At 35.6% G+C, this 47,297-nt stretch carries 40 protein-coding genes; 38 read left to right on the top strand and 2 right to left on the bottom strand.

All coding sequences use genetic code 11. The features are described from left to right. Positions 1 to 230 precede the first annotated feature (230 nt). Positions 231 to 1,634 (bottom strand): hypothetical protein, encoded by a 1,404-nt coding sequence (locus DNG35_RS02720; RefSeq protein WP_111126205.1) that lies wholly within the window; start codon positions 1,632 to 1,634, stop codon positions 231 to 233. Beyond that, positions 1,624 to 3,015, bottom strand: a complete 1,392-nt coding sequence (locus tag DNG35_RS02715; RefSeq protein ID WP_111126204.1) for an SMEK domain-containing protein — start codon at positions 3,013 to 3,015, stop codon at positions 1,624 to 1,626. The genes DNG35_RS02720 and DNG35_RS02715 overlap by 11 nt, the downstream gene beginning before the upstream one ends. 291 nt (positions 3,016 to 3,306) lie before the next feature. Here DNG35_RS02715 and DNG35_RS02710 point away from each other — a divergent pair, with 291 nt between their 5' ends. From DNG35_RS02710 to DNG35_RS02525, 38 genes are all read left to right on the top strand, one after another. Further along, entirely contained in the window at positions 3,307 to 4,419 is a 1,113-nt protein-coding gene (locus DNG35_RS02710; protein ID WP_111126203.1) for a site-specific integrase, read from the top strand. Further along, on the top strand, positions 4,412 to 5,416 hold the full coding sequence (locus tag DNG35_RS02705; RefSeq protein WP_111126202.1) for a DUF6617 family protein: 1,005 nt from the start codon (positions 4,412 to 4,414) through the stop codon (positions 5,414 to 5,416). The genes DNG35_RS02710 and DNG35_RS02705 overlap by 8 nt, the downstream gene beginning before the upstream one ends. Positions 5,417 to 5,627: 211 nt before the next feature. Next, positions 5,628 to 5,924, top strand: a complete 297-nt coding sequence (locus tag DNG35_RS02700) for a helix-turn-helix domain-containing protein (protein WP_093026613.1) — start codon at positions 5,628 to 5,630, stop codon at positions 5,922 to 5,924. A gap of 2 nt (positions 5,925 to 5,926) precedes the next feature. Continuing rightward, positions 5,927 to 6,223 (top strand): helix-turn-helix domain-containing protein, encoded by a 297-nt coding sequence (locus DNG35_RS02695; protein WP_072349425.1) that lies wholly within the window; start codon positions 5,927 to 5,929, stop codon positions 6,221 to 6,223. After that, the gene (locus DNG35_RS02690) at positions 6,210 to 7,118 is read left to right on the top strand and encodes a BT4734/BF3469 family protein (protein WP_111126201.1); all 909 of its coding nucleotides are present in this window, start codon (positions 6,210 to 6,212) and stop codon (positions 7,116 to 7,118) included. Before DNG35_RS02695 ends, DNG35_RS02690 begins: the two co-directional genes overlap by 14 nt. After that, on the top strand, positions 7,115 to 8,854 hold the full coding sequence (locus DNG35_RS02685; RefSeq protein WP_111126200.1) for a DUF3987 domain-containing protein: 1,740 nt from the start codon (positions 7,115 to 7,117) through the stop codon (positions 8,852 to 8,854). Before DNG35_RS02690 ends, DNG35_RS02685 begins: the two co-directional genes overlap by 4 nt. Before the next feature lie 163 nt (positions 8,855 to 9,017). Further along, positions 9,018 to 9,311: a helix-turn-helix domain-containing protein gene (locus DNG35_RS02680; RefSeq protein WP_111126222.1), complete on the top strand. Its 294-nt coding sequence runs from the start codon at positions 9,018 to 9,020 to the stop codon at positions 9,309 to 9,311. A 20-nt stretch (positions 9,312 to 9,331) separates the two neighbouring features. After that, positions 9,332 to 11,395, top strand: coding sequence for a Piwi domain-containing protein (locus DNG35_RS02675; RefSeq protein ID WP_111126199.1), 2,064 nt, complete (start codon positions 9,332 to 9,334; stop codon positions 11,393 to 11,395). Positions 11,396 to 11,453: 58 nt separating this feature from the next. After that, positions 11,454 to 11,765, top strand: coding sequence for a DUF6660 family protein (locus DNG35_RS02670; protein ID WP_027885454.1), 312 nt, complete (start codon positions 11,454 to 11,456; stop codon positions 11,763 to 11,765). Positions 11,766 to 11,903: 138 nt separating this feature from the next. Beyond that, the gene (locus tag DNG35_RS02665; protein ID WP_111126198.1) at positions 11,904 to 16,337 is read left to right on the top strand and encodes a CusA/CzcA family heavy metal efflux RND transporter; all 4,434 of its coding nucleotides are present in this window, start codon (positions 11,904 to 11,906) and stop codon (positions 16,335 to 16,337) included. Positions 16,338 to 16,357: 20 nt separating this feature from the next. Continuing rightward, the gene (locus tag DNG35_RS02660) at positions 16,358 to 17,581 is read left to right on the top strand and encodes an efflux RND transporter periplasmic adaptor subunit (RefSeq protein WP_233494438.1); all 1,224 of its coding nucleotides are present in this window, start codon (positions 16,358 to 16,360) and stop codon (positions 17,579 to 17,581) included. A 96-nt stretch (positions 17,582 to 17,677) separates the two neighbouring features. Beyond that, a complete protein-coding gene (locus DNG35_RS02655; RefSeq protein WP_008613762.1) occupies positions 17,678 to 18,016 on the top strand; it encodes a P-II family nitrogen regulator in 339 nt (112 codons plus the stop codon). 15 nt (positions 18,017 to 18,031) lie between these two features. After that, complete coding sequence (locus tag DNG35_RS02650; protein ID WP_027885450.1) at positions 18,032 to 18,448, top strand: Fur family transcriptional regulator; 417 nt, start codon at positions 18,032 to 18,034, stop codon at positions 18,446 to 18,448. Between the two features lie 9 nt (positions 18,449 to 18,457). After that, on the top strand, positions 18,458 to 18,922 hold the full coding sequence (locus tag DNG35_RS02645; protein WP_051191359.1) for a Fur family transcriptional regulator: 465 nt from the start codon (positions 18,458 to 18,460) through the stop codon (positions 18,920 to 18,922). After that, positions 18,919 to 19,278 carry an STAS/SEC14 domain-containing protein gene (locus DNG35_RS02640; protein ID WP_027885449.1) on the top strand — a complete coding sequence of 120 codons (360 nt, stop codon included), beginning with the start codon at positions 18,919 to 18,921 and terminating at the stop codon, positions 19,276 to 19,278. Before DNG35_RS02645 ends, DNG35_RS02640 begins: the two co-directional genes overlap by 4 nt. A 4-nt stretch (positions 19,279 to 19,282) precedes the next feature. Continuing rightward, entirely contained in the window at positions 19,283 to 21,811 is a 2,529-nt protein-coding gene (locus DNG35_RS02635) for a heavy metal translocating P-type ATPase (protein ID WP_093026604.1), read from the top strand. A 35-nt stretch (positions 21,812 to 21,846) separates the two neighbouring features. Continuing rightward, on the top strand, positions 21,847 to 22,281 hold the full coding sequence (locus DNG35_RS02630; protein WP_008613740.1) for a Fur family transcriptional regulator: 435 nt from the start codon (positions 21,847 to 21,849) through the stop codon (positions 22,279 to 22,281). A gap of 87 nt (positions 22,282 to 22,368) precedes the next feature. Next, complete coding sequence (gene lpdA, locus DNG35_RS02625) at positions 22,369 to 23,772, top strand: dihydrolipoyl dehydrogenase (protein ID WP_111126196.1); 1,404 nt, start codon at positions 22,369 to 22,371, stop codon at positions 23,770 to 23,772. A 128-nt stretch (positions 23,773 to 23,900) separates the two neighbouring features. Beyond that, the gene (locus tag DNG35_RS02620; RefSeq protein ID WP_027885443.1) at positions 23,901 to 24,332 is read left to right on the top strand and encodes a hypothetical protein; all 432 of its coding nucleotides are present in this window, start codon (positions 23,901 to 23,903) and stop codon (positions 24,330 to 24,332) included. An 85-nt stretch (positions 24,333 to 24,417) separates the two neighbouring features. Further along, positions 24,418 to 25,209: a cation diffusion facilitator family transporter gene (locus tag DNG35_RS02615; RefSeq protein ID WP_027885442.1), complete on the top strand. Its 792-nt coding sequence runs from the start codon at positions 24,418 to 24,420 to the stop codon at positions 25,207 to 25,209. Between the two features lie 44 nt (positions 25,210 to 25,253). Continuing rightward, positions 25,254 to 25,934, top strand: coding sequence for a lipoprotein signal peptidase (locus tag DNG35_RS02610; protein WP_009778866.1), 681 nt, complete (start codon positions 25,254 to 25,256; stop codon positions 25,932 to 25,934). A 2-nt stretch (positions 25,935 to 25,936) separates the two neighbouring features. Further along, entirely contained in the window at positions 25,937 to 26,935 is a 999-nt protein-coding gene (locus DNG35_RS02605; RefSeq protein ID WP_009778867.1) for a sodium:calcium antiporter, read from the top strand. 12 nt (positions 26,936 to 26,947) lie between these two features. Continuing rightward, positions 26,948 to 28,879 carry a heavy metal translocating P-type ATPase gene (locus DNG35_RS02600; RefSeq protein WP_111126195.1) on the top strand — a complete coding sequence of 644 codons (1,932 nt, stop codon included), beginning with the start codon at positions 26,948 to 26,950 and terminating at the stop codon, positions 28,877 to 28,879. A 71-nt stretch (positions 28,880 to 28,950) separates the two neighbouring features. Further along, positions 28,951 to 29,364, top strand: coding sequence for a hypothetical protein (locus DNG35_RS02595; RefSeq protein WP_233494437.1), 414 nt, complete (start codon positions 28,951 to 28,953; stop codon positions 29,362 to 29,364). 272 nt (positions 29,365 to 29,636) lie between these two features. Continuing rightward, positions 29,637 to 33,338 (top strand): efflux RND transporter permease subunit, encoded by a 3,702-nt coding sequence (locus DNG35_RS02590; protein ID WP_111126194.1) that lies wholly within the window; start codon positions 29,637 to 29,639, stop codon positions 33,336 to 33,338. Next, positions 33,335 to 34,570 carry a TolC family protein gene (locus DNG35_RS02585; RefSeq protein WP_111126193.1) on the top strand — a complete coding sequence of 412 codons (1,236 nt, stop codon included), beginning with the start codon at positions 33,335 to 33,337 and terminating at the stop codon, positions 34,568 to 34,570. Before DNG35_RS02590 ends, DNG35_RS02585 begins: the two co-directional genes overlap by 4 nt. Positions 34,571 to 34,573: 3 nt before the next feature. After that, complete coding sequence (locus DNG35_RS02580) at positions 34,574 to 36,910, top strand: multicopper oxidase domain-containing protein (protein ID WP_111126192.1); 2,337 nt, start codon at positions 34,574 to 34,576, stop codon at positions 36,908 to 36,910. A 52-nt stretch (positions 36,911 to 36,962) separates the two neighbouring features. Then, the gene (locus tag DNG35_RS02575; RefSeq protein ID WP_111126191.1) at positions 36,963 to 37,598 is read left to right on the top strand and encodes a DUF3347 domain-containing protein; all 636 of its coding nucleotides are present in this window, start codon (positions 36,963 to 36,965) and stop codon (positions 37,596 to 37,598) included. Continuing rightward, on the top strand, positions 37,599 to 38,057 hold the full coding sequence (locus tag DNG35_RS02570) for a heme-binding domain-containing protein (protein ID WP_111126190.1): 459 nt from the start codon (positions 37,599 to 37,601) through the stop codon (positions 38,055 to 38,057). It abuts the gene before it with no gap. A 166-nt stretch (positions 38,058 to 38,223) separates the two neighbouring features. Further along, complete coding sequence (locus tag DNG35_RS02565; RefSeq protein ID WP_111126189.1) at positions 38,224 to 38,604, top strand: nuclear transport factor 2 family protein; 381 nt, start codon at positions 38,224 to 38,226, stop codon at positions 38,602 to 38,604. Positions 38,605 to 38,607: 3 nt separating this feature from the next. Further along, on the top strand, positions 38,608 to 39,165 hold the full coding sequence (locus DNG35_RS02560; protein WP_111126188.1) for an AraC family transcriptional regulator: 558 nt from the start codon (positions 38,608 to 38,610) through the stop codon (positions 39,163 to 39,165). A 75-nt stretch (positions 39,166 to 39,240) separates the two neighbouring features. Next, positions 39,241 to 41,745, top strand: coding sequence for a heavy metal translocating P-type ATPase (locus DNG35_RS02555; RefSeq protein WP_111126187.1), 2,505 nt, complete (start codon positions 39,241 to 39,243; stop codon positions 41,743 to 41,745). Positions 41,746 to 41,749: 4 nt separating this feature from the next. Next, positions 41,750 to 42,541 (top strand): cation transporter, encoded by a 792-nt coding sequence (locus DNG35_RS02550; protein ID WP_027879802.1) that lies wholly within the window; start codon positions 41,750 to 41,752, stop codon positions 42,539 to 42,541. Between the two features lie 26 nt (positions 42,542 to 42,567). Beyond that, positions 42,568 to 43,053 carry a DUF305 domain-containing protein gene (locus DNG35_RS02545; RefSeq protein WP_106678902.1) on the top strand — a complete coding sequence of 162 codons (486 nt, stop codon included), beginning with the start codon at positions 42,568 to 42,570 and terminating at the stop codon, positions 43,051 to 43,053. Further along, entirely contained in the window at positions 43,040 to 44,818 is a 1,779-nt protein-coding gene (locus DNG35_RS02540; RefSeq protein WP_111126186.1) for an efflux RND transporter periplasmic adaptor subunit, read from the top strand. Before DNG35_RS02545 ends, DNG35_RS02540 begins: the two co-directional genes overlap by 14 nt. A gap of 32 nt (positions 44,819 to 44,850) precedes the next feature. Continuing rightward, positions 44,851 to 45,345 carry a heavy-metal-associated domain-containing protein gene (locus tag DNG35_RS02535; protein WP_051881039.1) on the top strand — a complete coding sequence of 165 codons (495 nt, stop codon included), beginning with the start codon at positions 44,851 to 44,853 and terminating at the stop codon, positions 45,343 to 45,345. A gap of 850 nt (positions 45,346 to 46,195) precedes the next feature. Beyond that, positions 46,196 to 46,492 carry a helix-turn-helix domain-containing protein gene (locus DNG35_RS02530; RefSeq protein WP_111126185.1) on the top strand — a complete coding sequence of 99 codons (297 nt, stop codon included), beginning with the start codon at positions 46,196 to 46,198 and terminating at the stop codon, positions 46,490 to 46,492. Positions 46,493 to 46,738: 246 nt separating this feature from the next. Then, a complete protein-coding gene (locus tag DNG35_RS02525; protein WP_111126184.1) occupies positions 46,739 to 47,212 on the top strand; it encodes a hypothetical protein in 474 nt (157 codons plus the stop codon). Positions 47,213 to 47,297 lie beyond the last annotated feature (85 nt).

Raw genomic sequence — 47,297 nt, 5'->3', positions numbered from 1 at the left:
GTGTTCATTTTTTGTTTTCATAAGTGACTATAATTAATGGTCTAATTTTTAGTCAACCTATTTCAGGAAAGTTCATTTCTCAAATGTGCTACAACGGTCTCGTATAACCGTCAGTTACGGGTTAATATGCGTTAATTTTCGGTTTGGCACGGACGTTAACAATTCCGCGTGGATTCGGACGTAGTCGAATCCGCCGTAATTGCGGTTATACATTGTTGGCGGTAGTTTTTTTACATATAAAAACTAAATTTTATTTGCGGTTTTTGGTCTTCTCCTAGATATTTTAGAATTTCTCCTACGTTTCTACTGCAATCGATTGTTATCGGAAACTTTCTGTCAAATTGTGTATTGTTCCAGTTCATTTTTGTCAAAGCTAAGATTTCATTGCAAATTTGTTCAGGTGATTCATCATATGAAAAAAGTCTAATTTCAATTGGACTTGGAATATATCTTCCTGGATAAGTTCCATAAAAATCCACAAAACCTCTTGTATATAAAAAGTGTCTTTGTTTATCAAGACTTAGCATAGTTCCTCTCAGAGGTGGATAGTTGCCTTCTCTGTATAATCTAAAATTTGTAGGCATAATCGTTACTAAATCCAACGAGTTAATGTTCATTTCTTCGGCAACTTTTTCAAAACCTTCAATTTCCTCTTCTGAATAATTAGAGCTTTTATGTATTACTAATCTTTGAGGGTATATTTTGACTGCTTCGTAGTATTCTTTTAGTGAATTATAAAGTAAATCGAAAGCTTGCTGTTCGGATAGATGTGGCTGTTTATCTTTTTTACTTTCTTTTACTGGTGTACCTCTTAAAATTACACCATTTCCTTGTTCATTAAATATCTGAGTTACGCTAGTTTGTGTTGTTGACTTGTCTCTGCTTTTATAAAAACTTATACCTGCAAAACAAGTGTTATTAGTTGCATCCTTTTTTAATGCCCAAGGTGTTCCAGATGCCTTATAATATAATGCAGTAAAAAAATTCCAAGCTATGGTAGCTTCATCTTGCATTTCTTTCGATGGTTTTACTATCCTATCTCTAACAATTTGAATTGGAATATTATATTCCATTGCTTTTGCTTTTAAGAGACGTCTAAAATTTATTTCTATTGAGAGATTATCTTCATCATCTTCGTCAACCTTAACAGTTTTAGTTCCATAAATCATATTAGTAAATTTCTCGTCTAAAACACAAAGGATAACGTCAGGATTTTTGTTTTTTGAGAGGAATTTAATTTCAGTTAGAAATAAGTTGACAGCTTTAATAATTAAATCGTCAATATCTTCAGATGATTTTTTTGCCTTTTCGAATATTGAATTATTTATTTTTCGAACATATGTTTCGTCATAAGATATTTCACTTTTAAAGGCAACTTTATCATTAAAACCGGGAAAATTCATAAACAAGTTCGGCTGTTTGCTTTTTTTTGGTTCGATATGACTTTTGCAAGTTTTTATCCAGCTAATTAAACTGCCGATACTGTCACTATTACCAACAAATCCTAAAACAATTTTATCAGGACGAACATTTTCAAAATCCGCAACTCCATATTTATATATCCCAGTTCTTGGGCAAATATGCTCGCCATTTTGAAATTGTAATATAGGTTCTTCTAGTAAACTAATTTCCATAATCACTTTTATAGGTTAAAGGAAGTCTAAAAGGCTCTTTAAAACTTATAAGGTCATAGTTTTCCTCTTCTTCACTTATTTTATTACTTAAACAATATGAAATAAACATAAAATGCTGATAAACTGCATTGTTGGATTCAAGTTTCTTTTTATTAGTAATTAAATCACTTTCAAACTTGTGTGTTCGATAACCGTCATAAGTGTAACTCCAAGTTGGTGTTACCGCTAAAAACCAAGTAGATTCAGATAAAAATGACTGAACTTTAAATGATAACTGTTGAAAGTGTGTGATTTGAGTTCTATCTTTATTCCAAACTTCTGCTACGACCGTTCTAGTGGCTTTCTTTTTATTTTTCCAACTAACTTTTCTGGACCTAATCAATTTTGGCGGACGAAATCTAAACATTCTCTCTTTTCTTAACCACTGAATATCTTTTTTATATGTCAATTCTTGGATTGTATTATCTATCAACCTTGATAAAGCTAGTTCGTATTTATAGCCACTTGAAGCAAATTCGTCTAAGGCAAACTCTTCGACAGTACCTATTTCAACTAAATTACTTAGTGGTTCTGAATTATTATCTAACGGCTTGAATGATATAATTTTCTTTTCAAAAACGTGCCAATCTCTTGAGTATGGAATGCCGTAGTGCTCAAAAGCTCTATTTAAGACGCTTCTCTCAGGTGCACTTTTTTTTAGTTTGTATTTTGTTTCCCAAGACTTCGTAATTATCTCATCTCTATTTACTCCAATTGTACCGACAAAAACTTTTTCAGGTAGTTCTATTTCTAATAAGTTTGGATAAAGAGTCTCTGTTATTAACTTATCTTTATTTTCTAAGACATTCTGTCTATACTCGATTTTTTGTTCGGTAAATTCTTGTTCGAATAAGTCTAAGACTTCTTGGATTTTTGGTAATGAAATCCAAGAGTTCACTTCAGTAAGTAGATTTTCAAAATCCAATATATTTTCTGATGAATCAAATTCAAATTCGTCATTTATAATTTCATCGAACTTTTTATCGCTGTAAGTTTTTTGCTTTTTTGTTATGATGTAAATAAGTAAAGAGTCGAATTCGTCTCTTTGCTTATGTTTTTTATATTGTTCAAGTGTATGCTTTACTTTTTCAGAATTTGCTGTTGAAGTTACTTGAATAGCAACTCTATTTTCATAGTCAATTAAGTCAATTGCAGAGTAATTTTTTTCTTCGAGATTGGCATTTTTTAAGCTTAGACCGTAGACGTAATTTAATATAGGAATAATTACATTTTCAGCGTGAATGTTAATGTCATAAAGGTTTTGGCTATTTAAAGTTTCTACTTCGGCTCTAAATCTTGCGATTAGTTCAGCAATTCTATCTATTGTCTTTTTTTTATTCACTGAGTTTATTTTGTTCAAATTACCGCCAACGGTTTGGGCTATGGTTTCGTTGCGTGAAAATCCGCGAGGATTTTCCGCCGTAAACCGAAGATAGCAAATTTGCGAGGACTTTCCGAGAGGAAATTCATTATATTTCTTTTGTTTGTTATCTACCTATTAATCATTGGTTTATATAATATTTCACGTTCTTTTTTGTTGCCAAACTACCCTTTTTTGCTTATATTTGTTGCCGTATTGTTGCCCATATAACACTCTTAAAACGCATAGTATAACACAGTAAATATAAGGAAAATGAAAGTTACTTTACGCCAACGTAGAAAAGGGAAACGAATTAGTTTATATCTTGATTATTACGAAAACGGAAATCGTAAGTACGAGTACTTGAAATTATATTTAACGCCAGAACCCGACAAAGGGTCCTTAACTAAAGCGCAGAAATTAGAAAACAAGAAAATCTTACAACTTGCTGAAAGCATCAGAGCCAAAAGACATTTAGAGGTACAGAATAATATTTATGGTTTTGAAAATAAAGAAAAGAAACAAGGCAATTTTTTCGTGTATTTAGAACAATGGATTGAAAGACGTTCAGAAAGTAAAGGTAATTTAGGTGTATGGAATAGTACTCTAAAACATTTAAAAGATTATCATCCTACGGGAATTTCTTTTGAAAGAATAGATGAAGAGTGGGTAGAAGGTTTTAAAGAGTATTTAGACAAAAAAGCACTTTCCAGAAGTAAAAGACCATTAAGCCAAAACACAAAATCAGCATATTTTAAAAAGCTTTTAGCTGTATTACGACAAGCTGTTAAAGAAAAAGTAATTCAATACAATCCTGCTATTTCAGTTGAAAATTTTAAAGAAGAAGATACACATATGGAATTTTTAACTTTAGAAGAAGTTAGAAAGCTTTTTAATACAGATAGCAGACATCCACAATTAAAAAATGCTTTTCTATTTTCCTGCCTTACAGGTTTACGTTGGTCAGATATTACAAAACTTCAATGGTCTGAAATCCAATATTCAGAAACCTATGGAAATTTTATTAGATTTAAGCAAAAGAAAACTAAAGGAGCTGAAACCTTACCAATTTCCGAACAAGCATTTGAATTGTTAGGAGAAAAAGGCGAATCGACTAAAAAAGTTTTCGAGAATATTAATAACGTTCAGAGAAATTATGACCTACTAAAAGAATGGGTTGGTGATGCAGAAATTAAGAAGAATATCACGTTCCATTGTGCGCGACATTCATTTGCAACATTACAACTGACTTTGGGTACTGATATATATACAGTATCAAAAATGTTAGGTCATAAGAATTTGAAAACAACTCAAATTTACGCTAAAGTAATTGATGACAAAAAGAAACAAGCAGCTTACAGAATAAACCTTAACCCAAATGGCTAAAGACTTATTTATCGACTTACTGTATGTGGAAAAGGTTACTGATGATAAAAGAACCGAAAACCAATTTAAAGAGCTTTTAAAAGGCTTTAAAAAGCAATACCTCAATACAACGCCTAAATATGAAATCGACTTCAAAAAGGCGTATTCTAACAAGCGTAAATACTATTTAAAATTAATAGAAAACGAGTACATCAAAAATTTTAATCAAATTAATGATGCACTTGATGCAAACTCAACAGCTGATCACTTGTCTTTTCTATATGATAATGCTCACCGTAAATTTTTAAATTATTTAACCCAGATTAAAAATTACATTTCAGATAATGTTATTGTTGAAAGTTTGTCTTTAAAGCCAATTCAAAATGATAAATCTGATGAAGCCTATATCATTTCATTTTTAAAAGCAAATGCGATGATGCTTTTTATGGAACTTCAAGAACGATTTTCAGAATTAAGTGATGCTGAAATTTATACAATAGAAGAACTGCACGAAGTATTTTTTAATGAAGAACCACCTCAAGAGTTAATTGTAAAATCCTATTCCGGTGCAGAAATAAAAACGGTCAGGAAACAAGTAAAACAAAGTTCAATTTTCAACGCTATACAAGGTGATTTTAGAAAGGAAAACAATGATGTCTTATCCTATAACGCACTTATTAATAAGATTAAACAAAGAGAATTTGCAAAATTAGAGGAGCTATTAAATGAAAAAGGCATTATAGATGATGAATATAACTTCATAAAGGATAGAGGTAATAAAATATTACTTGCAGCTTTTATGGTTAAGTTAACAGAAACTAAATATTTTAATGAAAGAATATTTTTTGACAGTAAACCATCTAAAAAAATAGAGCCTAAACACATTTATAAATTCTTTGCTTATAGGTATGGACCAAGTAGTAATGCAGGTAAAGAATACCGTAGATTTTTAGGTACTGAAAAAAGAGCCTATCAAAAATTAGTTGAAGCCAATTTTTGGCTTGACCAAATCAAATAAAACTTCACCTTTTAAAAGTGGTATTTTCTCTACTTAATACCAAATAGATAATACCAAAAACGGTGTAAAACATTGTTTTGCAATGGTTTAATAATACCATTTTTTCTCTTTTCTGTTATACCAAACACCTTTTTCAATATTTGTTATGTCCTTGACAATCAAGGATGACTTTTGCGCAGAAGTCCATTTTTAAATTAAAATTTATAATAAGATGGACGTTAAAATAATTGAACGTTTAGAACGCATCGAAAAGTTGTTAGTAGAACAACAAACGTTGCAAAAGCAAGTATTGAATTTCAATGAAACTTGCCAGTATTTAGAACTATCACAATCGCACTTGTATAAACTTACAAGTACGGGAGCCATTCCACACTATAAACCGAATGGTAAAAAAATCTATTTCCAACGTCAGGAGTTAGACCAATGGTTACTGCGTAACCGTATGGATTCCCAAGATGAAATCGAGCAACAGGCAGCTAATTATTTAATCAAAAAAGGAAGGATTTAGTTATGACTGAAATTATCGATTTACTCTTGGCACTCTCACAAGAGATTAAGGATTTAAAAGCACGTATCGAATTAATAAGAGCTACGAGAGCAGAACGCTTAAAAGATACGTGGATTGACAATCAGGACGTAATGCAAACGCTACATATTAGCCAACGGACATTGCAAACATTCCGTTCAAATGGTACAATTCCATATAGCAAGATACAAGGCAAGTTTTATTACAAAGTATCTGATATAGAGGAACTATTACAGAGCAATTATTATAACCCAAATTTTAAATGCGATGGAAATAAGTAAAGAAAGCATCTTAAAGAAAACGCATTATGGGTTAAATATTTACGCTTATGTATTAAGGCTGTATTATCCTAAATCAACAGTCCTTTCCTTAAAAGGAAGGGACTGCGGGATAACCCGTAACCCTTTTAACGGTGGTAAATCAACATTACAAATTAATGTTGTAGACAATAAAGCAATGCATTATGATACAGAATTAACCGATTTTAAAGGCGATGTATTCGATTTTGCATCCTATCATTTTAAACTTATCGAAGAAGAAGAATTGCTATTTAAAATTAATGAGGTAATGAATCTAAATTTTGAAGTTAAAAAGGAAGATGAATTATCCTGGATAGATGCACCTGATGATACTTGGTATGCTTACAGCAGTTTTTACAAAGCACCTATTAGAAATGTGTTTCCAACTGAAAAAGTAAGATTGCATCAAGTATTTGAGCGTATTACAAGCGATAAGTATAAAAGTATCACAGAGCAATTTAGAGCGATTAAAGACCCTAAAGAAGCACGAAAATTTAAAGCAAATCATTTTGATTATGTAACATTTTCAGGTGTGTTTTCTAAACGAAACGATGATAGCTTAATTGAGCATTCATCATTATTAACAATCGATTTTGACCATTTAGAGAGTCTTGAAGAACTAAAACAACAATTATTGAACGATGAATATTTTGAAACCGAATTGTTGTTTACATCACCTTCTGGAGAAGGTTTAAAATGGATAATTAGAATCGATGTATCTAAAGTGTCACACAACGAATATTTTATTGCGGTGGCCAATTACATAAAACAAACATATAACATTGAGGTTGACCAATCGGGTAAAGACATTTCCAGAGCGTGTTTTTTATCCCACGATCCATTGGCATACCTACATAAAAGACATCAAAAGATATGACAAAGATATTCAACCCGAAAGATTGGTTAGCTGTTCCAGAGCAAAAAGAAGTACCTAAAAAACCAATCAACAACAACCCAACAAGAGTTGTTGCAAATGATATTGAAACATATATCAACGCTTTAGAACAATCAGGTATCGATATTACAGATACTTATGAAAAGTGGCGTGATATTGGTTTTGCTATTTCAGAAGAATACGGAGAAGCTGGACGTGATTACTATCATAGAATTAGCAGAAATTATTCAGGTTACGACCATAAAGAATGTGACGAACAATATAACAAGTGTTTACAAGCAAAAGGACACGGTATAAGCATAGCAACCTTATACCACCATTTGCATCAAGTAGGTATTAAACCAAAACAGCAACAACAAGTTGTTGAAGTGTTGCAACAGCCAGAGGAAGTAAAACAACCATTGCCAACAATACCTACAACAGTTTACAACAACATACCAACATTTTTGCAACAAGTGGTACAACCATCAAGCAGTAATGAAGAACGTGATATTTTGTTGTTGGGTGCATTAACAGCATTTAGTGCTTGTTTCCCAAAATTGTTTGGTGTGTACGACCAACGTAAAGTGTTTAGCAACTTGTATTTATTTGTTACAGCACCAGCTTCAGCAGGTAAAGGAAGATTAAACCAAATTAAAAATTTGGTAAATCCTGTTCACAAACAAAAACGCGAACAATCCAAAACCCTAAAGCAACAGCATCAGGCTGAAATGGCTACTTATAATATGAATAAGGGCAAAAGTGAAACTATGGAAAAACCGAGTAAACCACCTGAAAGAATGTTGTTTATTCCGGCTAACAATAGTGTAACAGGTGTATATCAATTAATATCTGATAATGAAGGCAGAGGGTTAATTTTTGAAACAGAAGGAGATACATTAGCACAAGCCTTTAAAAGTGATTACGGTAATTATTCCGATGGTTTTCGTAAAGCATTTCATCACGAAACCATTAGTTACTATCGTAGAACGGACAGAGAGTATGTAGATATTGAAAGACCTTGTTTGTCAACGGTGTTATCTGGCACACCAAAACAAATTCAAGCATTGGTTCCAAGTGCTGAAAATGGCTTATTTAGTCGATTTATGTTTTATTATATGAATATCAAACCTACTTGGAAAAACGTTTTTCAAACCGATACAACCAACGGTTTAGATGAATATTACGACCAATTAGGAAAAGAATTTTTTGGGTTGTACAAAACCCTAAAAAACAATCCTGATATTGAAGTTAGGCTAACAATAGAGCAACAACAAAAGTTTAATGTGTTTTTTGAGAAGCTTCAAACCAAATACCTCAATCTTCAACCCGATGACTATATAGCAACCGTTAGGCGTTTGGGGTTAATAGCATTCAGAATTATAATGTTGTTTTCTGTTTTTCGCATTATGGAAGATGGCGATGTAAACCAAGTAAGATATTGTGAGAATATTGATTTTGATAATACGTTAGAAATGATAAGCGTATTAGTAAAGCACAGTAGTAAGGTGTTTAATGATTTACCTATTGAACAAAAAGAAGTAAAAAGAGCTAATCGAAAAGAACGTTTTTTAGAAGCACTACCTTATCAATTTACAAGACAAGACTACCTAAATATAGCCGACAAAAACAAGATTCCTCATAAAACAGCAGAAGGCTATATTACTAAATTTGTTGATGCTGGTCTAATACATAGGGAAGCTCATAACAATTATACAAATCCCACAAAAGCACAATAAGGATTTTGAGGATTTTAAGGAAACGAGGATTTATAAAAATACTTTATATCCTTAAATCCTTAACTTCCTCATTTCCTGTTTATAATTGTTAATATCTTTTTATTAGTTCTTATTTTCTTTTTCTTACATTAGACAAATATTGACAAGTCAAAATATCCCCAAAATGACGTTTGGAGAATACATCAGAGAAATACGAGAAGAAAAGCAATTATTATTAAGAGAAGTTGCTTCTCAAATGAATATTGATACTGCACTTTTAAGTAAAATTGAACGTGGTACTCGTATAGCTCGTAAAGAACAAGTTGAAGCATTAGCTAAAGCATTAAAGCAAAACAAAAGCGAATTACTTCAATATTGGTTAGCAGATAAAATTGTCTTTATGATAAAAGAAGAAAAAAACATTACGGAAATCCTCAAAATTGTAGAACAAAAAATTAATAGATTGAGCAAGAAGTAGAATTAATAAACCCAAGTCTTATGAGTCAGGAACTTTATTTTAATATCATAACATTTGATTTACCAGATAAACCAATAACTTTTTATTTAAGTAAAGAGAAAATTGGTAATGCTCAAAAGTTGTATAAAACAAAGTTTCCAACCAATATAGAAGATTTGTTTCCTGGTATAAAAGAAGAAAATCCTGATTTTATCTACACATCATTTATTTATGAAAAGGAAGGATATTTGCCTTTAAAACTCAATCTAAAAGAACAACCAACCGACTTAATAAAGCATTACTATAATTGGCGAATCAAAAAATTCTTTAAAAGCATAAAAAAACTTGTTGGTCAAAACTTTGTGAATGATAATCAAATTTGGATAGGTAATAGATCATATCAAAATAAAAGTTTTGCACAGTATTATAAGTTTACTGTCAAAGTACAAATTAAAGAAGTTAGTGAATATGGTGAGTTAGTTATTTCTTATGATGGTATGGCTAAAGTGTTTAAAAAACCTATTTCTGAAATTATAAAACATACCTCAACAACAAATCTTAATAAAGTTGTATATAAAATGAGGTTATTAAAATATCATAAGGAAAAGGAATTTATTGATGATAACACAAAGGCTTTTGCCATTTTGAATAACGATTTACGAACAGCTTTTAATATTCAACCAGAACCAAAAGATGATTCCAATAAATATATAAGTTATAAACACAAAATCGATAAGTTTATTCAGCATTTCATTTTAAGTGAGGAATTTAAGAAAGTTATCCCTGTTAATAATGACGATTACTTACCTGTAGAAATAAATCGAATTGGTGAAGTTGCTGATGAAAGCAATGATTTAGTGTTTCAAAATGGTGTTGGTAGAAATCCCAAAATTGATTTTAAGAATTTAAAGCCTTTAAATCCTTGTCAGTTAGATAATGTGCATTTCTTCTTTATATATCATACAAGTTATGCTAAAGAAGTAGAAGCATTGCAAAAATTATTGGAAGATGGTACAAGTTGGTATAAAGGTTTAAACATTTATGCAGGTGTTTTAGCACATTTCGATAATGATGTCAATATAGTATTTGATGATTTAGAAAATCCATTACCTCAAATTGCAAAGGGTATAAAAGATTTTAAATCTGACCCTAATATTAATTATGTTGCTATTTATTTAAGTCCTTTTAACAAGCACGAACCCAATCTTGAAAAAAAGTTAGTGTATTACAAGGTTAAAGAGCAGCTTTTATATAAAAGAATTATATCTCAAGTAATAGAGTTTGATAGATTTAGAAGAAATCAACATAAGTTTATATACGATTTAACCAATATATCATTAGCCTTATTAGCAAAATTAGATGGTACACCTTGGCAACTAAATGTCAAACCAAAAAATGAATTAGTTATAGGTGTGGGTGCATTTAAAAATACCGAAGAAAACATTCGATATGTAGCGAGTGCATTTAGTTTTAAAAATAATGGAAGATTTAATGAATTTCATTATTTCAGTAAATCTGATGTTAAACAGTTAGGGGGTGCATTAAGTGATGCTATCTATCAATACGTACCAACAAACCAAATACCTGAAAAAATAGTGATTCACTTTTATAAGGATATGAAGGATGAAGAAATACAACCTGTTTTAGAAATGATGGATAAACTTCAATTGCCTTGTCCTCTTTTTGTTCTTAATATTAATAAAACAAAATCACAAGATATTATTGCTTTTGACCAAAATTGGAATGGTGAGTTAATTCCAATGAGTGGCACATATATAAATATTGGCCCTAAAGGAGAATATAAATATTTACTCTTTAATAATTTGAGGTATAACAATACTGTAAAATACCCAAGTCATTCAAGTTATTCATTTCCAATAAAACTTAAAATATCAAGTCCTACACCAGAGGCTTTAAATGATAGTAAAATGATTAGAAAGCTAATAGAGCAAGTGTATCAATTTAGTAGGCTATATTGGAAATCCTTACGTCAACAAAACGTACCAATAACAATTAAATATCCTGAAATGGTTGCAGAAATAGCACCTCGTTTTGAAAGCAAGGAAATACCACCTTTTGGTCAAGAAACCTTATGGTTTTTATAATCCGAAGCCTTTTTTCTTTGCACAACCATTGCATTAAAAAATTCTTATATTTGCCTTAATGAAATTTTTAGCATTCATATTGTCAATCTATATCTTCACACTAAATTTAGTGCCTTGTGAAGATACAGGTACTTTTGACAATGAAGTTAAAACAGAAATTTCTCAAGATTTAGGTGATAACCACCAACATCAAGATGCAGATTTATGTTCCCCATTTTGTATTTGCCAATGTTGCCATATAAACGCAACTTATTTCAAATTCGCAGAAATAAAATTTGAGTTTAAATACAATTCTTCTCAAGATTTTCTCTACTTAAACGGTATAAAAAAAGATTTTACCACTTCCATTTTACAGCCACCACAGGCATAATTCAGTTTTTTTAAAGGATAATTATATCCTTTTTTGACCAAATCCTGGTTCTCATACTAGATCCTTGGTCCTATTGATAGATTTTGTTAGGCACAAAATTATTATCAAGAATTTTAACTGAATTAAATTTTTATTTATATGATTAATAAGATAATCGCATTTTCCATTAATAATAAATTTATTATTGGACTACTTACCTTAGCGCTGATAGGGACGGGTATTTGGTCCATGATGACCGTCAACCTGGGATCGGTGCCAGATATTACTAACAATCAGGTTCAGGTGATCACCCAGTCGCCAAATCTTGCCACAGAAGATATTGAACAATTTGTAACCTATCCCGTAGAACTATCTATGGGTAATTTACCAGGCGTTACAGAAATAAGATCTATCTCACGCTTTGGCCTTTCCGTAGTTACTATCGTTTTTGAAGACGATATGGGAACCTATCTTCCTCGACAGCTGGTACAGGAAAAACTAAACGAACTGGGCGAATCTATCCCTGAAAAATTTGGAAGTCCATCTATGGGTCCCATCTCTACTGGTTTAGGTCAAATCTATGAATACACTATAAAGCCAGAGGAGGGTTTTGAAAACAAGTATTCGCCTATGGAACTGCGCACCGTGCAAGATTGGGTTATCAAACGACAACTCACATTACTGGAAGGCGTGGTAGAGGTCAACTCTTATGGAGGCAGTATTAAACAGTACGAGGTCACTGTCAACCCAGATAAGTTGAATAGTTTGGGTATTAGTATTTCACAAGTGTATGAGGCTCTCGCTCGGAACAATGTGAATACAGGCGGTGCTTACATAGAAAAAAATAAAATGTCAAATTTCATAAGAGGTGAAGGTCTTATTCGCTCTTTGGAAGACATTAAAGATATTTCGATTATTAACGAGGGCAACATTCCCGTAACTATTGGAGATGTTGCAACACGCGTCCATTTTGGGAATCAGGTACGTTATGGTGCTTTTACGCAAGACGGTAAGGAAGCCGTGGGAGGAATAATAATGATGCTAAAAGGTTCAAACCCTAATGCGGTTATTCAAAATGTTAAGAATCGTATGGCAGAAATTGAAAAATCCCTGCCAGAAGGTCTCACTATCGCCCCTATCATTGATCGTAGTGAGCTAATTGCCAGAACGACCGATACCGTTAAAACCAATTTACTGGAAGGCGCCCTAATCGTGATATTTGCCCTTGTTTTATTGTTGGGTAGTTTAAGAGGTGGCATCATAACGGCCACGACCATACCGTTGTCCTTGCTTTTTGCCTTTATATTAATGAAGCAATTTAATGTATGGGCAAACTTAATGAGCTTGGGAGCTATAGACTTTGGGATTATTATAGATGGTGCCGTGATTATCATCGAGGGAACCGTGTATGAAATACAAAAACGGATAAGATCTGGCAAGGTGAAATTCAATCAAGGCGTAATGGATAAAGTAGCCTATGATGCCGGAACCACGATGATGGGTTCCGCATTTTTTGGACAGATTATAATTCTTATTGTATTCACGCCTATACTTTTTCTTACGGGGGTAGAAGGTAAAATGTTTAAGCCGATGGCGTACACTTTCGGTTTTGCCATGATAGGTGCTATTTTCTTATGCCTTACCTATGTCCCTATGATGTCTGCCCTATTTATGAAACCCATTCAGAATAAAAAGAACTGGTTTGGAAGGTTTGAACGCTGGCTGGAAAGGATAAGTGATAAGATAATTGGTGGAATACAAAGGGTATATATGCCTTTACTGAAAGGGGCATTAAAACTGAAGCTCATTGTTGTAGGTGCTGCTGCTGTTCTACTTGTATTAGCCGGTTTCCTTTTTTCCAGAATGGGAGGAGAATTTGTGCCTCAACTGGATGAAGGGGATATTGCAATGCAGGCTTTAATCAGACCAGGAAGTTCATTAACAGAGTCTATTGAAGTTTCCAAAAAAATAGAAAATATCCTTCTAGAAAATTTTCCTGAAATTAAAACAGCAACAGCAAGAATTGGAGTAGCGGACATCCCAACAGATCCAATGCCGATGGATATAGCAGATATGTACCTGATTCTTGAAAAAGATAAGGATAATTGGACAACCGCTGAAACTAAAGAAGGACTTATAGCGCAAATCAAGGAAAAACTCAATAAAGAACTTACTGGGGTAAACCTTGTGTTTACGCAACCTGTAGAATTAAGGTTCAACGAATTATTAGAGGGGGTTAGAGAAGATATTGCGGTTAAACTATATGGAGAGGACCTGGGGGTGTTGTCGGAAAAGGTACAGGAAATGGCCAGTATTATCCAAACCGTGCCTGGTGCAGGAGACGTAAACGCGGAGCGAACATCAGGCCTCCCACAAATGACCGTTAAATTTAACCGTGATAAAATTGCGCAATATGGTCTGGATATCCAAAAAGCCAATGATTACATAAGTACAGCTTTTGCAGGAGGAACAGCCGGAGTCATTTTTGAAGGAGAAAAACGATTTGATCTGGTAGTAAGATTTGATGAAGATCATAGAAAGAATATTGATGATTTGCGTGGTATGTATATCGATCTTCCAGACGGAACTCAGGTGCCTATAAAAGAAATAGCAGATATTGAGTATGTTCCGGGGCCTATGCAAATTTCAAGAGATGATACCTACAGAAGAACCTATGTGGGTGTAAACGCCCGGGGAAGGGATGTAGAGTCTGTGGTGAACGACATTCAGCAAAAATTAGATGAGGAATTAGAATTGCCACCAGGTTATTATATTACTTATGGAGGGGAGTTCGAAAACCTTCAGAGTGCCAAAGACCGATTAGTGATTGTGGTACCGATAGCCTTATTCCTGATTTTCGTGCTTCTATATTTTGCCTTAAAATCTTTTTCCCAATCTATCATGATCTATATGGCGATACCATTGGCTGCTATCGGAGGTGTTTTTGCCCTTTGGTTAAGAGGTATGCCATTTAGCATTTCCGCAGGTGTAGGCTTCATTGTTCTGTTTGGTGTTGCAGTTTTAAACGGACTGGTACTAATAAATAGATTCAATTCTTTAAAAGAAGAAGGAGTAACCAGTATAAGAGATAGAATTTTTACAGGAACCAAAGAACGAATACGACCTATTATGTTAACAGCAACAACAGATATTTTCGGTTTTTTACCAATGGCATTTTCCACATCTGCCGGTGCAGAAGTTCAACAACCACTTGCTACAGTTGTTATAGGTGGTATGCTTACGGCTACCTTGCTTACGCTGGTGGTTCTTCCTGTCCTTTATACATTTGTAGAGAAGAGACGGGAGAAAAAGGAACAGAACAAGCTTGGTTCTTCCAATTCACGATCTTTAGCTACGATTTTGATAATTGGCTTTGTTTTAGGCGGAACCTTTTCTGTAAATGCACAATCTGATGCAATGTCATCTGAATATTCACAACAGGATTCTTTACAAACTATTAGTTTGCAAGAGGCTAAAGAAATGGCAATCCAAAACTTTCCGCAATTAAAAGCTGCTCAACTTGAAATTGAAAGTGAGGAAGTATTGCGTAAAACCGCCTATGATTTTGGAAATACCCAAATCTTTACAGGAAAAGAAGAAGTAGGAAATGGCTCTGATGGGGTCTATACTCAAATTGGCGTCCAACAGCAAGGCATTGATATTTTTGGAATTGCCCCCCGGTTAAAATTGCAGAAAGAAAGGGTTGCCCTTGCTGAAAGTGCCTTAGAGTTATCTACTATTGAAATTGAACGTGAAGTAAGCAGGGCCTGGGCCTCGGTTTATACAACTAAAAGGACATTCCAGGTTTATAGAAAAATGGATTCAATTTTTGAAGATATTGAAAGGGCTGCAAGAATCAGGTATGAAACAGAGGCCACCTCCAAATTGGAATATCTTGCTACCTCCAACCAGGCGAACGAGGTTAAAATACAGCTGGAACAATCGTACCGAGATTACCTGAAATCAATACAGCGTTTAAACCTATGGTTCGTTAGTGACACAATCTATGATGTACCAGATTTGCCTGTTGAAACTTTAGACGAACCTTTAAACTTTCTGGTAGAGTCGCTTGAAAATCATCCGTTGCTACAGGTTTCGGAACAAAGGATAGATGTTGCCAAAGCGGTTACCAGAGAACGAAAATCTGAATTTTTGCCCAAATTTCAGGGTCAGTACGGTAGGCAGGAAATAGCCGGGCAATCGGGTTTCTTCCAATATCAAATAGGAATTCAAATTCCGCTGTTTTTTGGGCCGGAATTAGGCCGTACACAGGAAGCACAAGTAAATAGACAGATTGCAGAGCAAAACTTTTATCAGGATAAAATCGAACTGCAAACCGCCTATAAAAATATGCGTGAAGACTATATCAAATGGAGAAACTCATGGAATTATTATAGGGATGAAGCACTTCCTTTAGCACAGGAACAACAGGAAGGGTCAGTATTAGCATTTAAAGAGGGAGCTATAGATTATATAACTTTCCTTCAAAATATAAGGGATGCCATTAGAATTGAGGTAAATGCCTGGAGTGCTTTTAATGATTATCTCGACAGCCGTTACCAACTGGAATATTACCTTAAGAATTCAAATTAAAAACTAAGAAAGAAAACGATATGAACATAAGATCAATAAATATTTTAATGCTTGCCTTATCACTTACATTGTTTTTGGGGTGTGAAGAAAATTCTAATTCGGAAAAAGATACTCAGGAGACTAAAGCATCGGATTCTAAAGAAACAAAAGGTCACAATGAAGAAGAAGGCGGGATGCGCTCGGTACATCTTTCAGAGATGAAATTTAATAGTTTGGGAATCAAAGTAGATACCTTACCTAAGAAAGCATTATCAGGAATAGTGGAAGCCAATGGACAACTAGAAGTGCCGCCACAATATGAGGCTACCGTGACGGCAGTTTTAGGCGGTAATATAACTTCTATAAAGGTTATTGAGGGGGATAAGGTAAATAAAGGTCAGGTACTGGCTTATCTTTCTCACCCAAATTTAACCAGAATGCAGTCTGATTATATTAATGCATATAGCAGGATGCAATTTTTGGAAAAGGAATTTGAAAGACAGAAACGTTTATATGAAGCAGAGGTAGGATCTGGAAAATCTTTTCAACAAACCCAGGCAGATTACCAGTCTGTACAAGGTGAAGTGCGGGGGTACGAATCGCAATTGCGCCAGTTAAACCTAAATGCTTCCCAGGTTAGAGACGGTGAATTATATGAATATATTCCGGTAGTAAGCCCAATTGGAGGTTATATAGAAAAAGTACTGGTGCAGATAGGACAGTATGTGGAGCCGCAAACCAGCATGTTTATGGTAGTTGATAATGAACATGTTCATGCCGATCTAATGGTTTTTGAAAAAGATATTTATAAGGTGAAAGAAGGCCAAAAGATTGAGTTTACACTGGAATCGGTTCCAGGCAGTAATTTAACCGGGGAAATTTATTCAGTGGGGAAACAATTTGAACAAAACCCCAAAGCGGTACATGTGCATGCAGAAATCGATAATAAAGAAGATTTTCTAATTCCGGGGATGTATATAAACGGAAAAATCAGGACCGGTGAAGAAGCTGTTCCTGCCTTACCGGAAGAAGCAATAATTGAAGAAGAAGGAAATCCCTACATCTTTACGGCCCAAAAACACCAGGAAGATGGTGAAACCGAATGGGAATTGAAACCAGTGCAGGTTAGAACGGGAATAAATGAAGATGGTTGGGTTGAAATTAAACTGCTGGAGCCTCTGCCTGAAGGTACGTTGGTTGCCTATAATAATGCCTATTATCTGGTTTCTGAAATGCAGAAAAGCCAGACTTCCCATGGTCATTAAATTAAAAAAATTAGATGGATGGACTCTCTGTTAAATGTTTGTCTTAATTAAAATTCCAGAGGGTTCATCCTTAATACTAAAATTAATATTACAGCAATGAAAGAAATAAAAGCATTTATAAAACCGAAACGAGTTCAAAAAGTGATAGAATCCCTTAGTGAAAGTGGATTCAAAAGTATGACGCTTTCCCAGGGGGAAGGTACCGGGGCTTTTAAAGCAAAAGGCGCATCACCTTCTTTAGATTTCCGTGTAACAGACAGTCCGGTTGTAAAGTTAGAACTGGTATGTCAAAACGAAGAAGCACAATCAGCAATAGATATTATCCTTGAGAATGCAAAAACAACTGAACCCGGTGACGGAATAATTTATCTTTCCGATATTGAAGATGCCTTCCAGATAAAAACCGGGGAATCCATAAAGCGTTACGACCCCTAAATACTTTTATAGCAAATGGAAAAAATAGTAAAAAAGTTGGAAAGCAAAGGCATCCGCCCTACGGCAATGCGCTTGATGACCTATAGACGGCTGGCACAACTGAATGTGGCCGTTAGCTTAGGCGACCTTGGAAAGGATTTCGAAAGCTCGGAAAGGAGTACGCTTTTCCGTACTATGAAGACATTTGAAGAAAAAGGAATCGTGCATCAAATTGAGGATGGCACCGGCATCATTAAATATGCCCTGTGCGAAGACAATTGTGAATGTGAGGTGGGAAACGACCTTCACTTACATTTTCATTGCAATAGTTGCGGGGAAACCGTGTGCCTTACAGAGCACAAAATCCCTCAGATAAACCTGCCCGAAGGCTATGTGGCAGAGGATATCAATCTGGTAGTAAAGGGAATATGTGAGAAATGTAGTGGCGTTTAATTTTATGAGATGACCAAAGCCGAAGAAACACTTAGAAACAACGGGATTAGACCTACCAAAATGAGATTATTTATTTATAAATATCTCAAAAGAAAGTTTTATGCTGTAACATTAAGGGAAATAGAAACGGCTTTCGTTAAAAAAAGTAAACATACACGAGATAGAACAACAATTTATCGGAGTATAAAATTATTTCAAAAGAAAGGGATTATACATCAAATTGATGACGGTACGGCTACCGCAAAATATGCATATTCTGATAAGAATTCGCTGGATCTACACTTACACCTTCACTGTATGAATTGCAGCAAAACCTTCTGTTTGCCCAATAAAGTTCCACAGGAAAATTTACCTGACAAATACGAAATAACCGAAGTAAATTTAGTTTTGAAGGGGGCATGTGTAAAATGCCAAAAAGCAAAGAAGCTAAAATATAACATAGACCAATCTGCTCATAAAAACTTAAAACAATGATACGAATCAAAAATGTCGAAAAAAGCAATTTGATATCCGCTTCAATAAGCGGTAAGATTACTAAAGAGGATATAGAGAAAATCCATCCTTTGATACATAATATTGTCAAAAATGGAAATAAGGTGAATTTCTTTTTTGAATTAGTTAACTTTAAGGGCTACGATCTCAAAGGCTTATGGGAAGATTTAAAAGTTGATACCGCCCATATTTCAGATTATGGAAAGATGGCCTTTGTGGGTGAAAAAGAATGGCAGGAATGGGCTGCTAAAGCCACTGATTTTTTTACAAGCTCGGAAGTTAAATATTTCGACTTTACCGAAAAGGAAGAAGCTAAAAGATGGATATTAAACCAATAGGGATATGAAAAAGCTACAACTAAAAATTCCGGTATTGCTACCTCAGGTGCCAAATGAAAAAGACACTTGTGTGCAAAGGCTCATTGCTGAATTAGAGGCCAAAGAGGGTCTTGAAAAAGTACATATAGTAGATGATCAGGAAGATACGGTGCCGCAACTGTGCTTTCATTATGATCCGGACATTATCTCTATTGACCGAATTCAATCTTTGGCGGAAAATGCCGGGGCAGAAATTACAGAAAAATATGGTCATCTTCTTTTAGAGGTTGAGGGGATTAGACATACAAGGCACGCTCGTTCCATCGAGAAAAGCCTTTTGGCAATCAATGGAGTTTTGGAAGTTTCCGTTTCAGGCTCTGGAATGGTACGACTTGAATTTGATAAAAAGCAAACGAATTTTGATGAAATAAGTAAACAAATTGAAAAAGAATACCTTCAGATTCAGCGGAGTTCTTCAAACGAAAATGATTACACCAAAGCATCCAAAAAACAGGAGCGTTCAAAGAAGGAAGATACTAAAGAACAAACTTCCACAGAGGGGCACGAGCACAAAGAGGGCGAGACCCACGAGGAAGGAGAAGGGCACGCCCACGGTGGGATTTTCGGTAAAAATACGGAGCTTATTTTTTCTATTATCTGCGGCGCCCTTCTCGGGATAGGTTTCGGACTTTCCTATGTTGCATCCATCCCAGATTGGGTCAGTCTTACTTTATACATAGGTGCTTACTTTTTTGGGGGTTACTTTACGGCAAAAGAGGCCATACAGACCGTTGCCAAAGGTGGTTTTGAAATCGATTTTTTAATGTTGGTGGCCGCCATAGGTGCCGCTGTTCTGGGAGAATGGGCCGAAGGTGCACTCTTGCTGTTCCTGTTCAGCCTTGGCCACGCCCTGGAACACTATGCAATGAACAAGGCCCGAAAGTCCATAGCGGCCCTTGCCGATCTCGCACCAAAAACAGCTTTGCTCAAAAAAGATGGCAAAACCGAAGAGGTGGGTATCGAAAAATTGGGTATAGGCGATATTATCGTGGTCAAGCCGAACAGTAAAATATCTGCCGATGGCGTTGTGGTCAACGGAAAAAGCAGTGTCAACCAAGCTCCGATTACCGGGGAAAGTGTACCGGTAGATAAAGTTCCCGTAGAAGATGTTGACAAGGATTATTCGGCGCAAGATGATATCAAGGATGAAAACCGCGTTTTTGCCGGAACGATCAATGGGAACAATACTTTGGAAATTAAAGTGATCAAAGCAGCCAAAGATTCAACGCTTTCCCGATTGGTGAAACTGGTTAACGAGGCCCAGACCCAAAAATCACCTACCCAGTTGCTCACCGATAAATTTGAAAAATATTTTGTGCCGTCCGTCCTTATTTTGGTCGGGATTCTTTTGTTCGCTTTTTTAGTTATTGACGAACCCTTTAGCGCGAGCTTTTACCGGGCAATGGCGGTACTGGTAGCTGCAAGTCCCTGTGCGTTGGCAATCTCGACCCCAAGTGCTGTATTGAGTGGAGTGGCCAGAGCTGCCCGTGGCGGGGTATTAATTAAAGGAGGGCGCCCTCTGGAGGACCTGGGGGTTATTACCGCCCTCGCCTTTGATAAAACCGGAACTCTAACGGAAGGAAAGCCAAAACTTACCCAAGTGGTGCCACTTGGAAATATATCTGAAAACGAACTTCTCAAAATAGCAGTAGCTGTGGAAAGTTTGAGTGATCACCCCCTGGCCAAAGCTGTAGTTCGTGATGGAAAAGAGCGTCTGGAAGGCGAGGAAATCCCAAATGCCTCTAATTTGGAGGCAGTTCTGGGTAAAGGGATTAAAGCATCGTTTGGCAATGATAAAATCTATATAGGTAACCTCGACCTGTACGAAGGGCTTGATGAGAGTACACCTTCCGAAAAAATAGCTACGAAAGTGCGTGGTCTTGAAGGTGGTGGAAATACAACAATGCTTATACGAAAAAATGAAGAATATATAGGCATCATTGCATTAATGGATACCCCTCGTGAAGCCGCCAAGGGAACCCTCAAAAAATTAAAAGAAATCGGCATTAAACGAATGATCATGCTTACCGGAGATAACCAGAAGGTAGCAGACGCTGTAGCAGAAGAAATAGGATTGACCGATGCCTGGGGGAGCCTATTGCCGGAAGAAAAAGTGGATGCTATAAAAGAATTAAAAGAAAAGGAATCCAAGGTGGCAATGGTGGGCGATGGCGTTAATGATGCCCCTGCCATGGCAAACAGCACTGTAGGCATAGCTATGGGTGCTGCGGGAAGTGATGTAGCCTTGGAAACGGCGGATATTGCGCTAATGGCCGATAAGTTGGAAACCCTGCCCTTTGCCATAGGCTTAAGCAGGAAGGCAAAGGCGATTATCAGGCAAAACCTTTGGGTTAGCCTTGGTATTGTGGCCCTGCTTATACCTTCAACCATATTCGGCTTGGCAAATATTGGAGTGGCTGTAGTAATCCATGAAGGTTCGACGCTTCTGGTGGTTTTTAATGCGTTAAGGCTTTTGGCTTATAAAAAAGATTAGATCCGGACTTAGACTGTTTTTCGAAAGAATATAAAATGACAAAAACGGAAAAAAAATTATCGTCAAAAGGGATACGTCCCACTGAAATGAGGTTGAAAATTCACAAATACCTCAATAGGAAGACCTATGCAGTAAGTTTAAACGAAATGCAAAAAGTCTTTATCGCTAAAAGCGAAAAAAACAAAACGGCAAACAGAACTACCTTTTATCGAAACCTAAAAACTTTTGAAGATAAAGGGCTAATTCATCAGATTAATGATGGGACAGGAGTGGCAAAATTTGCAATTTCCGATAAAAAGGCCAAAGGTAAATACGGTACAGATTTACATATGCATTTTCATTGTACCGTTTGCGGAAAAACTATTTGCTTGCCGGATAGAATATCGAAACAAAACTTGCCGGACGATTATGAAATAAACGATTTGAACCTGGTATTAAAAGGGGTATGTAAAAATTGTAGTAAAAAATAATAGGTGGGAGTACCTTAAAACTGAACCCTTGCGCCCCTGGTCAGCTTAAGGTTTCCCCCACCTTATTTAATTAAAAAATTTACGAATATGGAAAAATATGATGTAACAATTATAGGCTCTGGCCCTGGCGGGTATGTAAGCGCTATACGTTGCGCCCAATTAGGATTAAAAGTAGCCATTATTGAAAGGTACAGCACGCTTGGCGGCACCTGCCTTAACGTGGGCTGTATCCCGTCAAAAGCCTGGCTTGAAGCCTCTGAGCATTATTACAAACTCAAACATCAATTCGAAAATTTTGGGATTGATGTAAAAGAAGCCAATGTCGATATCAAAAAAATGAACCAAAGGGTTCAGGATGTGGTACAGGAAATCATCAATGGCGTTGGGTATCTGATGAAAAAGAACAAAGTTACCGTCTATGAAGGCCACGGCACCATCAAGGACAAAAACACGATTGAGATTAAGGCCGAAGCTAAAACGGAAACTATAGAAACCGATAAAATTATCATTGCCACAGGGTCCAAACCCGCTTCCTTGCCCAATATTAAAATCGATAAAAAAAGGATAATCTCTTCTACCGAGGCCCTTGCGCTACAGGAAATTCCCGACCATTTATTGGTCGTTGGTGGAGGCGTTATCGGGGTTGAGATAGGTTCTGTTTTCGCCCGCCTGGGCTCTAAGGTGTCTATTGTGGAATATTTTGATAGCCTCATCGCCACTATGGATGGCGCACTGGGACATCAATTGCATCGTTCCCTAAGAAAACAGGGAATTGAGTTTTATTTGGAACATAAAGTGACCAATGCAACAGCAACGGACAACAAAGTTGAATTGAAAGCGGAAAACCTGTCCGATAAAAAAGAAATGAATTTAGAAGGCGACTATTGCCTTATGGCCATTGGCCGGAAACCGTACACCGCCAATTTAGGCCTTGAAAACATTGGCGTGGAAACCAATGAGAAAGGACAGGTAACGGTAAATGAGAACCTTGAAACCAATGTCAAGGGTGTATATGCCATTGGGGATGTAATCCGAGGGGCAATGCTTGCCCATAAAGCCAGTGAAGAGGGCGTTTTTGTAGCCGAAAGGATAGCAGATCAAAAGCCACATATCAATTATTCGCTTATTCCTAATATTGTTTATACCCAGCCCGAAGTGGCCGGGGTAGGCTTAACCGAAGAAGAATTGAAAGAAGCAGGAAGAAGTATTAAAACAGGCTCTTTTCCTTTTAAGGCCAACGCAAGGGCGAAAATAAGTATGGACACCGACGGCTTCATAAAAGTAATCGCAGATAAAGAAACTGATGAGATATTGGGAGTGCATATGATAGGGCCACGCATTGCAGACAGCTATACCGAAGCGGTGGTAGCGATGGAATTCAGGGCATCTGCCGAAGATGTTGCAAGGATGTCCCACGGGCACCCAACTTTTTCAGAAACCTTTAAAGAGGCCTGTCTGGCAGCCACCGAAGACAGAGCGTTGCATATTTAACGGCCTTAATTTAATTGTAAAATCGGATTAGGCAGTTTTTAATCATTTCATAAGACTTAAATCAGTTTGTATTAAGTTTAAGTTTATGGTCTAAAAAATAAAATAAATATTTTAAAAATGTAAAGAGCATGAGAACTATTCCGAAAGACAAAAACATCGATAGTAGTTTGACGCTACTTCGTGACGGCTATGAATTTATTCAGAAAAAGCGTCAAAAGCTTTGGTCCGATATTTTTAGAACCCGTTTGATGTTAAAGGAAACGATCTGCATGAGTGGAAAAGAAGCCGCGGAGGTTTTCTATGACACTGAAAAGTTTCAGCGAAAAGACGCTGCTCCTAAAAGAGTGCAAAAAACATTATTCCTCCAGAAGGGTGTCCAGACACTGAATAATTCAGCATACAGGCAAAGAAATGAAATGTCTATGTCTTTGATGAAACCGGATAGCCTGCGGGGGTTCCTAAAAATTCAAAAGAGCTACTGGGAAACATACATTGGTAAATGGGAGAAAGATGAAGAGCAAAAGTGCCTTTGCCGGAGTGGTTTCAGGCAGAAGAAGTAAACCTGCTGCTAAAAGGATTTTGTAACAATTGTATCCGGATAAAGGACAACTATTATAACGAATATTAAAAATAAAAAAAGAGATAATGGAGAAAACAACATTTAAGATAACCAAAATGGATTGCCCTTCGGAAGAGCAGATGATCCGGATGAAGTTGGAATCTTATGCTCAAGTGAAATATTTGGATTTTGATATTCCCAACAGGAAATTGGAAGTATATCATGTGGATGGCATTGAAGATATACAAACATCAATAGCCGGTTTAAACCTTGGGGATTCTTTAGAGGGAACCACAGAAGCCGAACCACCCGTAATGGAAGACCAATCCAAACAAAAAAGAATCCTTTGGTGGGTCTTGGGCATCAACTTTGGTTTTTTCGTTATCGAAATGACCACAGGTTGGATTTCCTCTTCTATGGGACTTGTGGCGGATTCGTTGGATATGCTGGCAGATTCCATCGTATATGCGCTAAGCCTATTCGCGGTAGGCGGTGCCATTTCAAGAAAAAAGAAGGTCGCAAAATTCAGCGGGTATTTTCAGATGGCATTGGCAACACTTGGTTTTGCAGAGGTATTAAGAAGGTTTTTTACCAGTAGTGAAACACCAATGTTCCAGTGGATGATTGTAGTTTCCATTTTAGCCCTACTGGGGAACCTTATTTCGCTTTGGTTGATAAACAAGGCTAAAAGTAAGGAGGCCCATATGCAGGCCAGTGCCATTTTTACGTCCAATGATATTATTGTAAACGGTGGGGTTATAGTGGCAGGGGTACTGGTCTATTTTCTGAATAGCAAATGGCCCGATTTGGTGATTGGCGGCATCGTCTTCACGTTTGTAATGCGGGGCGCCATAAGAATTTTAAAATTATCTAAATAATGCAAATATATGTTGCACAAGACGTTGGGAAACAATAGGAAATTATGAATAAAAGTAGTGTAGCATTATTGATTTTACTGTTGTTGGCAATAGACCAGACCATAAAGATTTATGTGAAGACCCATTTTTATTATGGCGAGGAGTACTACGTATTTGGCCTGGATTGGTTTCGCTTGCATTTTTTGGAAAATCCCGGAATGGCCTGGGGCTTTAAGTTTGGGGAGGGGTATCTGGCCAAGCTTGTTTTGATCCTATTTCGGCTGGCCGCCATTGTTTGGGGGACTTTTTATATCAAAAAGATGATACGTGAAGGATATGCAAAGGTTTTTGTAATCTGTGCAGCATTTATATACGCAGGTGCATTGGGTAATTTGATTGACGGTGCATTTTACGGACTGATCTTTGAAAAAAGTGATCCGGCAGTACAAAACGTTGCAGAAATATTCCCGTCAGGGGGTGGATATGCTGGATTTTTAAATGGCAATGTCGTGGATATGTGGTTCCTTCCCATTATTGATACAAGGCTTCCGGAGTGGCTGCCATTTTGGGGAGGTAATCAATTTACTTTTTTTGACCCTGTATTTAATACCGCAGATGTCTGGATTAGCACGGGAGTGATTTTACTCCTGATCTTTCAAAGCCAACAAAAAAAAGACCAGAAAATATCGGAAAATAAAAAGTTGAAATATACTGAGGGTAACAGAAAAATTATAAACAACGATTAGTTATGAACGTTTGGCTTTGGGTAGTAGTATTGGGATTGGCAGCTTGGGCTGCCCATTGGGGTGCGGACCAACTCTTGACGCCTTTAAAGATGCTCCGTAAGCAATGGGGGCTTACAGCTTCTGCAGGAGCAGCTCTCCTTGCCATTGTGACCGCCAGCCCCGAGGTAGCTGTAAACGTTACCAGTGCAGCCCGGGGAGTATCGGAAATTGGTCTGGGCAACCTTTTGGGTTCCAATATAATTTCCATTCCGTTGATGGTTAGCATAGCCTATTTCGCTTCCAGAAAGCAATTTAAAAATAATAAGGAACACCAAAAACATCTGGATGCCAACCTACTGGCTCTGAACAAACGTTCTGTTTCGGTATTGTCCATCCCCTACCTGGCAATCATTGCTTTGGTAGCTATACTAACCCTTCCCAAAGCCTGGCGTGGATTACAACCCATCGATGGCTATATTATGCTGGCTGCCTATGCTGCTTTTTTAACGCATGCCATTATAAAAGGCAGGGAAAAGGGCGAAAAAGTAGAATGGGACAAAAAGAAAGTCTGGTTATCCGTGGCCGGGGCCCTGGCCATAGCTGTGGGTGCTTTTTTTATTGTTAAGGCAACAGAAAATATTGTTTCGGCCCTGAATATTTCTGAAATCGTTGGGGGATTGTTCATCACGGGTATAATGACCACCGCGCCTGAAATATTTAAGACCTGGAGCGTGGTGAAAGGAGGCGAAGTAACGGCAGGCACCACTAGTGTTATCGCAGATAATGCTGTTACGATGACGGTCGCCTTTTTCCCGTTGGCGCTGGTTACTACCCCTATCGAAGATTTCCAGTTGTTTTGGGTGAATCTTGCCTTCGTTGGACTGATGCCGCTTTTGTACTCCCTTTTTGTCCATCAAAGCAAGGAACTTCACGGTTTTAGCAGATGGCAGATATTCGCGTTCGATGCAGCCTATATCGTCTATCTATTGACAATGGTATTTTTTGTTCTAAAACTATTTTAAAATAAAACATATATGAAAAAGAAAAAACTAAATCTAAGAGACCTCAAGGATCCTTCAATTGAAAATAAGGTTTCATCACAACTGAGCATTAAGGAATACATCCCTTCCATATTCAGTTTTGTGATGTTGATAGCGGGAATTGCTATTGATTACTTTGATGCCTTTCCGTTTTTTAAAGGTTGGGTACGAATCGCTTGGTATGCGGTAGCCTACATCCCCGTTGGTTTTCCTGTTATAAAAGAGGGATGGAAAAGTATCAGGGACGGTGATTTCTTTACCGAATTCTTCCTAATGTCTATCGCAACCTTAGGGGCGTTCGCCATTGGGGAATACCCGGAAGGTGTGGCCGTAATGCTGTTTTACGCCGTGGGCGAACTTTTCCAAAACGCAGCTGTAAAACGAGCAAAGGGCAACATAAAGGCGCTTCTTGATGTACGTCCTAATGAGGCCGTGGTGTATCGGAACGGCGATTATGTTTCGGTCGATCCCGAGACCGTTGAAATTGGAGAAAAAATACAAGTGCGCGTAGGTGAAAAGTTCCCTTTAGATGGCCAATTGCTATCTAAAAAAGCATCGGTCAATACCGCAGCGATTACGGGGGAAAGCAAACCCGACACCATTGCCAAAGGAGACAAGGTTTTTGCCGGGAGCATCAATCTAGAAGGTGTTGTAGAAGTGGAAACCACCAAGGAATTTAAGGATAGTTCCATTGCTCGAATTCTCGATATGGTGCAAAATGCCACAGCACGTAAATCAAAGACCGAACTGTTTATAAGGAAATTTGCACGCATCTATACTCCTATCGTAGTTTTCTTAGCAGTATGCTTAACGTTTTTACCTTATTTTTTTGTGGACGGGTACGTATTTCAGGAGTGGTTATACCGGGCCTTGATTTTTCTGGTAATTTCTTGTCCCTGTGCATTGGTGATTTCCATTCCCCTGGGTTACTTCGGTGGGTTGGGTGCAGCATCCCGAAACGGTATTCTATTCAAGGGTGCATCCTTCTTGGATGCAATGACCCAAGTGAATACGGTAGTAATGGACAAAACAGGAACCGTTACTCACGGGGTATTCAAAATAAAGGAAATCAAACCCATAACATTAGAAAAGGCAACGTTTATGAAGTACCTGATGGCGATGGAAGAACAATCCACACATCCCATTGCCAAGGCGATCTTGGAATATAAAGCGGACGGTTCTGATTATGAGGCCACCAATGTTTCAGAGGTTGCCGGAAAAGGATTGAAAGGGATGGTCAACGGAAAAACAGTACTTGTAGGTAACAAAGCATTGATGACCTCAAACAGTATTGAAGTTCCTTCGGAAACAGATGGTATTGTAGAATCAATTGTTATGGTGTCTATTGACGGAAAATTTGAAGGTTATGTAACCATTGCAGATGAATTAAAGGATGATGCACACCAAGCCATTAAACAAATTCGAGATTCAGGAATTTCCAGGATTATAATGCTATCAGGCGACAAGGACTCTATTACACAACAAGTTGCAAAAGAGTTAAATATCGATTGGGCAAAAGGTGGATTGTTGCCTGAAGACAAATTGAACGAAGTCGAAGAACTCAAAAAGCAATCCGGAACCAAAGTAGCATTTATAGGCGATGGTATTAACGATGCCCCGGTTTTGGCGATAAGTGATGTTGGCATTGCAATGGGTGGTTTGGGTAGTGATGTGGCCATCGAAACGGCGGATGTCATTATCCAGACCGACCAACCCTCTAAAATTGCAAGGGCAATAAAAATAGGTCGGTCTACAAGACGCATCGTATGGCAGAATATTGGTCTGGCTTTCGGTGTAAAAATTATCTTTATGATTTTGGGCGCAATTGGTATGGCCACATTGTGGGAAGCAGTTTTTGCAGATGTAGGAGTAGCATTATTAGCAATTTTAAATGCAGTTCGATTGCAGAAAATGAAATGGGATTAAGCAGATTAATCAATTAAACTTCTGTTAAACAAAATCAATAGTTGTTAAAATTTCGTAACTTCGCAATCAATATGAAGCAGATTTTCCATAAAATAATGTCTTTAGCAATGACTTTTGTAGTGTTATTCTCTACAATGTCATTTACTGTGAATATGCATTATTGCGGAGATACTTTAGTAGAAACTGCTATTTTTCATAAAGCCAAAGGGTGTGGAATGGAAATGGAAAAGCCTTCAACCGAAGGATGTTCTATTACCAAGAAAAATTGTTGTGATGATGAACAATTATCAATTGAAGGTCAAGACGAATTACAATTGCAAGTTGACAAAATCACATTTGAACAACAAGTATTTATAGCTTCATTTGTTTACACTTATAGTAACCTTTTTGAAGGTTTAGAAAATAACGTTTCTACTTACGAAGAATATAAACCGCCACTCGTCATAAGGCAACTCTACAAGATTGACGAGACTTATTTAATTTGATTTTTAAACAATAGACTTTTTTATCCTATGACTGCAATGTCGTAAGGTTAATTCGCTGTATTCGGTGTTTTCTTAATACCGAATGAATTTTAAAATGATTGATAGTGAATTTGAATTATATTTTCTTTAGATGAAATAGAAAATATAAGCATAGCCAAAGTTACGGTTCTATTTTATATTGAAATATAAAGGAAATAGAAACTAATTCAATCGATTATTTTGAAGTTTATTAGGTATCAAACCAATGTCTAACTGTTTAATAATCAAAGCCAATGCTCAATAAAAGCATCAAATTTTTAATAGAAAACAAACTCGTAGCAGTCCTGCTACTCGTCTTTTTTATTGGATGGGGAACTGTTAATGCCCCTTTTAATTGGGATACAGGATTTTTGCCAAGTAACCCTGTAGCAGTAGATGCTATTCCCGATATAGGTGAAAATCAACAAATCGTATTTACCAAGTGGGATGGTCGTTCCCCACAAGATATAGAAGACCAAATAACCTATCCATTAACCACATCATTATTGGGTATTCCTGGAGTGAAAACCATTCGTAGTTCCTCTATGTTTGGGTTTTCAAGCATCTATATCATTTTTGAAGAGGATATAGAATTTTACTGGAGCAGAAGTCGTATTCTCGAAAAACTTAATTCCTTACCAAGTGGTTTATTACCCGAAGGTGTTAATCCAGCGTTAGGTCCAGATGCCACAGGATTAGGACAAATATTTTGGTACACACTTGAAGGTCGTGATGAGAACGGTAATGTAACAGGTGGTTGGGATTTACACGAATTACGTAGTATTCAAGATTACTATGTTAAATATGCCTTGTCCTCTGCAAGCGGTGTTTCTGAAGTTGCATCAATTGGTGGTTATGTTCAAGAGTACCAAGTGGATGTAAACCCAGAACTAATGCGTCAATATAACATTGGGTTACATCATATTGTTAAAGCTGTAAAAGAAAGTAATAAGGATATTGGCGCACAAACCTTGGAAATTAACCAAGCTGAATATTTAGTTCGTGGTTTGGGGTATGTAAAATCCATTGCAGATATTGAAAATGCTGTAGTTGATTCTGAAAATTTCACTTCAATAAAAATTAAAGACATTGGAAAAGTTTCATTAGGTCCAGCAACAAGACGAGGTTTATTGGATAAAGAAGGTGCTGAAGTTGTTGGTGCTGTTGTGGTGGCTCGTTATGGAGCAAACCCAATGGAAGTCATTAATAACGTAAAGGAAAAAATTAATGAATTAAGTGCAGGATTACCTTCAAAAGTTTTGGCAGATGGAAGAACATCACAAGTTACCATAGTGCCTTTTTATGACAGAACAGAATTGATACAAGAAACTTTAGGTACACTCAATGAAGCCTTAACTCTTGAAATATTGATTACCATTTTGGTTATAATCATTATGGTGTTTAATCTTCGAGCTTCTGTCTTGATTTCAGGATTATTACCAGTTGCAGTCTTAATGGTATTTATTGCGATGAAACTCTTTGGCGTCGATGCTAATATTGTCGCATTATCTGGTATTGCAATTGCTATCGGAACAATGGTCGATGTTGGTGTTATACTATCAGAAAATATCATTCGGCATTTAGATGAAGATGATGGAACACAATCCATTAATACAGTAGTTTACAACGCAACAGCCGAAGTTTCTGGTGCAATCGTAACCGCAGTAATGACTACAATTATAAGTTTCATTCCTGTATTTACAATGATTGGCGCTGAAGGTAAATTGTTCAGACCATTAGCATTCACAAAAACCTTTGCATTAACAGCTTCAATAATTGTAGCATTGTTTTTAATTCCACCTTTTGCAGCGTTTTTATTCAGAAAGAAAAGCATAAAAACGCATTTTAAATATGCTTTAAATGGCGTTTTAATAGTATTAGGGATAATAGCAATAATCTATGGTTATTGGTTAGGATTAATATTGATAGCTTTTGGTATCACAGCATTGTTAAGTACTCAAAATAAAATAACAGAAAAACAATCCAACTTAATTAATATCATAATATGTACAACTGCAATAGTATTTCTGTTAGCGGAATATTGGAGACCTTTAGGAGTTGATAAAAGTATCTTCTGGAACCTCATCTTTGTTGGTGTCATTTGCTTTGGCTTATTGGGTGTTTTCTCATTGTTTATCAGGTATTATACTCGAATTTTAAGATGGTGTTTAGATAATAAATTATTGTTTTTGTCTATTCCAACTGCAATTGTCATTGCTGGTTTTTTCATTATGAAAAACACAGGCAAAGAATTTATGCCATCGTTAAATGAAGGTTCTTTTTTATTGATGCCTACTTCTATGCCACATTCTGGTGTAGAAGAAAATAAGCGTGTTTTACAGCAGTTAGATATGGCAGTTGCCAGTATTCCTGAAATCGAAACTGTAGTTGGAAAAGCAGGTCGTACAGAATCTGCATTAGACCCAGCACCTTTGTCGATGTATGAAAATATCATTCAGTATAAACCAGAATATATGCTGAATGAAAACGGAGTACGCCAACGCTATAAAGTCAATGATGATGGTGAATATGTGTTAAAAAACGGAATGTCATTGCGAGCGGAACAGCGTGAAGCGTGGCAATCTCTTAAAGCAAAAGAACAACTCATTCCAGACAATAATGGCGAGTTCTACCGTAATTGGCGACCAGAAATACAGTCACCGGACGATATTTGGAATGAAATTGTAAAAGTTACCAAATTGCCAGGCGTAACCTCTGCACCAAAGCTACAACCTATTGAAACCCGATTGGTAATGCTTCAAACAGGAATGAGAGCACCTATGGGAATTAAAGTAAAAGGTCAAGACTTAAAGCAGATTGAAGCGTTTGGTGTGCAATTAGAAAACATCATCAAGGAAGCTGAAGGTGTTAAAAAAGAAGCTGTTTTTGCAGACCGTATTGTTGGTAAACCCTATTTGTTAATTGATATTGATAGAGAGAAAATTGCACGTTATGGCATTTCGATACAAGATGTTCAAGATGTATTAAAAGTAGCAGTTGGTGGTATGGTCTTAACCCAAACGGTAGAAGGTCGAGAGCGATATGGTGTACGAGTACGATACCCAAGAGAATTACGAGCAAACCCAACAGACTTACAACAGATTTATGTGCCAGTTGAAAAAGGAAGTCCTGTGCCTTTAAGCGAATTGGCAACTATAAGTTACGAACAAGGTCCACAGGTCATTAAAAGTGAAGATACCTTTTTAGTTGGCTATGTATTGTTCGATAAACTAGATGGTTTTGCCGAAGTCAATGTAGTTGAAAGCGCACAAGCTCTAATTCAGCAAAAGATAGATAGTGGCGAATTAGTAGTTCCAAAAGGTATTAACTACCAATTTACAGGAACATACGAAAATCAGTTGCGAGCCGAAAAAACCTTGTCGGTTGTTGTGCCTTTAGCATTAGCAATTATTTTCTTAATTCTGTATTTCCAATTCCGTTCTGTAGGTACGTCATTAATGGTATTTACAGGTATTGCAGTAGCATTTGCAGGTGGTTTTATTATGATTTGGTTGTATGGTCAAGGATGGTTTTTAAACTTTAATTTCTTTGGCGAAAATCTACGTGATTTATTCCAAATACACCCAATTAATTTAAGTGTTGCAGTCTGGGTAGGGTTTATTGCACTATTCGGAATTGCAACCGATGATGGTGTAGTTATGGCAACCTATTTAACTCAAACATTCGGTAGAAATACACCGGATAATAAAAAGGAAGTAAGAGCATCTGTTGTAGAAGCAGGAGAAAAACGTATCAGACCGTGTTTAATGACTACAGCTACGACCATTTTAGCATTATTACCAGTATTAACATCTACAGGAAGAGGTAGTGATATTATGATACCTATGGCAATACCAAGTTTTGGTGGAATGCTTATAGCCTTAATCACTTTGTTTGTTGTACCAGTATTGTATAGCTGGAAAGCAGAAGTTCAACTTAAAAGAACATCAAAATGAAATATAAATCAATACAAATAAAAATCGTCTTGGCTCTTGGCTCTTGTTTCTTGAGTCTTTTTGCGAACGCTCAACAATTAGAAATACTTATCGATGAAGCCTTAACAAACAATCCAGAAATTCAAAAGTTTGAGTTACAATACAAAAGAGCTTCCGAAAAGGTAAACGAGGTCAACACCATTCCTAATACCGAATTTGGTGTTGGTTATTTTGTGAGTGAGCCAGAAACACGAACAGGTGCACAACGCTTTAAGGTCTCTGCTAAACAAATGTTACCTTGGTTTGGAACCATTACATCGAGAGAAAATTATGTAAGTGCATTAGCAGATGCTAAATACGAGGACATCGTTATCGCAAAGCGAAAACTAATGGCTTCGGTATCACAATCCTATTATAATCTATACGCTAACAAAGCAAAGCAAGAGGTTTTAACTGAAAACATCAAACTATTAGAAACTTATGAGACGTTGGCATTAACTTCTGTTGAGGTTGGTAAAGCATCCGCAGTAGATGTGTTGCGATTGCAAATGCGTCAGAACGAAATGCAACAATTAAAAGATGTATTGCAACAACAGTTTTTAGCAGAACAAACTAACTTCAATAATCTATTGAATAGAGATAATGATGTTACCGTGAATGTGGTAGATAGTTTAATGATACCTTCAGAAGACTTTGATATTACTTTTGAAAAATTAGTATTACATCCTGAATTACTAAAATTTGATAAACTCTATCAATCCATAGAGCAATCAGAATTATTGAATCAAAAAGAAAGCAGTCCAATGATTGGTTTTGGATTAGATTATATCAATGTTGCTGAAAGACCAAATATGGATTTCAGCGATAACGGAAAGGATATTGTAATGCCAATGGTTTCGGTATCTATCCCAATTTTCAATAAGAAATATAAATCCCAAACCAAACAAAATGATTTGCAACAGCAGGAAATTACTGCTCAAAAACAGGAACGTTTAAATGCATTGGAAACGCTTTTAGACAAAGCGAATAACGAACGCATTTCTGCAAGAATAAGTTATGCTACCCAAACCAAAAACCTACAGCAAGCCAAAGATGCAGAAGACATTTTAATCAAAAGCTATGAAACAGGAACGATTGATTTTAATGATGTTTTGGATATTCAAGAGTTGCAGCTAAAGTTTCAAATGAACCAAATAGAATCTGTGAAGACCTACTATGTGCAAAGTACAATCATTAATTATTTAATTCAGTAAACAATGAAAACATTTAACACAATATTTCTCTTGTTTCTAACTTCAATGGCATTTGCCCAAGTTGGTACAAATGGTCAAGATAGAAAAGAAGAAGGCCGAAACATACAAGAGTATAACCTTACTATAGAAGAAAATGAAATAACTCTTTCAGGTGTAACCGCCAAAGGAATGACAATTAATGGTGGAATTCCAGGTCCTACATTAGAATTTAATGAAGGTGACCTCGCTATTATTAACGTAACTAATAAAATGGATGAAGAAACCTCTGTACATTGGCACGGTTTAATACTTCCTAATTTTTATGATGGTGTACCTTATTTAACTACGCCACCTATAAAACCAAACACTACATTTCAATATAGAATACCTATAAACCAATCTGGCACATATTGGTATCATTCCCACACGATGTTGCAAGAGCAAAAAGGAGTTTATGGCTCAATAGTCATTCATCCTAAAGAAAAGACCTTGGACTATGATAAGGATTTAGTCGTAGTCCTTTCCGATTGGACAAATGAAAAACCAATAAATGTACTGCGAAACCTTAAACGAGGAAATGAGTGGTATCAGGTTAAAAAAGGAACAGCTGTACCGTTAAGTAGAGTTATAAAAGAAGGTGCATTAGGCGCACAATTCAAATTTTGGCGCGATAGAATGGAAGGTGCAGATATTGCAGATATCTACTATCCTGCGTTTTTAGCCAATGGTAAAAAAGTTGCAGAATATCCAGAGTTTAAAACAGGTGAAAAAGTACGACTACGTTTTATCAACGCCTCTGCATCGACTTACTATTGGATGGATTTTGGAGCTGGTAATCCTACAATCGTTTCAAGTGATGGTGTTGATGTAACACCAGTCAATAAAAGTAGATTTCTCTTTGGTATTGCAGAAACCTATGACGTAATAGTGACTATTCCAAATGGAACATTGGAAGTTACTGCAACAGCACAAGATGGCTCTGGCAGTACATCCATTCGTTTAGGAAGTGGTAAACTTTTTCCTGCAACGGTAATAGATAGACCAAACAAAGTTGCGATGATGAAGCAAATGGCTAAAATGGATATGAAAATGGGAGCACCAGCAATGGCAGGTAATCAAAAGAAAAATACGCCTGAAGCTTTAATGAAAAAGTATGGGATGCAAATGGATATGAAAGATGGTAAGATAGATAACCAAATGAATATGAAAATGGACGATCAAAAACTTATGAATGATGATCATATGCAAATGGAAATGGACAAAAAGAAGGATATGAAAAAGGATTCTATGCCAATGAGCCATAATATGTCTATGATGGAGAAAGACTCTAGGTCTTTTGATTACAATACACGTAAAACCTATTTCAATTATGATTTTTTAAAGGCAAAAGAAAATACCACTTATAAGGCAGACATACCTGTAACCGACCTTTTACTTAATCTAACAGGTAATATGCAACGCTATGTGTGGAGTATAAATGGTGTGCCATTATCTGAAACAGATAAGATTAAAATTAAAGGAGGAGAGGTTACCAGAATAACATTAAATAACTTAACAATGATGCATCACCCAATGCATCTTCACGGTCATTATTTTAGAGTGATTAACGAAAATGGAGAACGTTCACCATTAAAGCATACGGTTAACGTGCCACCAATGCAAAAAGTGGTTATTGAATTTTATAACGAAGAATATGGTGATTGGTTCTTTCATTGTCACGTGTTATATCATATGATGGGTGGTATGGCAAGAGTATTTAGCTATGATACACCACGCGATGAAAGGATGAAACCTTATCCAGTTCAAAAACTAATTGATGAAACTGACCATTATTACTCTTGGGGAGCTGCACGTGTAGGTTCAAACTTTAATGAACTTTTATTGATGTCAAGCAACATTCGTAACGAATTTGGACTACGTGCCGAGTTTGATTATAACCAAAATGCCGAGATAGAAGTAAATTATAACAGATATCTCAATGATTGGGTACGTGTGTATGCAGGTGTAAATACTGAAACTTCTACACCAAATTCTTATGATACATTTAATACTGTAGGATTAGTTGGAGTTAAATATTTCACGCCTTACAGATTTAATGTGGATGTGAGTATGGACCATCAACTGCGCCCAAGAATACGTTTGGACAGAGAACTATTGATTTTTCCTAGAATTTTTCTCGAAGGAGAATACGAGTATAGAGCGGATTTTGGATGGGTCAATGATTTAGAAAACAACAATTCTTATGAAGGTGAAACTCAATGGTTAATTGGAGCATCGTACATCTTATCTCGAAATTTTTCAATTCAAGGGAATTACAATAATAAATATGGCTGGGGAGGCGGACTATTAGTTCGATTCTAATAATACATAACAATTTTATATAAACAAATATTAATCTTAAAAGTAAGTCAAAATGAAAAAAGTAAAATTAGTAACAACAATTATGGTAATGGCTTTTATAAGCCTAACAGCAGTGTCTTGTAAAGATGCCAAAACAGACAAGAATGATTCAACAGAGCATCATTCAGAGATGAATGCAGATGGAGACCATTCAAAAATGAATCACGATAATAGCGATGGTCATCACGATGGTGATAAAAAGGAAATGGCAATGAATGGAAATGGTACCTCACAAGTCGTATTAAATGATTATTTCAACCTTAAAGATGCTTTGGTAGCCGATGACAACGCAAAAGCGAAAAATTTAGGAGGCACATTGGCTAAATCACTTAAGGCTTTTGATACTTCTAAATATTCAGATGATAAGCAAAGCGAACTAAAGGATATTATTGAAGATGCCACTGAACACGCAGAACATATTTCAGAAAGTGACATAGCGCACCAAAGAGAACATTTTAAAGTATTGAGCAAGGATATGGTTGATATGGTAGAAATCACCGGAACATCGATGACCATTTACCAGCAGTATTGTCCAATGTACGATAACAACAAGGGTGGTGCTTGGTTGAGTATGAACAAAGAAATCAGAAATCCCTATTTCGGTGATAAAATGCTAAAATGTGGTAAAGTACAGCGTGAAATCAACTAAATGAAGATTGTAAAAATCATAGCGTGGATAGCATTAATTGCTTTGGTTGCCATACAGTTTTTTCCTGTGGATTACAACCAAAGTGAAACCATACCACAAACCGATTTTATGCTCGTGAACAACGTACCTGTAACGGTTGAAAAATCGTTGCAGGTTTCGTGTTACGATTGCCATAGTAATAACACACAATATCCTTGGTACAATAAGGTGCAACCTGTTGCTTGGTTTCTTGAAGGACATATTAAAAAAGGAAAAGAAGAATTGAATTTTAGTGAATGGGATTCATTAACAATTCGAAGAAAAACAAGCAAGTTGCGTTCAATTATAAAACAAATAGAAGGCAATAAAATGCCTTTAGATTCTTACACGTTAATACACAGAGATGCAAAATTGTCTGAAAGCGAAAAGAAATTACTCATAGAGTATATGTCAGATTTAAAAGAAAATTTAAATAATTAAAAGTCAAACATCAAAATATTCGATTATGAAACCACCCATATTTGTCTTATTATTCACGATTTTAATTGTGAGTTGTAAAGAAAGTAAACAACAAGATACAACTATCGAAACTTAAAAAGAGGTCGTTGTTGACACCACAAATGAAAAAGAGGAAGTGTTGAAAATTATGAAATCTTATAAAAATGCCATTCAAAATTTAACAACCGAAGGCACTTTTCAACTCTTTACGCAAGATGCCACCGTTTTTGAGCAAGGTAAAGTAGAAGGAACTTATAAAGATTATATAGATGGTCATTTAGGTCCAGAACTTGGGCATTTTAAAAGTTTTACATTTTCAGATTATCAGATTGATGTAAATGTAAGTTTGCCCTATGCATATACAACTGAAAATTATTTGTATACGATAGTTTTAAAGGCAGATGAAGCTAAAGGAACAAAAGAACGAACCATTGAAAGTAAAGGCGTAGCAACTTCAATTTTAAAAAAAATTGATGGAGATTGGAAGATTATTCATTCACATACTTCATTTAAAAAATTGAATCAATAAACAATGAATCATATTCTTCATATAAAAAATATGGTCTGTAATCGCTGTAAAATGACGATTATAAATTTGTTGGATGATGAAGGTTTTGAAGTGGAATCTATACAATTGGGTAAAATTGTTGTTAAAGAACAGTCTAGTGATGATTATGTTCGGCTAGAAACACAGTTGAATGCTTTAGGATTTGAAGTGATTAAGGATCCTACAAAGGCATTGATTGAAAAAATTAAAATTAATCTTATTCAGCATATTGAAAAAAATGAAACAGATGAAATTCTTGGTAAACTTGAGAGTGAAATAGGCAAAAGTTATTCTACATTGAGTAAAACGTTTAGTAAATCAGAAGGGATAACACTTGAAAAGTATTTTATCAACCTGAAAATAGAAAAAGCTAAAGAGTATATTCAATTGAATCAGCTTAATTTTTCAGAAATAGCCTATAACCTTAACTATAAAAACAGTAGTCATCTATCGAAACAGTTTAAACAAGTTACTGGAATGTCAATGACAGATTATAAAAACTTACAATATGGAGACAGAAAATCCTTGGATGAAATTGTATAAAAATTAGCCAGAATTAGAATAATATTATAAGGTAAGTCATTGTAATTTAGACTAATAATTCTAAAATATTTAAAAATGAAACATACATATCATATACACGGAATGACCTGTAATGGTTGTAGAACACACGTAGAAGAAACGCTCTCTAAAGTAGAAGGTGTTTCAAAAGCAACAGTCGATTTAGAAAAGGCAGAAGCTACCATAGAAATGGAATCACACATACCTATAGAAACATTTCAAGAAGCCTTAAAAAAAGATAGTGATAGATACACTATCCATAATCAAGGTGAACATCATCATCATCATACCAAAGGTAAAAAGGAAAAGCAACAAAAAGGGAAAGGCACAGGCACATTTTATTGTCCTATGCATTGCGAAGGCGATAAAACTTATGATAAACCAGGCGATTGTCCTGTTTGTGGTATGGATTTAGTCGAAGAAGTAAGTCTATCCACAACAAACAAACAGCAATGGACGTGTCCTATGCATCCGGAAGTTGTAAAAGATGAAGAGGGATCTTGTCCTATTTGCGGTATGGATTTAGTAGCAATGCAACCAGATCTTTCTGCTGAAGAAAAGACTTATAAAAAACTATTGAAAAAGTTTTGGATAGCAACAGCATTTACATTACCAATTTTCTTAATAGCAATGAGCGAAATGCTACATAACAATCCGTTATACGATATAATGGAACAGAAATATTGGAATTGGATTCAGTTTGCTTTATCCATTCCAGTGGTATTTTATGCTACGTGGATGTTTTTTGAACGCGCTTATCGAAGTATAAAAACGTGGAATCTCAATATGTTTACACTTATCGGTATAGGAGCAGGTGTAGCGTGGTTGTTCAGTGTTTTTGGTATGTTATTTCCTGATGTATTTCCCAATGAGTTTAAAACTGAATCTGGAGCAGTTCACGTGTATTTTGAAGCAGCAACGGTAATTCTAACTTTAGTGCTTTTAGGTCAATTATTGGAAGCTCGTGCTCACAGTAAAACCAATTCCGCAGTAAAAGAATTACTAAAATTAGCACCTAATAAAGCCATTAAAATGGTAGATGGTGAAGAAGTTGAAGTCAGTATAGATAAGATAGAATTAAATGATATTCTAAAAGTAAAACCAGGCGATAAAATTCCTGTTGATGGTGTGATAACAGAAGGCGAAACAACTATTGACGAATCTATGATTACTGGAGAACCTATTCCTGTAAACAAATCTCAAGATGATAAAGTAAGTAGCGGAACAATTAACGGGAATCAATCATTCTTAATGAAAGCTGAAAAAGTAGGTAGCGATACACTGTTATCACAAATTATACATATGGTAAACGATGCCAGTAGAAGTCGAGCACCTATTCAAAATCTTGCGGATAAAGTATCGGGTTACTTCGTACCTGTAGTAGTCATTATTTCTGTTATCACTTTTATTGTTTGGGCTATTTGGGGTCCAGAACCAGTTTATGTGTATGCGTTTGTCAATGCAATTGCAGTACTAATCATTGCTTGTCCTTGTGCTTTAGGTTTAGCAACACCAATGTCTGTAATGGTTGGTGTGGGTAAAGGTGCTCAAAATGGTGTATTGATTAAAAATGCTGAAGCTCTTGAAAAAATGGATAAGGTAAATACGCTTATCGTTGACAAGACAGGAACAATTACCGAAGGAAAACCAACAGTTGAAACCGTTGGAGCTTTTAATGCTGCTTTAAGCGAAAAAGAAGTGTTACAATACATCGTTTCATTAAATACCAATAGCGAACATCCTTTGGCAGAAGCGACAGTTAAATATGGCAAAGAACACAACACAGAAATTTTAAAGTCCGAAGATTTTAGTGCAGTCACAGGAAAAGGTGTTGAAGCGACAATAAAAGATAAAAAAGTAACATTAGGTAATCCTAAAATGATGGAATATGCTAAAGCAGATGTTACATCGACAATGAAAGACGAAGCTAAATCTTACCAAAAACAGGGTAAAACAGTTTCTTATTTGTCAATAGATGAAACCGTCGTTGGATATGTAGTTATAGGCGATAAGATAAAAGAAACAAGTGCTAAAGCCATTAAAGCACTTCAAGATAAAGGGATTGATGTTATAATGCTTACAGGTGATAATCACGATACAGCACAAGCAGTAGCATCAGAACTAAATCTTGCAGATTTTAAAGCCAGTATGTTACCAGAGGACAAACTCAAAGAAGTAGAAAAATTACAAGAAAACGGAAAAGTAGTTGCTATGGCAGGTGATGGTATTAACGATGCACCAGCATTGGCTAAAAGTGATGTCGGTATTGCTATGGGAACTGGAACAGACGTAGCGATAGAAAGTGCTATGATAACACTCGTAAAAGGCGATTTACACGGTATTGTAAAAGCAAAAAATTTAAGTAATGCTGTAATGAAGAACATTAAGCAAAACCTATTTTTTGCACTTATCTACAACACTTTAGGTGTGCCTATTGCAGCAGGTGTGTTGTTTCCATTCTTCGGAATACTACTCTCGCCAATGATAGCAGCTTTAGCAATGAGTTTTAGTTCGGTTTCGGTAATAGGTAACGCATTACGATTAAGAACAAAAAACATTTAATTATATGCAGAAAACAGTTTTCAAAATATCAAAAATGGATTGTCCTTCTGAAGAAAATCTAATTAAGATGAAGCTATCTGATATAGATGGTATCAAACAACTTGATTTTAATTTAGAAGAAAGAATCTTAACACTATATCATAATTCAAATGTAAATGAAATTGGTAATGCCTTAAATGAATTAAAATTAAATGAAAGTTTAATCAGTTCAGAAGATACAGACACAATTATTACTGAATCTACAAGGAGTCAATCCAAACTGTTGTGGACAGTTCTAATCATCAATTTTGCATTTTTTATTATCGAAATGAGTACAGGACTTATTTCAAAATCAATGGGATTAGTTGCTGATAGTTTAGATATGTTGGCAGATTCATTTGTTTACGGATTGAGTTTAATAGCGGTTGGTGGTACAGTTTTAAAAAAGAAACGGATTGCAAAATATGCAGGCTATTTTCAGATAACACTTGCAATTATCGGAATCGTTGAGGTAATACGTAGATTTTTAGGCTATGAAGCTTTACCTGTATTTTCAACAATGATTATAGTTTCAGTATTTGCTTTGATTGCAAATGGCATTTGCTTGTACCTCTTACAAAAATCTAAAAGTCAAGAAGCACATATGCGTGCCAGTATGATTTTTACCTCTAACGATATTATAATAAATCTTGGCGTAATTACAGCAGGCGTTTTAGTCAATTGGCTGCATTCTGGTATTCCAGATTTAATTATAGGAATCATTGTATTTGGATTGGTGATACAAGGTGCATTCAGGATATTAAAATTAAGTAAGTAAAAAGTTTAACTATAAAATCAAAAAATATGGAAAATTCAAAAGAACACTCAAACAAAGGAAATTACAAAACCTTCTTTATAATGTTGGCTTGCTCATTTGTAGCAATGTACATCACAATGTATTTAAACACCTATTCCATAGACCACGTATGGTTTAGTCTAACACGATTCTATATGACGTGTTTAGGGATTTCAACAATGGCAGTAATAATGTGGTTTTTTATGCGAAAAATGTATAATGATAGAAAGAAAAACATAGCAATTCTTGCAGGTAGTTTTATTCTGTTTATAGGGGCTTTGGGGTTAGTAAGAGCACAATCACCAATAATTGGTGATGTCCTTTGGATGAAAGCAATGATACCGCATCATTCTATCGCTATTTTAACAAGTGAAAGAGCAGATATAAAAGACCCAGAAGTAAAAAAACTGGCAGAAGATATTATTGAAGCACAACGCAAGGAAATAGAAGAAATGAAAGCAATGATAAAACGATTAGAAAATGAAAACAAATAAAATATTAATCTATTTAGGATTATTAGCAGTTGGTCTATTATTGGGTTGGTTGCTTTTCGGTGGTTCATCAAAAGAAGAAGCAGACCATAATCACAATGAAGTTGAACAAACCAATCAAATGTGGACTTGCTCTATGCATCCACAAATTATGCAGCCTGAACCAGGCGATTGTCCTATTTGTGGGATGGACTTAATTCCTGCCGAAAGTGGAGCAGATGGTTTAACAGTAGATCAGTTTAAATTAACCACTAATGCTATGGCTTTAGCAAACATTCAAACCACGGTGGTTGGTAATGGTTTAGTAGAAAATGGAATCATAAAACTTTCAGGAAAAATTGCCGAAAACGAAGAAGCCAATGCAGTACAGGTAAGTTATTTCGCTGGAAGAATTGAACGTTTGAATGTGAGTTTTACAGGCGAAGAAGTTCGTAAAGGTCAATTATTGGCAACCATTTATTCGCCAGAACTCTATGCAGCACAACAAGAATTAATCACAGCAGCTTCTTTAAAAGAATCTCAACCTGCTTTATACAAAGCAGTCCGTAATAAATTGAAATTATGGAAACTCTCTGAAAATCAAATCAACCAGATTGAAGAAACAGGAAAAGTAAAAGAAAACTTTCCTGTTTATGCAACCGTTTCGGGTACTGTTACAGAAAAATTGGTAGAGCAAGGCGATTACATCAAACAAGGACAACCCTTATTAAAAATTGCCAATCTCAACACAGTTTGGGGAAACTTTGATGTGTATGAAAATCAGATTGACCGCTTTAAAAAAGGACAGGAAGTGATGATAACAACCAATGCTTATCCTAATAAAGAGTTTAAAGGTAAAGTTGATTTCATTGACCCAGTTTTAAACACGAAAACAAGAACTGTAACCTTACGTGTTGTTTTAAGCAATAAGGACGATGTATTTAAACCAGGAATGTTTGTAACCGCAAATATTGAAGGCAGTACAGCTAAAAATGATGAAGTAATATCAATTCCTGCATCTTCTGTATTATGGACAGGTGAACGTTCTGTGGTGTACCTTAAAACAAATCCAGACCAACCTATTTTTGAAATGCGTGAAATTAAATTAGGCAATCAAATTGGTAATGAATATGAAGTTGTAGAAGGTTTATTTGTTGGAAATGAAATAGTGACTAACGGAACATTTACGGTTGATGCAGCAGCACAATTACAAGGCAAAAAGTCTATGATGAATAAAGATGGTGGTAAAGTAATGACTGGACACGAAGGTCATTTAGGTATGGATAACAATGCATCTAACAAAGAAAGTGACCACACTAATATGAATGAGCGTTTGGAAGTATCAGAGAAATTTCAACAACAGTTAAATAGTGTTTACAATGCGTATATCAATTTAAAAGATGCTTTAGTAAAAGAAGATTCAATAAGTACTTCAGCAAACGCAACAACTTTATTAAATAAATTGAACAAAGTAGATATGAAATTGTTGTCAGATAATAAGGCGCATAACCATTGGATGTCATTAGAAGGCGAAATAAAATCTTCTGCAACTTCAATTTCTGAAACGTCCGATATAAAATCACAAAGAGACCATTTTAAACATTTATCATCACATCTAATCAATGCTGTACAACTATTTGGTATCAATGAAAAGGTCTATGTAGAATTTTGTCCAATGGCAGATAACAATAATGGTGCTTATTGGTTAAGCAAAGAAGAAAAAGTAATCAATCCATATTTTGGCGAAGCAATGCTAACCTGTGGTGAAGTAAAACAAGTAATAGAATAATAAATCAAGTAATAACAATTAAATTTTAAACAATGAATTTTTCAAAGAAAAATCACGAACACAAAAACAAAAATGTAATCGACGTGAGTAAAAAAGTAATTTTAAGTGTAGCTGTAATAGCAGCATTAGGTTTAACAAGTTGTAAAAACGAAACCAAAAAAGAAACAGAAACCACAACTACTGAAATGTCAAAAGATATGGCAATGACAGACCTGTCTTTTGGTGTAAGAGGAAATTGCGGAATGTGTAAAAACACTATCGAAAAAGCAGCTAACGGTGTTGAAGGTGTTGCAAGTGCTAATTGGGATGTCGATAAAAAGAAGATTGATGTGTCTTTTGATGATACAAAAACCGATGCAATGGCAATCCATAAAGCAATCGCAGCTTCAGGATATGATACCGAAAAAGTAGCAGGTGATGAAGAAGCATATGATGGTTTACCAGGTTGTTGTAAATACGACCACGAAATGATGATGAATCAATCTGGTGAAGAAGAAAGTGATGACCATTCAAATCACGACCATTAAGCAATAATGAAAGAGTCTTTTTCGGAAGGCTCTTTTTTATTCCCCACAACCCAAAACCCAGTTTTTTCGTACCTCAAAATCCTCTGTCTTTTGTGTTGTTCCGCGCGCCAATGCATAATTGGTTTTATGTCATAATACTTGTATCTAAAGCTATAATGGCACATTGCTTGTTTTATTTAAACGTCGTTATTTTATAAAATTGGTACAATAAAAAAGCAAAGAGCCATTGCCAACGCACAAACAACTATTACGCCACAAAACCAATCCCAAGCTATGTTACATAATAGAAGTTATAGTAGCAAACGGCACTTTTCAAAGGTTTGCTATCGCAGTGTTAATGCATTTTGTAGCTATAACTGGTATTATGTAAAATATCCGCTATTCCAACGCTCAAATCCGAACATATAACGATATTTTGGAAAAGCATTAAACAGTAGTAAATTAAAAAGGTTGAATTAGTTATGTATTATATTCGTTATCTCATTCAAGCTGCACAAAACCATCGTTAAGTCCAAGTATTCCTTACCTCAAGTCTTTGTTTGTTTCATTTCGTTAACAAATATAAAAGTCCACTTTTCCCCACCACCCAAGTCAGCGGTTTTAAAAAAATAGGTTCATAATATGCAGTAATACGACATAGCATATTGCTTTTTCTCGTGCCTCAAAAAAACAAAAAGCTATTGCCTAAAAGTCCTGTATAAGTAGCTTGTTTAAATGCTGTTTTATCAAACAACTATTTAAAACGCTACCCATACAAACGCTTCACCCCACGCTCAAATTGGAAATAACCTATTTTTTTAAGAGTTTATGCCCCAAAAAGTGTTGTTCAATAAATTAAATACATTTCAATATGATTACAAAAACAATCCAAATTACAGAAGTCACAGTTGATGAATTAGCGGATAAGGTAGCAGATAAATTATTGTTTAAAATTGAAGATTACCTTAAAGAACTATCAAAATCAAAAAATGATGAATTACTAACAAGACAAGAAGTAGCCGAATATTTAAGAATCAGTTTGGTAACAATACATTCTTGGAATAAACACGGAATTTTAAATCCAATTCGTATGGGCAACAGAATCTTATATAAAAAACAAGATATTTTAGATGTTTTAGAAGAACAGTCAATAAATAAAAAAAGGTAGCAAATATATGTGGCTACCACAGCCAACGCGCAAGGCTATAAAGGTCAAGCCCTACGGGTTTTGAATAAAACTTTTTTCAAAAGCATTTTTCACAATCATTAAACAATTAATCTCAAAAAACTTTTATCCAAAAACCTTGACAGCCTTATCCACGCCACAAGAGCATTAGGCTTTCTTTTTTTATTGTTTTTCTTTTAAAAAATTAATGGTGCGAAGCGTAGCGAAGCAATTTTAAATTGGATAGCTATGTCAACTTTTGAACTAAAAACACACCAAATCGGAAGAATCTACTCGCAACCTCATTTTTTTATCCTGAACAAAGGGCAAAACAGCGGAAAGCCTTTAATAAATCCTTGTCCTAATTGTTTTGTTGTATCTACATCAACCGAGGAAGATAAACAAACCCTTTACCATTTATCAATGATGTTGCAAATAGGCGGTTTTTATGCTTATTATTTAAAAGGGAGTGTTATTCCGTTTATCTCAATAGATGATTGTAGAAACACCTTAAATAATAGTTACACCTCGTTGTTAAGTGATGAGTTTGAGTTACAAAAGCATATTAATATAGTGTCAGCAATTTGTAAAAAAGAAGCTGAACTTCAAAAAGTAATTTCAAAAATGGCAGATTTAAAAGTGTCATACATACAAAATCTATTTTCTAAAAAGCAAAATCGGGCAACAAAGGGCAACAAAAACCAAATCAATCTATTAGCATAGTATTTGCCATATATTACTTGTGTTGGTTAAAGACCGTACCAAGTCCGTACCGACTTCGAACAAGTATTAATTTTAAATTTTATAT

Source organism: Mesonia sp. K7 (assembly GCF_003233725.1).
Taxonomy (GTDB): Bacteria; Bacteroidota; Bacteroidia; order Flavobacteriales; family Flavobacteriaceae; genus Mesonia.
This window is presented reverse-complemented; position numbering and strand designations above follow the sequence as displayed.

What these genes read in the sequence shown, in the direction of transcription:
- DNG35_RS02615 (WP_027885442.1), top strand. Translation starts at nt 24,418, where the DNA reads ATGGAGAAAACAACATTTAAGATAACCAAAATGGATTGCCCTTCGGAA.
- DNG35_RS02540 (WP_111126186.1), top strand. Translation starts at nt 43,040, where the DNA reads ATGAAAACAAATAAAATATTAATCTATTTAGGATTATTAGCAGTTGGT.
- DNG35_RS02680 (WP_111126222.1), top strand. Translation starts at nt 9,018, where the DNA reads ATGACGTTTGGAGAATACATCAGAGAAATACGAGAAGAAAAGCAATTA.
- DNG35_RS02705 (WP_111126202.1), top strand. Translation starts at nt 4,412, where the DNA reads ATGGCTAAAGACTTATTTATCGACTTACTGTATGTGGAAAAGGTTACT.
- DNG35_RS02610 (WP_009778866.1), top strand. Translation starts at nt 25,254, where the DNA reads ATGAATAAAAGTAGTGTAGCATTATTGATTTTACTGTTGTTGGCAATA.
- DNG35_RS02535 (WP_051881039.1), top strand. Translation starts at nt 44,851, where the DNA reads ATGAATTTTTCAAAGAAAAATCACGAACACAAAAACAAAAATGTAATC.
- DNG35_RS02685 (WP_111126200.1), top strand. Translation starts at nt 7,115, where the DNA reads ATGACAAAGATATTCAACCCGAAAGATTGGTTAGCTGTTCCAGAGCAA.
- DNG35_RS02600 (WP_111126195.1), top strand. Translation starts at nt 26,948, where the DNA reads ATGAAAAAGAAAAAACTAAATCTAAGAGACCTCAAGGATCCTTCAATT.
- DNG35_RS02555 (WP_111126187.1), top strand. Translation starts at nt 39,241, where the DNA reads ATGAAACATACATATCATATACACGGAATGACCTGTAATGGTTGTAGA.
- DNG35_RS02695 (WP_072349425.1), top strand. Translation starts at nt 5,927, where the DNA reads ATGACTGAAATTATCGATTTACTCTTGGCACTCTCACAAGAGATTAAG.
- DNG35_RS02550 (WP_027879802.1), top strand. Translation starts at nt 41,750, where the DNA reads ATGCAGAAAACAGTTTTCAAAATATCAAAAATGGATTGTCCTTCTGAA.
- DNG35_RS02620 (WP_027885443.1), top strand. Translation starts at nt 23,901, where the DNA reads ATGAGAACTATTCCGAAAGACAAAAACATCGATAGTAGTTTGACGCTA.
- DNG35_RS02720 (WP_111126205.1), bottom strand. Translation starts at nt 1,634, where the DNA reads ATGGAAATTAGTTTACTAGAAGAACCTATATTACAATTTCAAAATGGC.
- lpdA (WP_111126196.1), top strand. Translation starts at nt 22,369, where the DNA reads ATGGAAAAATATGATGTAACAATTATAGGCTCTGGCCCTGGCGGGTAT.
- DNG35_RS02710 (WP_111126203.1), top strand. Translation starts at nt 3,307, where the DNA reads ATGAAAGTTACTTTACGCCAACGTAGAAAAGGGAAACGAATTAGTTTA.
- DNG35_RS02585 (WP_111126193.1), top strand. Translation starts at nt 33,335, where the DNA reads ATGAAATATAAATCAATACAAATAAAAATCGTCTTGGCTCTTGGCTCT.
- DNG35_RS02635 (WP_093026604.1), top strand. Translation starts at nt 19,283, where the DNA reads ATGAAAAAGCTACAACTAAAAATTCCGGTATTGCTACCTCAGGTGCCA.
- DNG35_RS02665 (WP_111126198.1), top strand. Translation starts at nt 11,904, where the DNA reads ATGATTAATAAGATAATCGCATTTTCCATTAATAATAAATTTATTATT.
- DNG35_RS02650 (WP_027885450.1), top strand. Translation starts at nt 18,032, where the DNA reads ATGGAAAAAATAGTAAAAAAGTTGGAAAGCAAAGGCATCCGCCCTACG.
- DNG35_RS02670 (WP_027885454.1), top strand. Translation starts at nt 11,454, where the DNA reads ATGAAATTTTTAGCATTCATATTGTCAATCTATATCTTCACACTAAAT.
- DNG35_RS02525 (WP_111126184.1), top strand. Translation starts at nt 46,739, where the DNA reads ATGTCAACTTTTGAACTAAAAACACACCAAATCGGAAGAATCTACTCG.
- DNG35_RS02590 (WP_111126194.1), top strand. Translation starts at nt 29,637, where the DNA reads ATGCTCAATAAAAGCATCAAATTTTTAATAGAAAACAAACTCGTAGCA.
- DNG35_RS02605 (WP_009778867.1), top strand. Translation starts at nt 25,937, where the DNA reads ATGAACGTTTGGCTTTGGGTAGTAGTATTGGGATTGGCAGCTTGGGCT.
- DNG35_RS02530 (WP_111126185.1), top strand. Translation starts at nt 46,196, where the DNA reads ATGATTACAAAAACAATCCAAATTACAGAAGTCACAGTTGATGAATTA.
- DNG35_RS02595 (WP_233494437.1), top strand. Translation starts at nt 28,951, where the DNA reads ATGAAGCAGATTTTCCATAAAATAATGTCTTTAGCAATGACTTTTGTA.
- DNG35_RS02690 (WP_111126201.1), top strand. Translation starts at nt 6,210, where the DNA reads ATGGAAATAAGTAAAGAAAGCATCTTAAAGAAAACGCATTATGGGTTA.
- DNG35_RS02675 (WP_111126199.1), top strand. Translation starts at nt 9,332, where the DNA reads ATGAGTCAGGAACTTTATTTTAATATCATAACATTTGATTTACCAGAT.
- DNG35_RS02640 (WP_027885449.1), top strand. Translation starts at nt 18,919, where the DNA reads ATGATACGAATCAAAAATGTCGAAAAAAGCAATTTGATATCCGCTTCA.
- DNG35_RS02560 (WP_111126188.1), top strand. Translation starts at nt 38,608, where the DNA reads ATGAATCATATTCTTCATATAAAAAATATGGTCTGTAATCGCTGTAAA.
- DNG35_RS02645 (WP_051191359.1), top strand. Translation starts at nt 18,458, where the DNA reads ATGACCAAAGCCGAAGAAACACTTAGAAACAACGGGATTAGACCTACC.
- DNG35_RS02565 (WP_111126189.1), top strand. Translation starts at nt 38,224, where the DNA reads ATGAAATCTTATAAAAATGCCATTCAAAATTTAACAACCGAAGGCACT.
- DNG35_RS02575 (WP_111126191.1), top strand. Translation starts at nt 36,963, where the DNA reads ATGAAAAAAGTAAAATTAGTAACAACAATTATGGTAATGGCTTTTATA.
- DNG35_RS02570 (WP_111126190.1), top strand. Translation starts at nt 37,599, where the DNA reads ATGAAGATTGTAAAAATCATAGCGTGGATAGCATTAATTGCTTTGGTT.
- DNG35_RS02545 (WP_106678902.1), top strand. Translation starts at nt 42,568, where the DNA reads ATGGAAAATTCAAAAGAACACTCAAACAAAGGAAATTACAAAACCTTC.
- DNG35_RS02660 (WP_233494438.1), top strand. Translation starts at nt 16,358, where the DNA reads ATGAACATAAGATCAATAAATATTTTAATGCTTGCCTTATCACTTACA.
- DNG35_RS02655 (WP_008613762.1), top strand. Translation starts at nt 17,678, where the DNA reads ATGAAAGAAATAAAAGCATTTATAAAACCGAAACGAGTTCAAAAAGTG.
- DNG35_RS02700 (WP_093026613.1), top strand. Translation starts at nt 5,628, where the DNA reads ATGGACGTTAAAATAATTGAACGTTTAGAACGCATCGAAAAGTTGTTA.
- DNG35_RS02630 (WP_008613740.1), top strand. Translation starts at nt 21,847, where the DNA reads ATGACAAAAACGGAAAAAAAATTATCGTCAAAAGGGATACGTCCCACT.
- DNG35_RS02580 (WP_111126192.1), top strand. Translation starts at nt 34,574, where the DNA reads ATGAAAACATTTAACACAATATTTCTCTTGTTTCTAACTTCAATGGCA.